Source organism: Nibrella saemangeumensis (genome assembly GCF_039541915.1).
Taxonomy (GTDB): Bacteria; Bacteroidota; Bacteroidia; order Cytophagales; family Spirosomataceae; genus Nibrella; species Nibrella saemangeumensis.
Window position 1 is genome coordinate 173,015 of sequence record NZ_BAABHD010000084.1, and the last position, 57,671, is coordinate 230,685.

Genomic DNA, 57,671 nt, shown 5'->3' on the forward strand with positions numbered 1-57,671 from the left:
AGCAGCAGGTTTACGTCGGTTATACAGAGGGGCCCTCCCGCTCCGTAGCAGGCCGGACCCGGCGCTGCGCCGGCGCTGTGCGGCCCTACCTGAAGTTGTGCCCCGTCGAACCAGCAGACCGAGCCGCCACCAGCCGCTACCGTTTCAATCGCCAGCGAGGGAAGTTGTAATTCAAAGGCATTTATTTTGGTGGTGAATCGATAATCGACCCGGTGGTCGTAGCGGGCGGTGTCGGTGCTGGTACCGCCCATATCGAGCGTCAGAATGCGCTCAATGTCCAACTCCCTGGCAATGGCCGCTGAGCCGATAACCCCACCGGCCGGACCACTCAGCAGACTATCTTTCGGCCTGAACAAGTCCGCTTTGACCAGACCGCCCGCGCTGGTCATCACCCGCACCGGCTGGCCACCCAACTGGCGGGTCAGGTTATCGAGGTAGGCCCGTAACACCGGCGTCAGGTAGGCATCCACCACCGCCGTTTGGGTGCGGGAAACGTACTGGATGGCCGTGGAGACGTCGGTCGATAGCGTTACAACCGGCAATCCAGCTGCCTGTAAGGCGTCACCGAGTTGTCGTTCGTGAACCGGATTACGGTAAGCGTTCAGCAGCGAAACGGCGATGGCATCAACGGCGGTGTCTTTCAGCTTTTCAACCAGTCCGGCGATCGTGTGCTCCTCTAACTTGGTTAAAACCTGCCCGCCGGCACTGATGCGCTCCTCAACTTCGTACACGTCGGTATACAGCAACTCGGGTGGGGGAATGTCGAGTTGAAACAAGTCCGGGCGCTGCTGGGTGCCGATGCGCAGCAGATCCCGGAAGCCCTTTGTGACGAGCAGCGCAACCCGGCCCCCTTTCCGTTCGAGCAACGCGTTGGTTCCCCGGGTTGTCCCCAGCCGCATATCGAGCGGAGGGAAGGGCCGGTTCAGCGGAGTTTGGGTGAGTAAACGCGTGGCCAATACCGGAGCTTCTTCGCCCGTTAACAATTCCACGGTAGCCGGTAGCTGAGCCGTTATCGATTGGTCAAGCGTTAATGCGCCATCCATGGCCAGCGAAACTACCGTAGCGATCTCCCCGGAATCGATAATCCGCAGTTGGTAGCCCTCAAAGATGGGAGCCGACAGCCAGGAGGCTTTCAGCCGAAGCTGTTGCTGATCGTCTCTAAGAATACCCCGCAGGCAACTGCTGCTCAGGACTTTCGTGCGGAGTAGCTGACTACCGGGAGCCAGCGCCATGCCGTCGGTGAAGGTACCCCCGGTGTCAATCCAGATTTGGTACATGCTACTTGCCTGCCGAAATCATATTGGCAAACAGCCGGTAGGCACCGGGTACGCCGGCGGGCAGTTCGCGGAAGAACGAGAGGCCGGTGTACATGAAATGCCCCTTGCCGTATTTGGCGTAAATCAGGCTACCCTGCTTCGGCGCTTCGTTGGTGTCGTTGGCGGAAAACAGCGGCTCGTAGGCTTTGTCCCACTCCTGTGCAAAGTACAGACCCCGTTCCTGAATCCAGTTTTCGAAGTCCTTCTGGGTAATTTTGTTCGGGGTATTGAGCAACGGATGCTGCGGATTCAGGAAGGTAATGGCCGCATCTTCTTCAGCTACCCGCTCGCGACCCACCGTAAACGGATAGGGACCAAGCTGATTGACCTTTAGCCCATTCTGGATGAAGGAGCCACCGGGCGTTACATACTGGACAATCATGGTGCCGCCGTTGCTGACGTACTCCATCAGTTTTGCCTGGTAGTTCTTCAGCCACTCCTCCGTGTTATACGCCCGGACGCCCACCACAATGGCGTCGTATCCCGCTAAGTTCCTGTTGAGGTCGGCTTCGTTGAGCATGGTGACCTGCGTACCCATCTGCCGGAGGGCAGCCGGTACTTCATCCCCGGCCCCGGCAATGTAGCCGATGGTTTTGGCCTTCACCTTTACATCCAGTTTCACCAGTTTGGCTTCGGCGGGGGGGAAGAGCGTTTGGGTCGGAATGTGCTTGTACTGGATCAGCCGCAGGCCCGTGGTGAAGGTGCCGGTATTGGTCGTCATAACCGCCCGTAGCCTCCCGTCGGCAGCGCGACCGGCGGGTGTGACGGTGAAGGTTACCCGCTGTTCCTGAAACTTGTCTTTCAGGCTGAACGGCAGTTGCGCCGGCTCCACCCGCCAGCCTTCCGGCGTCTCCAGCTTCAGGGTGCCGGAGACATTGGCCCGACCCGCTTTCAGAATGACCTCCACGGTTTTTGGGGTATTATCCGCGAAGACATACACCCGCTCGGCCAGGTTGGCGGTGACGTCGGGCTGAATCACAAACGGCCGGTAGATTTCACCGTCGACGGGGTCGGTAGACTTATAGACCCAAGGCCGGGAGAAGGTAAACGGCTGGCCGTTGATGTCGAACGTGAATTCAGCCGTCAGGGCGGGCGGATTCTCAGGCAAGCCTATTAATCGTTGATCATCCACCTGAAACAGGCCCCGGTCGAGCGGTTTTTGCAGCCAGTAGGGTTGCGAAATGGGCTGGTTGCGGGCAATCGTGACCGTAAAGGGAAATAGCTGCTGATCGTTGGCCTTGAGGGGCAGCGTCAGGGAAGTGTCTTTATTGACTTCCGGCAGCCGGATTCTGGTCAGTTGCACCGGTATGCTACTGCGGTTAACCGCGTTCAGGTTTACCCGTACCGTTTCGTTCGGGGTGGCGGCATAGAGGGTGGGGTTCGCTTCAAACCACAAGCCCAGGCAGTCCTGAATCAGCTTCTCGACCTCCTGTTTTTTGGCGGCTACGTAGGTATTGGTAGCATCCAGCTTCTGCAACTCCCGGTAGAGGGTTACCAGCGTCGGCACGGAAGCCGACGGCTGTTCGGGTCGGAAAGCCGCGATTGCCTGGTTGACCAGTTCCTGCACCCGGCCGCTGTTGGGGACGCGCTTCCAGGTGAGGTCTACGCCGTCAAACGGGTCCTGCTGCACCGGGTCGCCGTTTTTCACCAGCAGGTAGTCGATGCGGGAGCCGCGGCTGGCGGGTACGCCAAAGCCCTGACTTTTGTGCTGGCTCCGGCTTTCGGCGGCAATTTCGCCGTATGATTTGCCGAGCAGCGGATTATACACGCCGGTTTCTACGCCGACCATGTTGCCGGCTTCTTCGGGTTTTTTGTTGCTCAGAAACGCACCCGGAATAAAGATATTCCACATGATCCGCTTCGCCTTCCAGGGTTTTACGTAGGCAAGCTGTTCAGGGTACTTCGTGGGATCACCGGAAATTTTAAAGGCTTCTTCGGCCAGGTAACCCGAGGCACTGTGGTGCCCGTGTCCGGCGCGGGCGTCGGGGGGAAAGCGGGTAATAATAACGTCCGGCTGAAACCGGCGAATCCGCCAGACCACGTCGGCCAGTACTTTATCCTGCCCCCAGGTCCGAACGGCCTCATCCGTCGACTTCGAGAAACCGAAGTCATAGGCCCGGCTGAAGAACTGCTGTGGCCCATCGATGCGCCGGGCGGCCAGCAGTTCCTGGGTACGGATAAGGCCAATATTTTCGCCCTGCTCCGTGCCGATCAGGTTCTGACCACCGTCCCCCCGCGTCAGCGACAGGTAAGCGGTACGCACCTGACGCTCATTGGCCAGGTAAGTGAGCAGCAGCGTATTTTCGTCGTCGGGGTGGGCCGCGACGTACAGCGCCGAACCGACGACATTGAGTTTTTTGAGGTCATGCAGGATGTCGCCCGCGGCCGCCGACTGGTACGGCTGAGCAACCGCCCAGGCCGACAGGCCGAGCAGGGAAAACAGGAATAGGGACAGTTTAGGGATGCGCACAGCTAAAACAGAATAAAAGTCTGAATGCCAATTTGACAAAAATAAAGATGGACTTTCGGATTTAAGTATTCTGTATCAAAATATTAACCTTTTATCTTAAAAATGGTCTATTGGCGCGGGCTTCTATTTTGTTGAAATCCACAACCAAACTCTATATTTGCGCTCACTTTAACAAAAACAGATACCTATCCTTAAAATTTTACCGCATGGACAACAGTCTTTATTTAGTTCCCTTATTGGGCATCATCGGTCTGGTGGTGATGTTTACCAAATTCCGCTGGGTTTCGCGGCAGGAGGCCGGGGATGCCCGTATGCAGGAAATTTCGACATACATCGCTGACGGAGCCATTGCCTTTTTGAAAGCAGAGTGGCGGGTGTTAATTGTTTTCGGGCTTGTAGTAGCCCTGGTACTCGGGTTTTCGGCGACACTGGTTGAGAACTCCGACTGGGTCATTGGGGTAGCGTTCGCCATCGGAGCCTTTACCTCGGCGCTGGCTGGTTATATCGGCATGAAAATCGCCACGCGGGCCAATGTGCGTACCGCGCATGCCGCCCGTACCAGCCTGACCCGGGCGCTGGATGTTTCCTTCACCGGTGGTTCGGTGATGGGCATTGGCGTGGCCGGTCTGGCGGTATTGGGTTTAAGTGTCCTATACATTCTCTTCTATAATATGTACGTTGCTGCATCGGGTAATCTGAACGGCATCGAAATGGAAACGGCGCTGGAAGTCCTGGCGGGTTTCTCGCTGGGAGCTGAATCCATTGCACTCTTTGCCCGCGTAGGGGGCGGGATCTATACCAAAGCGGCCGACGTAGGAGCCGACCTGGTGGGTAAAGTTGAAGCCGGTATTCCGGAAGATGATCCGCGTAACCCGGCCACCATCGCCGATAACGTGGGCGATAACGTGGGTGACGTAGCCGGTATGGGTGCCGACCTGTTCGGCTCGTACGTGGCTACCATTCTGGCTACCATGGTGCTGGGTCGCGAAATCCGGATTCCGGAAGAAGTAAATATTTTTGGTCATGCACCGATCGTACTGCCGCTGGTAATTGGTGGAATGGGTCTGATCTTCTCTATTATTGCTACCTATTTTGTCCGGGTAAAAGACGATAACGGTAACGTACAGGCCGCGCTGAACATGGGTAACTGGGGTTCGATCATCCTGACTCTGATTGCGTCGTATTTTCTGGTGATGACGATGTTGCCGGATGTGGATATGCGCATTCGCGGGGTGGTTTTCGACCGGATGGATGTGTTCTACGCCATTGTGACGGGTTTGATTGTTGGTGCGCTGATGTCCATTATCACGGAGTACTACACCTCCATGGGGCGTCGGCCGGTATTGTCGATTATCCGGCAGTCCGGTACGGGTCACGCGACCAACATCATTGGTGGTCTGGCGGTTGGTATGGAGTCGACGGTATTGCCGATTCTGGTGCTGGCAGCCGGTATCTTTATGTCGTATAAGTTTGCGGGCTTGTACGGTGTGGCCATCTCGGCCGCCGGTATGATGGCTACCACCGCCATGCAGCTGGCCATTGACGCCTTCGGACCCATCGCCGATAATGCCGGTGGTATCGCCGAAATGAGCCACCTGCCCGACGAAGTGCGGGGCCGTACCGATATCCTGGATGCCGTTGGTAATACCACGGCTGCTACTGGTAAAGGGTTTGCCATTGCTTCGGCCGCCTTAACCTCACTGGCTCTGTTTGCGGCCTTTGTGGGTATTTCGGGTATTACCGCCATTGATATTTATAAGGCCGATGTGCTTTCCGGGCTCTTTGTCGGGGCTATGATTCCGTTTATCTTCTCATCGCTGTGTATCGCGGCCGTGGGCCGGGCTGCCATGAAAATGGTGGAAGAGGTTCGTCGCCAGTTCCGCGAGATTCCGGGCATTCTGGAAGGTACCGGTAAGCCCGAATACGAGAAGTGCGTTGCCATCTCCACGCAGGCCTCCATCCGGGAAATGATCTTGCCGGGTGCCATCGCGCTGAGCGTACCCGTTATTGTCGGCTTTATTTTTGGCCCTGAAGTATTAGGCGGTCTGCTGGCCGGTGTAACGGTATCGGGGGTGTTGATGGGTATTTTTCAGAACAACGCCGGTGGGGCCTGGGACAACGCCAAAAAGTCGTTCGAGAAAGGCGTCGAAATCAACGGCCAGATGTATTACAAGAAGTCGGAGCCCCACAAGGCATCCGTTACGGGTGATACCGTGGGTGATCCGTTCAAGGATACCTCCGGGCCGTCAATGAACATCCTCATTAAGCTGATGTCCATTGTATCGCTGGTTATTGCGCCGTTCATTACGGTTCCGGCGGGTACGGTGGAAAGCGGTACCGATCCGCGTATTGAGCAACCCATTGTACCGCCCGCCGGCCGCGTTCAGGACTCCGACGCGCCTGGCCGGGAGTCAACCGTCGATGAGCGTTCCGACGACGGCTCAGTGATGCAGCGGGATACGAATCGGTAGAACGGTTTCAGGTTCCAAGTTTCATGTTGTTAGCCACCGCCAAACCGCCGGGCTGCCCCGTTGAAACCTGGAACTTGAAACCTGAAACAAAAAAGGCCAGCTCACAAGAGCTGGCCTTTTTTCGTATCTATTAGCAAAAACAAGTGTTACTTCACCTGACCACGCAGTGAGCGCGGGATTTCAATGGTCGCCACCGGATTCGACATCGACTCCAGCAGCGTAATGCCTTCTACTTTGATCTGGTTAACCCGTACGGATTTACCTAAATCAAGTCCAGATACATCCACGTCAATATAATCGGGGATATTTTCGGCCGGACCTACAACGCGCAGTTTACGCACGCGGGTAACCAGCTTACCACCCTTCTGAACACCGGGTGCGGTGCCAACCAGACGAACCGGTACGGCAACCTTAAGGTCTTTTCCGTCAACAATCTGAAGGAAATCAGCGTGCAGTAACGCATCGCTTACCGGGTGAAACTGAGTATCCTGCAGAACAGCGCGGTATTCGTCGCCTTCAATATTCAGGGTTACTTCGTACACATCCGGCGTGTACAGCAAATCGCGGAAGAGAATATTCGGTGCATAGAAGTGAACCTGATCCTGACCTCCGTAAAGAACGCACGGCACATTGCCTTCAGCACGGACGGCCTGAGACTCTGATTTGCCGAGATTCGCTCTTTTATACCCTACAATCTCGAGTTTTTTCATGATACAAATGATTGAATTTTGAATGACAGAATGATTGAATGATTGAATGATTGAATGATTGAATAGCTTGGAACGTGTTCTTTTTATTCAATCATTCAAAATTCAATCACTCAATATTTTATAAAAAGTGAGCTAATAGATTCATGATCACGGATGCGGCCGATCGCTTTGGCAAACAGCTCAGCTACCGACAACACTTTAATTTTCGGATTGGTTTCCCGCATGGGAATGGTGTCCGATACCACCAGTTCTTCGAGCATCGAGTTTGCGATGTTTTCGTGCGCCTTGCCCGACATGACCGGGTGCGTACACACGGCCCGCACCGATTTGGCTCCTTTCTCCCGGATGATCTGGGCCGCTTTGCAAAGCGTACCACCCGTATCGATTAGGTCATCGATCAGTACGACGTTAGCTCCCTCAACATCCCCGATTACCTGCATCGAGGCAATTTCGTTGGCCCGTTTGCGGTGCTTGTCGCACAATACGATGTCGGCATTGAAGTGCTTGGCAAACGTCCGGGCGCGGGCGGCTCCGCCTACGTCCGGCGACGCAATCACCAGGTTGTCGAGCTGCAGGCTCCGGATATACGGCACAAAAACCGAGGTTCCTTCGAGGTGATCCACCGGAAAATCGAAGAAGCCCTGAATCTGGCCCGCATGCAGGTCGATGGTCATCAGCCGGTCGGCGTGAACCGATGCCAGCATATTCGCAACGACCTTAGCGGCAATGGCCACCCGGGGTTTGTCTTTCCGGTCCTGACGGGCGTAACCGAAGTACGGAATCACGACGGTGACATAGTGCGCTGACGCCCGGCGGGCGGCATCGACCATGAGCAGCAGTTCCAGCAGGTTGTCGGAAGGCGGGAACGTCGACTGGATGATAAACACATCGCAACCGCGCACCGATTCTTCAAAACTGGGGGAAAGTTCACCATCACTGAACCGGCGGAGGGTGTACCCGCCAAGATCTTTACCGTAGTAGTGAGCGATTTTTTCGGCGAGGTAAGTCGACTGACTACCCGAAAAAATCTTCACCGGATTGAACGAAGCCATTGTGCCGAAAATTTGCGCAAAGGTACGAAAATATAGGCGTTTTGGCCAGTAAGCGATTCATGTTCAGTAGGATTACTCAAAAATAACTACTTATTCTTGGTATTTTACATCTCTTCTGGACCCGAAACGCATTTTCTTCAGAACCGCAGTATACACCACAACGCAAAGCGTAGCTATACCTATGCCAATACCTGCTCCGGCCAGTACATCGAGCGGATAATGAGCGCCCACGTAAATCCGGCTGTAGGACACTACCAGCGCCCACCCGAATACCCACTTAACCCAGGGCTGTCGGCGACCAATCAGTAACCAAAGTCCCATGGCCAGCGCAAAGCTGTTGGCTGCGTGCGACGACGCAAAGCCATACTGCCCGCCACATTCCAGCACGGGGTGAATCAGCGGCTGTAGTTCGGGAACGTGGCAGGGGCGGAGCCGGAGGGTGAGGGGTTTCAGCAGCGCCGAAGCGGTCTGGTCACTAAGGGCTACGGCAGCCGCCAGCGTCAGCACTATACCAATGGCCTGCTTTCGGTACCGGAAAGCCAGCCAACCCACCAGCAGCACATAGAACGGAATCCAGCTATTGCGCTGCGTCACCCAGACCATAACCGGGTCGAGCCACGGCGCATAGTTGCCGTTCAGCCATAGGAACAGGTCGGTATCGAGTTGGTTGAGGGCGTCCTTCATGGAATGATTGAATTGTAGAATGATAGAATGATTGAATAGGGGTCGTTGCCTTTTTTATTCAATCATTCTATCAATAAATCATTCAACCTTTAATTGTATCCCAACACCTCCCTCACCCGCCGGATCGTCGCACCTGCCACGGCGCGGGCTTTTTCTTCGCCGGCCTGGAGTTCGTTTTCCAGGGCTTCTTCGTTGCTCATGAAGTAGTTGAAGCGCTCGCGTTCGGCGGCAAAGCGGGTGATGATGAGTTCGTACAGTTCCTTTTTGGCGTGGCCGTAGCCGTAGCCGCCGGCCAGGTATTTTTGCCGCATGGCTTCGGTCTGGCCGGCATCCGCCATCAGCGAGTAGAGCTGGAAGGTAATGTCTGTGTCGGGGTTCTTGGGCTCCTCAAGAGGAGTAGAGTCCGACAGGATTTTCTTGATGACTTTATTCAGTTCGTTTTCGGGCAGGAAGATGTCGATGTAGTTGTTGTACGACTTACTCATCTTCTGGCCGTCGATACCCGGAATAGTCATGATCCGCTCGTCGATCTGCGCTTCGGGGATGACAAATACCTCTGTACCATACTCGTGATTAAATGAACTGGCAATATCACGGGTCATCTCCAGGTGCTGCCGCTGGTCTTTGCCGACAGGCACAATGTTGGCATCGTACAGCAGGATGTCGGCGGCCTGTAACACCGGGTAGGTAAACAAACCGGCACTCGCCGACCGCTCGCCGAACTTCTCGACCTTATCCTTGTAGGAAGTCGCGTTCATGAGCATGGGGACCGGCGTAAAGCAGTTCAGGTACCAGGCCAGTTCGGTATGCTCTGGTACCCGCGACTGCCGCCAGAAGGTATTCTTCGTCGTATCCAGTCCAAAAGCCAGCCAGGTGGCCGCTACGGCGCGTGTGTACTCCCGGCGCGTGGCTCCATCCTTGAGCGTCGTCAGTGAGTGTTGATCGGCAATGAATAAAAACGACTCGTTGCCTGCCTGTTTTGATAGATCAATGGCGGGTTTAATCGCCCCCAGCAGATTACCCAAATGGGGCCGCCCGCTGCTTTGTATGCCTGTTAAAATTCGTGCCATATTGCGTTTTTGTCATCCCGAGGAAGCCGGGCGGCCGGTGCCGAGGGATCTCACACTCTACTTGCTTAGTAGCGTTCGAGGTTCCTCGTTCCTCGGAATGACAAAAGTTAGATTCATTACTTATTTCCCCTGTGCTTCCACCACGGCAATCGCTACCATGTTGACAATCTCCCGTTCGGAGGAGCCTAGTTGGAGGACGTACACGGGTTTGCGGATACCGAGCAGGATGGGCCCGATGATGTCGAAACCGGCCGCTTCGCCCATCAGGTTGTAGGCGATGTTGCTGGCTGAGAGGTTTGGAAAGATCAGGGTGTTGGCACCTTCGTCGACCAGTTTGCTGAACGGGTGATTTTGCCGCAGCAGTTCCGTATCGAAGGCCAGGTGCGCCTGGATTTCGCCGTCGACAATCATATCCGGGTGCTTCTGTTGCAGGATTTCTACCGCCCGGTTCATCTTCTGGGCATCTTCACCCTTGGCACTGCCGAAGTTGGAGTAGGAAACCAGAGCAATGCGGGGTTTGATGTTAAAACGCTCGACCGCTTTGGCCGTCATTTCGGTGATTTCCACCACTTCTTCCGCTGTCGGGTTGAAGTTGACGGTTGTATCGGAGAAGAACAGCGGGCCGCGTTTGGTAAGCAGAATATACATACCGGCCACTTTCTGGATACCCGACTCCCGGCCAATCACCTGTAGGGCCGGCCGGATGGTATCCGGGTAGTTGCGGGTCAGACCGGAGATCAGCGCATCGGCTTCGCCGGTTTCGACCATCATGGCCCCGAAGTAGTTGCGGTAGTACATGGTCTTCAGCGCTTCGGTGGCGTTTACCCCTTTGCGTCTACGCTTTTCATAATACAGATCGGCGAAGCGCTGAATCAGTTCTTCCTGCTCCGGTGCACGCGGATCGAGAATGGGGATATTGCCTAAATCGAGTGAGTTCTCGTCAATCAACTGCCGGACTTTAGCTATTTCGCCGAGCAGAATGGGGAACGCGATGCCTTCGTCCCGCACCTGCTGCGCGGCCTTCAATACCTTTACATTTTCGGCATCAGCAAAGACCACGCGCTTCGGGTTCGACTTGGCCTTGTTCAGGATCACCCGCGAAATCTGATTGTCCTGTCCCAATCGGCGGGCGAGTTGCAGTTCGTAGGCTTCCCAGTCGGTGATGGGGTGCTTGGCCACACCCGACTCCATGGCGGCTTTCGCAACGGCTGGGGCTACAGTGGTTAGCAAACGCGGGTCAACCGGCTTGGGAATAATGTATTCCCGGCCAAACATCAGGTTAGATTCGCCATAGGCGAGGTTCACAATATCCGGCACGGTTTTCTTTGCCAGATCGGCCAGGGCGTGTACCGCGGCCAGCTTCATGGCCTCGTTGATCTCGGTAGCCCGCACGTCGAGCGCTCCCCGGAAAATGAAAGGGAAGCCGAGTACGTTGTTCACCTGGTTGGGGTAATCGGAGCGGCCGGTCGCCATGATGATGTCCGGCCGGGCTTCCGTAGCTTCCGGATAGGAGATTTCCGGCGTGGGGTTGGCCATGGCGAACACGATCGCGTCTTTAGCCATCGACCGGACCATATCCTGCGACACGACATTGCCTTTTGATAAACCGATGAACACGTCGCAGCCCACCATGGCCTCTTCCAGCGTGTGGAGGTCGCGGTGGGTCGCAAACAAGCTCTTGCGCTCGTCGAGGTCGGTGCGTTCGGCGCGAATAACGCCTTTGCTGTCGCACATTACGATGTTTTCGATGCTGGCCCCGAGCGATACATACAGTTTCGTACACGAAATAGCCGACGCCCCGGCACCATTCACGACAATCTTTACTTCGTCTATTTTTTTGCCGACGATTTCCAGCGCATTCAGTAGCGCGGCTGCGCTGATGATAGCCGTACCATGCTGGTCGTCGTGCATCACCGGAATGTGCAGCTCTTTCTTGAGCCGCTCTTCGATCTCGAAGCATTCGGGCGCTTTGATGTCCTCCAAATTTACCCCGCCGAAGGTCGGTTCCAGAATTTTGACGGTCCGGACAAACTCATCAACATCTTTGGTATTTAGTTCGATATCGAATACGTCGATATCGGCGTATATCTTAAACAGCAGGCCCTTGCCTTCCATTACCGGCTTGCCGGCTTCGGGGCCGATATCGCCCAGACCCAATACGGCTGTACCATTGCTGATAACGGCTACCAGGTTGCCTTTGGCGGTATATTTATACACATCCTCGACGTTGGCGGCAATCTCCAGACAGGGTTCGGCTACACCGGGGGAATAGGCGAGGGTAAGGTCTCGCTGGGTATTGGTTTCTTTGGTCGGAATGACTTCAATCTTACCGGGACGCCCTTTGGCGTGGTATTCCAGGGCGTCTTCGCGACGGATCTTTTTCTCCATGTGGTTCTGTTGGTTGCTGGAAAAGTCGCGCTAAGGTAAGAAAAAAAGCCCTGCCGCCTTTCCGTTATCAGGCAAATGTACACAGCGAAGCTACATAGTCCCGGCTGCCGTCGGTGACCCAGGAGTCGAGTTGCGCCGGGTCTTTCATCTGCTGACCGCGATACCGGGGCACGGCGATGTAGCCGCATTGGATGTCGGGCAGGGCCGACATATCGCTCCAGAGTTTCTCGATCTGCGCTACCGGATAAATGTCTTCCTGACCGTGCCCCCAACGGTATTTTACTTCCTTAATGGTTACGTACGAAGGAATACGGTGCCCCACGTTGCGGACGGCTCTGGCCAGTTGGGCTTCATCGCCTTTCTGCAAATCGGCGCGGGTGAGGCCGAACAACTGCAACAGCGGGTCAATCTGTATCCAGGTGGTCATGGAGTTGTAGTAGCTCAGGTTGAGTTCATCTTCCTCGCGGGGCTGAGCCAGACCTTCCAGTAGCCGGATGTGGCCGTTTACCCTGGCCAGTCCACCACCCCGATCCTCAATGCGCCGGGGCACTACCTCAAACGTCAGCACATTGCCCGACTCCAGGTGATAGCCCAGAGCCGCGGGGTTAACATCAGCCCCGAGCGTGTCGATATTGTGCAGCATCAGGGTCTGGACCTGCGGCTGCTCACTTAACAGGCGGGCCAGGGTGCCGTTGCGCAGCAGGTTGGAGACTTCGTACCAGTGGCCGAGAGGGGAGAAGCGTTGCGCGGCAATGTTGTCGGTGTAATCGGAGCCTTCGCCCTTTGATTTGGCCCAGCCAATGAGCGTCTGGCGGACGGCATCGCGGACTTTCTGTTTATTTTCGTCCAACGTTTCCTGCGGCATTTCTTCCCACATAAACCGCAGGTCCCGCTCCATCGGCACAAACCGTTGACCAATCGATCGCCCCGGCGATAGCAGTGCCGGACCGCCATAGCCAAAGTTGCCGGTCTGTTCCAGCTTTTTGCGGATCGGCTCGTGCGTCAGGTAACTGGTGGCTACCAGGTGCGGAATTACGGAGCCGTAGCTTTCGGCCACTTTCCGGGTCTTCGCCATGTGGATTTCCAGAAAGCTGCGATGAATGCCGTCGATTTCTACAAACGGATTAATGGCTTTGATCACCCCGGCCCCTTTGGTCCAGCGGCTGCCGACCCCGGCGGCCAGGCTCATCACCGCTATCTTGCCCGAGCGGATGGCGTCCTCGCCGGTTTTGATGGAAGAGACCAGCTGGTCCAGATGCGCCAGTTCATCGGGCAGTACATCTTCGATAGTGCTTTCGGCAGGCAGCCGGTTACGGGACAGGCCGATTCGCCCTTTTTGCAGTTCCTCCCGAATCTCTTCGTGCTGGATATAATCGAAGCCGTTCTCTTTTTTAATCCGTTCCGCTTTTTCGTTCTCCACGCTCCGGTTGCTTTGGGTAGACGGATCAGATACCTTGAAGAGGTTGCTGACCACCGTACGGAGCAGGGGATAGGCCAGGTTATTCTTGGCACAATACGTGGTGAATACATCAATTTCGGCCCGGCGGATGTAGGGGATGGATGCCGGATCTTTCCGCACCAGCTCCGATACGTGAATGCCGTAGTACTGCTCAGGCATCAGCGCGTCGCTGCCTTCCTGGAGGTTCGCCCAGGTACCTCTGGGGTTGATGCGCCAGTTGTACACCACCGGTTCCATGGCAAACGGCAGCGAATCGGATAGTTCGTTTTTGGTGGTCCGCAGAATCTCCAGCACCCGCGTTTTGTATTCCTCATTCCGTTCCGGATTGACAAACATACCCATACCACCACCCGACATACCACCAAGCATCAGGAAGCCGTAATAGTCGTCGCCGAACGCCTTTTTCGCTTTGGCGATGATCTGCTCGGTAAAGTATGTCGATGCCCAGGGGATAATGGTCTTGATCGGGTATTCCCAGTTGCGGGCCGTATTGGCCCCCAGTTTCCGAATGTCGCCTTCCTGAATAGCGGCCAGAATATTGTCGAAGATCTGGTTGGTCTGCTGGCGGGCGGCCCACTCTTTTTCGCCCCGGAGCAGGTACTTTTCGGTCACCATCTCCAGGATCGGCCCCACATTCGACGCCATACCACCGTGCATCAGCACCAGCGAATGCATGATCTGCTCGGCAAAGTCGGGATGCACGGCCCCGTTCTGCAGGACGCGGTGGCGGGGTAGCAGCGCTCCCCGGCTGGTGCCAAATTCCGGATCGCCCTCCTGCGCCAGCATACCCTGAATGGCTTTAACCCCCGGCCAGACCCCACCCGAGTCCTGCCAACCACCACCGGAACCACCAATCCATTCGCCCAGGATGGCGCGGGAGGCTACCAGCCGTCGCTCGCTTTCTTCCAATCCGCCTTCCAGGTTCTGGGTTTGCCCCGTCGCCCGCATCAGCAGGCTGATAATGGAGCCCAGCAGGTTGGTGGAAACCGCAAAGCGGGAGCCCTTGGGAATGTCGTTGACTTTGGTGACCAGTTCAATGCCCATACCGGGCGCTACTATCCGGGCCAGAATGTCGGGCAGCGACTGGTTGGTCCCTTCAAACGAGGGCGGTATCAGGCCCGATGCAATTACCCCGGCCTTGACCAGACTCAGGTAATCGTTACCGAAGTTGAACAGGTCGTCCAGGTCGTGAATGTCTTTGGTGGTGTTCAGGTCGACGCTGGTCAGGCGCAGCACCGGCTCCGTAATAACCCGAACATAACAATGCAAGGGTGGTTGGATATCTTTGTCGCGGCCAAACACCCCCAGATCAATGGATATATTGATGACCCGTGCGCCTTCGGGATAATCCATACCCAGAAAGAAAATATCGGACCAGCCGCTATGGGTCAGGTCCATCCGTACGGAGGTCTGTTCGTGCAGAATGGGATAGAACAGCGAATGTTCCGTGCGCTGGAGCAGCCGGGGATGAATATGGATCGGGTGCTCGTCCTGGTGCCCGACCCGGAACATCCACTGGTTGCCTTTGCTGGAACGCACACTCTTCCGCACCTGATCCGCCAGAATCTGGAACGACAGGTGATGGTAACCATCGGCCAGCGCGCTGAACAGGGTCGCATTCGGTCCCTTCGTATCCAGTTCGTGGTAGAAGATATCAATAGCCTGTTCAAAGCGTCGGGTGAGCAGGTCCTCGAATCCGGCGTACGGAATCTTTCCGGTGGTAGGCGTTTCTTTAGCCTCCATCAGGAAAAACCGGTACCCGGCATACAGGAAGAGAATGGCCCGGACTTTTTCGTACAGGTTGGGCGTTGTCTCCCGGAAGCGATCCAGTTCGCGCAGGGCAACTAACAACTCTCTGGCACTAAAACTCCGGCTTAGTTCAAAAAAGGATCGGTTGCGTTTTTCGGAATCGGTTGAGGTGATCGTCTCTATGAAAACATTCATGGGTGGCTACAGAAAGGTACGTATTTAAACCAGACGGGCGCTGCGGGTATTGGCTTCAGCCAGCAGTTCGACCATCATCGATAGGGTCTCGTCGTGGGCTTCACCCGCCAGTCCCAGCGCAATCTGCGCGCGTAGCAGTCCGTGCCGCCGGCTCAGGTCGTAGCGGTTGCCTTTTACCTCCAGCGCCAGGTATTTTTCGGTTTCGGCCAGTTCCTGCAGGGTAGGGGTGAGCAGGATGTTGGTACCGTTCTGCTCCATGTATTTTTGCAGCATGTCGAACACCACGGGCGTAAACACGTGCATCCCGAAGAAACAGAGGTAGTACCCCACCCGCAAGCCCGGCGTCTGCAACTCCAGTTCAGCCACGCTCAGCGAGGGTTTTTCGATGATGCGGTTGATCTGGTATACGCCCGCTCTATTCGGCAGGTGCTTACCGGTCAGCGTGCCGTAGCGGCCAATCTGGTGTTCGATGGTCGGGTTGACGGCCGAAACCGAACAGTTTTCCTGGGTAGCCAGATCGATCAATTGGGCCGCACAGCGTTTCTGCGCCAGGTTGGACACGTACAGGTAGTCGCCCAGCAGCAGCAGAAACGGCTCGTTATTGACAAACTCGCGGGCACAGTACACGGCATGGCCGTAGCCCAACGGCTCACGCTGTTCGGCAAAGTGGATCTGCCGCATCAGGTAGTCAATTTTATCCGCTTCGTCTTTGGCCCAGTCAACACTTCTGAAAGATTTGACCAGGTTGTCACGGAGGGAGGTAAACGCGCTGAGATAACGCTCGCCATCGCCGGGGGCGCAGACCACGCAGATTTCTTCGATGCCGCTGGCAAAGGCTTCTTCGGCAATAATCTGAATAACGGGTTTATGCAGGCCATCGGTATCGATGACGGGCAGCATGGCTTTCTGTATGGTATCGGCCACCGGATAGAGACGTTCGCCCCGGGCGGCTGCGGTAATGACGGCTTTTTTTACTCGCATGGATTAATGAGACGGGATGATATTAAAAAGGTCTACGTTCAGGCTGGTTTCCAGCTGTTTGGGGTAGAGAATGATAAAACTGCTGCTCTCAAAATAATTGGTCAGGTAGTACGGCAGCTTATCGAGCTGCGCGTTGTACGACGGGTGGCCTTTGCGGGAGGAGACGATCACAAACAAATCGTTTTGCTTGATTTCCCGGCCCAGAATTAGAAAATCGCTCCAATTTATAAATTTCCGGAACGTTACCCGCAGCGCGCTGGTGCTTCGCTGGGTAATCTTATCCAAATGCCGGATGGTGTCCGGATGCGCGTAGAACAGCAGGTCGAGTCCGGCTTCCTTGGCCAGGTTGGTTAGTTTATCGAACCAGTGCAGAAAGCCCGGTTCCAGCTCGGCTTTAGGCGGAACCGCAATCACCATGCGCTGCAGCGTGTTGAGCGGCTGAATGGTTCTGTAGATGTAGATAGTTTCCGGTACGCGTTTCAGAATCTGCTCGGCAATGGGGCCAAAGAACTCATTGTCGCCGGCGTTGTGGTGCAGGCCAATCACCACGTCGGTGATATTCTGCTCTTTAATGGTATAGATAATGCCGTTACTGATGTTGACGTCGAAGCGGGTGAGTGGAATCAGTTCGTTGTCGGTAGCGGCCGCGTGTCTGATGGCCAGGTCCAGCATCTTTTTGCCCGACGCGCGGCCGTTCTGGTTATCTTCTTCGTTGACAATGTGCAGGGCGTACAGGGAAATGTCGCTCTTGCGGGGTTTCAGCATCAGGCCCAGGTTAACCAGATCGGTAACGGTATCCGGGTACGCCAGCGAGATCATGATTTTTTCGGAGGGCTCGGCCGTCTCGGTTTCGGCCTCTTCGTTCAAGAGCGCAATGCGGCTGGAGGCCTTCTCCACCGAAAAGGAACTGATGGTGCAGGTGACCAGAATCATCAGGATGGTCCCGTTCAGGATGTCCTCGTTCAGCAGGCGGATGGGATCACCCGTGGCTGTCTCCCCAATAATGATATTATACCCGACCAGCACGACGGCCAGCGTAGCGGCCGCCCGGGCGGTGCTCAGGCCAAACATAAGCTGACGCTCCTCATTGCTCAGCTGGAATGTCTTTTGGGTTACCCAGGCGGCCAGGAATTTCGATACAACAGCCACCACAATCATCAGGCCCGCTACCTTGAGCGCCCCGATTCCGTTGAACAGCACCCGGATATCGACCAGCATGCCGACGCCAATCAGAAAGAACGGGATAAACAACGCATTCCCGACAAAATCGATCCGGTTCATCAGCGGAGACGAATGGGGAATAAAGCGGTTGAGGGCCAGCCCCGACAGGAACGCCCCGATAACGGCCTCCATGCCGGCGGCTTCGGCCAGAAACGCCCCCAGAAACACCAGCGCCAGCACAAAAATATACTGCGAGATATTGTCGTCGAATTTCTTGAAGAACCAGCGGGCAATGAGCGGAAACACAAAGAGCACGATACCCGCAAAGATCAGGAACGAGACGACGAGCCGGAGCCAGAACGCCGAACTGATATCGCCTTTGGTCATGCCGACGATTACGGCCAGCACCAGCAGCGCCAGAATATCGGTGATCATGGTGCCGCCGATGGTCAGTGTGACGGCCCGGTTGCGGGTAACTCCGTAGCGGCTGGCAATGGAGTACGCCAGCAGGGTATGCGAGGCAAACATACTGCCGACCAGCATGGATGTCATCAGGGTATAACCCAGCAGGTAATGCGCGGTCAAAGTACCCATGCCCATCGGAATCAGAAACGTGTACAGGCCGAAAACCAGGATTTTGTTCCGGCTTTTGCGGAACTCCTCCAGGTCGATCTCCAGCCCGGCCAGAAACATGATGTACAGCAATCCGACCGTCCCGAACAGCACGATGCTGCTGTCGCGCCGGAGCAGGTTGAGCCCGTAGGGACCGATCAGAATGCCCGAAATAATGAGCCCGATAATGTGCGGGATCCTGAGCCGGTTGAACAGGATGGGCGCAAAGAGAATGATAAACAGAACCAGCGAAAATATGATGACCGGATTGCTGAGCGGCAGCGAAAAATCCAGCTCGGTTGTAAGGATCATGGTTTCAAAAAGAGAGTTTGACGCACTACAACTTAGTAAGCCCTACCGCGTAAATAATCCGGCAGTTGCCTTCCCGCGTAATTTCGCGCTGCCCTTCCATGGTGTTGGCGGTTTTAAACTGTAACCGCACCGTCATGCGGGTATTAGCCGCCGATGGGTCCTGCTGGGCCGTAAGTTGTAGCGCCCCCTCCTGAAAGGTACCGGTGTATACCCGCACCAGCCGGTTGTTTTCCAGCGCCTGCACAAACACCATGTTGTCTTTGTAGCTGATGATCCACTGCAACGACCGGGTGTCGCCCACTGCCGAGCCTTCACAGGAGGTTTCGGTGCAGCGCATCTGGACCGACCAGCGGCCGACAAGGTTGGGGTTATACACGACGGTAGAGTCCTGGGTGGAATCGGCCGGGCTGGTCAGGGCTTTTTCCCGTTTGGTCAGCTCTTCCTCTTTTTGGTTCAGCTGTTGTTCCCGCAGGGTCAGTTGCTGCTCTTTCTGGTTAAGCTCAGTGGTGCGTCGTTCCAATTCTCTTTCCCGTTCCCGGAGCCGGCAACCCGAAAAGGTAACCATAATGAGTAATAAAAAATAGAGGGTCTTCATTAATTGAATGAATGAGTGATTGAATGATTGAGTGGGTCGTAGACTAAAAGAATTGAATCAATGTACAAAACTCTACCGTCCAGCGTCCATTATCTAACGTCTAAACTAGCTAATTCCGAAAGTTTTGGGTAACCATCAGCCCATAAACTCCGCCGTCGAGGATACCGATGCCCACACGCCCGAAGGCCGGCCGCAGGATATTGGCCCGGTGGCCGGGGGAGTTCATCAGCCCGGTATGGGCGATGCTGACCGTCTGCGCCAGCGCCAGATTCTCACCGGCGGTCAGGAACCGTACCCTGGCTGCGCGTATCCGGTCGAATGGGTCTTTGCCATCGGGCGTAATATGGGCAAAATACCCACGGGCAAACATATCACGGGAGTGGTTCCGGGCCACCACCGCTAACTCAGGATCGGCCTTCAGCGGTTTCAACCCTTCTTTCAACCGTTCCTCATTAACGAGTTCCAGCATCCGGGCTTCCAGGTCAGCCCGGACTTTAGGGGCCTCCACTTTATAGGGAAGCGTAACGGATTTGTCCGAGGAGGGCTCCACCGTCATGTTGTTCAGCGACCGCCCAATGGCTCCTTCAAAAACCGGGGCCAGTTTGCTTTCCAGCCATTCGACCGGTTGGGTCAGCCGGCCGGCCAGCACGCTGTTGCGGCTACTTTCGGTCAGGGCGTCGGTGAGCGGCAGAGCCATCAGCAGGGCCGCGGCAAACGATGCGTAGATGACGCCCATGATCAAGCCGGGAATCATGCCCAGAAACCGGTTGAAGCCGTGGGCGTGGGTTTCCATCGAAACATCGCGCAAGGCCCGGCTGGTAATGGACGACAGCACAATGCGGGCCATCATCAGCGTCAGCAGAAACGACACCGGCAGCGTCCAGACACCCAGCGACGGGACGTGTTTTCCGAGAAAATCGGCCAGAAACTGGTACAGATACAGGGCAATCAGCAGGCCGGCTACCAGAGACAACAGATCAATAATACCCAGTATAAACCCTTTCTGCCAACCGCCCCACACCGACATTAAGACAATCAGGATGAGGAGGATGTCGATGAACGTTAAACTCATAACCAGTTTCGTTTGGGTAGTGCTTAAAAGGGAAACTGCCGGGAGTTGGGGAGGGTTTACGGGTGGCCGGTTTTTCGAGTATCCCGCCCTGTATCAGGGGGTAGTTGCTGGTAAAATCATATAGCAAACCGTCATACGTATGCCTTGCCATTTGTAAATACTTGAACAACAAGGTTTAACTGTCTGTTGCTACAAGGATGATAACTAGATCCATCATTCTAAAACCAGACGTTATGAAATCAGTTGCAGTTGTTCTGGCAGGCATGGTCACGCTCTTTAGTGCGTGCAATACTGGTACCAACGATGCCAGCAAAGAAGAAGCGGTTGGCAATGAAACTCCCGGAAAGCCGGTTGAAACCCGGCCGCAGGATGCCGGCTATAAACCGGCCTTTGCGGGACAATTTCGGGCTCCCGGCGTCCAGACCACCACGCCCTATGAGGCCCGCGTTATCACCGATAAACTAGCTAAGCCCTGGGGTATTGCCGCCATGCCGGATGGCCGTTTCCTGATTACCGAAAAAGCAGGAACCATGCGCATTGTCAGCGCAGACGGTCAGGTGAGCGATAAGATTGCGGGCGTACCGGCGGTTGTTGACAAAGGACAGGGCGGGCTGCTTGGCGTAACCCTCGATCCGGATTTCGGCTCGAACCGGACGGTGTACTGGACCTTTACCGAACAGCAGGCTGGAGGAAACCTGAACCTGACCGCCGTGGCCAAAGGCGTGTTGTCGGCAGATGGCCGGCGCCTGGACAACGTCCGCGTAATTTACCGCGCTACGCCGGCCTATGAGGGCGATAAACACTACGGCAGCCGGCTGGCCTTTGACAAAGCGGGTAATCTGTACGTGACGACCGCTGACCGGTACGAACCGGAACGGCGCAAGCACGCTCAGGACGTAACGTCGTCGCTGGGTAAGGTCTTGCGTTTGACCAAAGAAGGGCAACCGGCGCCGGGCGGCCCGTTTGCCGGCCAGTCCGGGGCTAAAGCGGAGATTTACTCCATGGGGCACCGAAATATCCAGAGCATCGATTTTCACCCCCAGACCGGTGCGTTATGGATCGCGGAGATGGGCCCCCAGGGCGGTGATGAACTGAACGCCGTGGAGCCCGGTAAAAACTACGGCTGGCCGGTCATCACCTACGGCATCGAATACAACGACGATAAAATTGGAAATGCGATAACCCAGAAAGAAGGCCTGGAACAGCCCGTGTATTTCTGGGACCCGGTGCTGTCCCCCAGCGGTATGACTTTTTACCGCAGCAATGCCATACCCGAGTGGCAGAACAACCTGTTTATCGGCGGCCTGAACAGCCACCACATCGCCCGCCTGGTGCTCGACGGCCGGTGGGTGGTCGGTGAGGAACGCTTAGTGGCCGACCAGCAACAGCGCTTCCGCGCCGTAACGGAGGGCACAGACGGTGCGCTGTACGCCATCACCGACGAGGGGCGGTTGTATAGGATCGGTAAAAAGTAACTGATAGTTCAGGTTCATCGCCCCAAAAGGCTCTTTCTTCCGGCCAAATGGCTGCCTGGGTAAGACCGGGTGGACTGGCAGTGCCGCTGCGTATACCTTTGACCAACTCCTTTACGGAAAAAGATAATAACGCACATACTGTCCACCCATAGCCAAATGAGAACGCTGAGTCAGTCCACCCTCGACCGGATCGTTGAAGAAACGGTAGCCAACCCATTTATTTACGGAGCCTCTTTTCAGGTAAGTACTTCAGACGGCTCCCTCACCTTGAGCAGTGCTTCCGGAAACCTGGAACCGGAAGCACGCTTTTACATTGCGAGTATCAACAAACTTATGCTTTCGGCGGTAACGCTTCGGCTGATCCGGGATAATGAACTTCGGTTTACGGACAGAATTGCCCAGTACCTGCCGGCCGATCTGATGGACGGACTGCATATCTACCAGGGTCAGGATTACTCCGGGGAAATCACGGTCCACCATCTCCTTACCCAAACCTCCGGCTTGCCCTGCTACCTGATCGATAAGCGGCCCGATGGCCCTAAGGTTATGGATGGGCTGTTGCAGGGCAATGACCAGGCCTGGTCGACTGAGCAGGTGGTTGCTCAGGTGAAGAAGATGAAAACCAGGTTCCGGCCGGGGCAGCCGGGTAAGGCCAGATACGGCAACACCAATTTCCGACTACTGGGCAGAATTCTGGAAAACGTTATCGGGAAGTCCCTGGATACGATTCTGACCGACCTGTTTGAGGAACTGGCGATGAAAAACACCTTCGTGTTCAGACTGGGTGACGAGAGACCCTTTACCGCTTTTTATGTAAAAAATGCGCCCGTCAGCATTCCTCAGTACTTTGCCTCCGCCCAATACGATATTATTTCCACGGCGCAGGATCTGATGGTCTTTCTGAGGGCATTCTTTGAAGGCTACTTTTACCCCAAAGAAAGCCTTCAGGCGCTTGAACAATGGAACCGTATTTTCTTTCCGTTCAAGTATGGTATCGGTATTCAGAAATTCTATACCCCCTGGCTGTTTTCGCCGTTCAGGCCAGTTCCGGATATGGTAGGCCACTGCGGCTCGGTAGGCACGGCCGCTTTTTATATTCCGGAGAAAGATGTTTTTATTACGGGTACCGTCAACCAGATCAGCAGCCCACGAATTCTATTCCAGACGCTGATCAAAATAGTCAATCAATTATAAGAAAAAGCCGGCTACATCCGGTAAGGTGGTGTCTGGTGATAAATGGCCTCCTGGATGGTTATGTTTTTCAGGTAATCAGCGCCACTGGTTTCAAACGGGGTGTTGGCTAACCAGGCGTCAACAAAATGGCGCTGACAGAAAAAGACGCAATCGCCCGCGAAGCCGTGGTTCCGGTGGGTATAGGCGTGGGGGTAGGCGGGTTTCCCCAGCGGCTGAACCTCAATGCTGCCATCGGCGAAAAGGCGCAGGGTGCCGCCCTCGGCATCAATGGTCAGGAGTTCGGCAAAGGTATAGCGTGGGGTTTCGTGCCGGTTTTCGTTGTATCGGCTCATGTCCAGCACCGCATCGGCTCCGCCCCTGAAACTCAGGACGACAAGGCCGCTGTCTTCCCCCTGAATGTCGGGGTTGCGCTGGTGCAGCCGGGCAAACACATCGGTTACCTCGCTGCCGGTCAGGTAGCGCAGCGTATCGATCAGGTGAATTCCGGTTTCATAAATCAGCAGCCGTTGGTAGTCGCGAAAGTAGGGCTGACGCGCCAGGTAGGCGTCGGCCTGCCAGCCGTCGCCCATCCGCAGGCGCCAGTAAAGGGAAAAGATCCGGGAGCCCACGATGCCGCTGTCCAGCAGTTTTTTCAGTTCCCGGTGCCAGGGCTGAAAGCGGAAGTTCTCATGCACCATAAAAGGCACACCCTGCTGTTCGGCGATGGCTACAAGGGCCCTGGCTTCTTCCTGCGTGGGCGCCAGGGGCTTCTGGCAGATGATGGCGATGCCCCGGCGGGCCGCTTCCTCCACAAGGGCTTTGTGCGTAGCAGGTGGGGTGATGATGTCGACAAAATCGGGCTGCCCGGCCTCTAGTGCTTCCTGAATGTCTTCATAGGCGTTGGGGAGATTCCACTGCCGGGCGAATGCGTCGGCTGCCCCGGCGTTCTGGTCACAGACTCCGGTAATGGTTATTTCGGGTATACGCTGCCAGGCTTCGATATGAAACTGGCTGAAATACCCGGCTCCAATGAGTAAGCCCCTGCGTTGGTTGCTCATGCGTTAATGGCTACGTCCATGTTGGTAGGCTGGGTGCGCCTGTTTCGCAGCCAAAGGAAAGCGGCCAGCAGGTTCAGGATAGCGCCCACAAAGAAAAAAGGCGTGACACTGCCGGTCCAGCCCTTCAGGTAAGGGAAAGCCAGCCCGGTGACAAACGAGCCCAGGTTGCCGGCCATATTCATGGTGCCCGATACCTCACCGGCCCGTTCCTTGCCGATATCCAGGCAGAACGCCCACGAAGGCGGTAAGGTCATATCGGCCCCGAAAATAGCGATGGACAGGAAAAATACCGCTCCGCCGACGGATTCCTGCCAGACGCTGAGTAACAGCCCGAGCGCCGAGAGGAAAAAACCAATGGCCGCCGGTATAACCCGGGAGTTTACGTGGCCCTTTCGGTATAAGGTATCGACCAGCCAGCCGGAAAACCAGTTGCCAAAGGCGCCCGCCAGCAGGGGAATGGAGCCCAGCCAGCCGGCATCGACCGCCCCCAGCGAAAACTTCTCCTGGATATGCGGATACAGCCAGGTCAGCGCAAAGAAAAACGTGAAGTTCGAACAGAAGTATTGCCCCATGGCAAACCATACCTCCGGCTTTTGCAATACCCGGTCCGACGGCTCCGTCTGAAGCTGAACGGGCTCCAGTTGCTGCCGGTGGGCCAGAATGTGATCCTTCTCCGGACGGGACAGCAGCCGGTGCTGTTGGGGATCATCCCGGAACAGCAGCCACCAGGCCACCGCCCAGCCGATGCCGACAACCCCCAGCATCAGAAAGGCCGTTCGCCAGCCGTAGGCCTGAATCAGCCAGGCGGCTCCGGGCAGGGCAAAAGCCGCGCCAAAGCGGGAGCCCGAAAAGTTGATGCCGGTAACCAGACCCCGTTCCTGCATGGGTATCCACGAGAGGGTAGCCCTGGCCATACCGGGAAAGGCACCGGCTTCACCGGCCCCAAACGCAAACCGGATGATGAGCAGGGATACGTAGTTCCAGGCATAGCCGGTGAGTGCCGTCAGCAGCGACCAGAAGGTAACGATGCCGGACAGGACCCGCCGGGGACCGAACCGGTCGACCAGCCGGCCCGAAGGCGTCTGGAGCAGAGCATACCCGAGGGCGAAGGACGATAAGACCCACCCCATCTGCTGCTCGGTCAGTTGTAAGTCCGCGACAATGGGGGCCTTGGCTACCGAAATACAGATCCGGTCGATGTACAGCAATAACGCCAGCAGAAAGGTGCAGAAAATGATAAAATATCGGAACATGGCCCTACTGTAACTTGTGTAATACGTCGACCAGGGCCTTTTCATCCCCTACATTACCGGGAAAGACCACGTAGGGGATGCCGTGGAACCGATTGCCGGGCTCGGCCTCCCAGACCGGCACCCCCGGTATTATCTGCCCTATTACCCGAGCCACCCGAACCCCCATGCCTTTGGTGGCCAGGTCGCTGGACGTAATGCCTCCTTTGGCAATGATGAACGAAGGCAGTACCCGAAGGCCTTTTACGATATCGACGAGGGTGCCCGATACGCGTTGACCGATCGCCAGACTTTCTTCGGGCCGATCGCCGGTGACCAGTTGTCGCTCGGACTGGACCAGCACCGTCTGTCCCTGCTCCAGATAAGCGTCCACTTCCCGGACAATCCGGGCAGAGCAGGCAGGCGAATCCGTCAGGGCGTCCGCGACGTTGACCTCCAGGACCGGCAACGGACTATGCTCGTTCAGGTAGGCTAATTGCTGCGTTGTTTTAGGGACGAATGAGCCGGCAATAATGAGCCCACCCGTGCGGGATTGGCCGTTCAGCAGGTCGCCTTTTGTCAGCAACGGTTTCGGAGACAGACCGGCCAGCGTGCGCACAATAGAGGCTGCTGACCGCAGCAGGATCGTCCGGCCCGATTTCCGCACGGTCCACAGCACCTTAGAAACGGCTTCGAGGTCTTCGTACGTCAAAGCGTTGATGACCAGGATGCTGGCCTGTGGTTGACTTAGAATATCGCTGGCCAGTTCGGCCGTCGGTTTGGTGCGGATGGCGTCGAGACTCAGGCTGATGATTGCATCCGGGGCAATGCTGCCTTTCGACTTTTCCAGCACCCAGTCACGCAGGTTAGCGTGCTGGTACGCAAAAGCCGGGTCGCGGGCAAAGGGGGTCTCCGATACGGGTGTGCGGTGGCCGTTTTCCTCGATATAGTGAATGTCATCCTCGGTAATGCGTCCCCCCTCAATGAAGGCCGGGGCCAGTACAATCAGCGGATCGTCCAGCCCTGCGGCTTCGGCCAGAGCATCCACTTCGGCGGGAAAATGCCCGCGCAGGGTTGAATCGCTGCGGCTGATGAGCAGCACCTGCCGCCCCGTGTCCGCAGCCGCCTGCCGGATGGCCTGCCCGATGTCGGTGGCGAGCGCCCTGGCCGCTGGTTCAGGCAGGCTTCGGGAGTTGGTCAGGATGTAAAAAAGGGGCACTCCGGCCTTAAACTGCTCCCGCAGCAACGGCGTTTCCCAACGGGTAAGCACCGAAATACCATGCACCGTCTGGGTGCCGGTAGGGTCATCGTCCAGGACAACAATCGTTACGTCGTTACCCATTATTTTCCCCGTTTTCAGGCGTTCTGGTTCGCCATAGTGTTGCTTCATGGTCTGTCTCTACCGCTACTACCCGGGCGGGGGCGCCATCTCCACCCGCGTATTTAAGCGGTAGCGCAATCAGGATGACCTGCTCCTGCCGGATCTGATCGAGGTTGCAGAGGCCTTCAATAATAATTACACTGCCGCCCAGCAGGATCTGGTGAATCCGGGTAACTTCGGGCAGATTGTTGACGTCGGCGACCGAAGGAGGCTCCACACCCAGCGTCCTGACTTTCTTTTCGACCAGCCACAGCGCCAGGTCTTCACCAATGCGCGGTAAGTCATCCCGGTACGAAGGTGTCCCGATTCGCCGGCTCCAGTCCGTGTGGATCAGTACCCCGTCGCCGGGCTGGATGCGGTCGGCCAGGTCGCCCAGGTGGGCGACCGTGATCCGTTCGCTAGGTTTGGTAGCGGGCAGGTGCAGCACCCAGGCCGGCCCGATGCACTGCTCCAACGGCAGTTGATCAATAGTAACCGCACTGACCCCAAAATGGAGCGGAGCGTCCATATGGGTACCGGCATGCGAGTATAGGTGTAAAGTGGTGGCATTCCAGCCGTCACGCTCTAGGGTTCTCGCTGGTTCCCAGCGCACACCGGGCATATCAGGCTGGTACGTAACCGTTAGATCGATGAACTTCATACGTAGTTAATTGGGCCACAACAGCCTGGCCAATTTCCTGGGTCGTGGCCGAGCCTTTCAGATCGGCTGTCCGCAGGCCCTGGGCGGTAACGGCGTTGATCGCCGACAGAATAGCGTCGGCAGCCGCTTTTTCGCCCAGGTGTTCGAGCATCAGGGCGCCTGACCAGATCTGGCCGATAGGATTGGCGATTCCTTTACCGGCAATATCGGGTGCCGAACCGTGAATGGGTTCAAACATGGACGGAAAGTTTTTTTCCGGGTTAATGTTCCCGCTGGAGCCTAACCCCAGGCTGCCCATCAGCGCCCCACCCAGGTCGGAGAGAATATCACCGATCATGTTGGTGGTCAGCACGACGTCGAAAATCTCCGGTTTCAGCACAAAATTAGCAGAAGCGGCATCTACGTACATTTTCTGGTACGTCACATCCGGATACTGGGCCGCTACTTCCCCGATCACGCGGTCCCAGTACGCCAGGGAGTGGATCAGTGTGTTTGACTTGGTAACGTTGGTCACTTTGTGCCGGCGCCGGCGGGCAAGCTGAAAGGAGTAATGGGCTATCCGCTCGATGCCCTGGCGGGTAAACACGCTGGTGTCGGTAGCCAGGCCATAAGGCTGATCGGCGTACAGGATTTTACCGTTCTGCACAAACTCTCCCTCGTTGTTTTCGCGAATAACGACAAAGTCAATATCCGCCTGGGCCTTATAGCGGAGCGGACTTTCCAGCCCATCCAGCAGCCTGACGGGCCGGTAGTTGACGTACTGCTGAAAGGCGGTACGTACCTTAAAGGTGAACTTCATTGCCGGCAGGGTATCGTCGACATCCGGCAGGCCAACGGCCCCAAAGTAAATGGCATCAAACTGCTTCAGTTGCTCCAGTCCGTCGGCGGCCAGAAAGTCGCCGTTTTCCATATAATAGCCGGCACCCCATGGGAAATGCGTAACGTCTAACTCAAAGCCAAAGCGGCCGGCTGCCATACGCAGCACCTCTAACCCTACCGGCACGATCTCATGGCCAACGCCATCGCCGTGAATTGCCGCAATTTTGTAACGGTTCATTACCTGATTGTTTGTGTTATTTAATGATTGGACTACCTGTATAGTTACGTGTTGAGAAATTCATCCCCGAAAGGATGCTGATTAAACGAACTCTTCCAAACAAGCTGGAGAATAAAAATCCGCAAACCTTTGCGAGGACCTTTGCGACTTTTTTTTGAAATGCTTCTGTATGGTTATTCGCTGAGTAAGACCTGTATTGGTCAGGCTGTCGTGTTACCAATAGATTTGTACTTTTCAAAGGGCTGCGGATGGTCCTAACTGGAACCCCGCTCCACGAGTTTGCTTCCCAACACAAGGCTTTTTCATAAAATTGGACAAGTGAGCTAAGTGCTTAGTTTTGAGTCTTCTCACAGAGTCATCACTAATGCACCCAGCTACCTACCCCCTCCAAGATAAGGCATTTTTCGCTATCCTCGAAGCACATCCTAACCTCGATGACCGCGACAACCGAGGCAAAACTCATTCGCTACCTTTTGTGTTGATGGGGGTTATCATGGCCCTGCTGGCTGGACGAGATGGCAACTTATCGGCCATCCACCGCCACATGAAGAACCAGTTTCAAGCTTTGTGCCTGGCGCTGTCGGTCGAAGCCAAACGAGTCATCTCCCGCGCCCAACTGCCCCGGCTATTGGCCCGCGTGGACCACACGCTCCTGGCTCAACTCATCGGGCAACACTATGGCCTTAGCCTGCCCGAAGGGTTTGTTGACTGGCTCAGTGGCGATGGCAAAGAGTTACGTGGCTCTATCGCCAAAGGCCAACAACGGGGCGAAGTCTGCGTCTCGATCATGGCCCAGGTGCCGGCAGGGGTGGTAGCACAGACGCACTACAACGGCTGTAAGGAAAGTGAGCGGCCCGCCATACTCAACCTACTGACTGATCATGATTTGCTAAAAAGAAAGACCGTCCTTGATGCCCTACACTTCACGCCTGAACTGCTCAAGGCCATCCAGGAAGCTAAGGGGACTTATCTGATTGGCCTCAAGCATAATCAGCCGCTTTTACGTCGTTCGTGTTTTATTCAAACTATGTTACAACCGCCTGGCTTCGAGCGGCTGGATGCGCCCCTGCGCAAGCATGGTCGGCAAGAAGAACGTACCTATGCGTGTTTTGCCATTGATACGATGAGCAAAGCCGGTCGTTGGCAGCTAGTGGGTATGGCTACGCTGGTGCGGGGCATTCGGGTACGTCGGACCTTAACCGGTGTGCAGACCAGCCGCACGACGAGTTATTTTGTCAGCAACCAAATAGTAAAGACTGCCCTGGAGGCTAACGACTTATACGATGCGATTCGTGGTCATTGGCAGATTGAAACGATGCACTATTGTCGGAACGTAGTGTTGGCTGAAGACGATTTGCAAAGTAAGCTTAGCAGCTTGCAGCGCACCATATCAAATCTTAGAACGCTGGCGATGTCCTTATTGCAGTTGTTGAGACCCAAAAACATGGCCGCTCAGCTCGATACTTTCGCCGACTATGTGCACGATCTAATCACCTTTTTAAAACGCAAACTTGTTTTATGAGAAAGTCTTGTCAAGATTAGTAAGTATAAACCGGGTTTTTGGCCGTCCTATTGATCAGTAGACCAAATCCTTTAGCTGACTTTTTAGTCGATAACGTTTGCCCATCAATGCTTAGACTCACCTTTGTTCTTTTTCTCTTTTCGCTTCTTTTAACCAGTCACGCTGGGGTATTGGCCCAGAGCCGCGCCCGACAGGAGCGTACCCAGACCGTCCGCCCGGCTCCGCCCATTCCCCGGCTGGTGAGTGAGAACGGTAACCATACCCTGCTGGTAGACGGTCAGCCTTTTCTCATTCTGGGGGCTCAGATGTGGAATTCGAGCGGCTGGCCGGGTATTCTGGATAAAACATGGCCCCAGCTCCGTGAGCTGAATTGCAACACGCTGGAGGTACCGATCTATTGGGAGCAGATTGAACCCCAGCCGGGCCAGTACGACTTCAGCATCCTGGACAAACTCATCCTGGATGCGCGTCGGGAAAACCTCCGGCTGGTGCTGTTGTGGTTTGCCTCGTTCAAAAACGGGCAGTCGCAGTTTGTGCCGGCCTGGGTGAAAGAAAACACGCAGGAGTACCCCCGCATGCTGGACGGTACGGGCCGGCCGATTCAGGTCTTGTCGACCCTCTCGGAGAAGAACCGCAATGCCGACGCCCGTGCGTTTGCCGCCGTGATGGCGCATATCCGCCGGCTGGACGAGCCCTACCGGACGGTCATCATGATGCAGCCGGAAAACGAACCCGGCTCGCTGGGCACCGATCGCGATTATTCGCCGGCCGCGACAAAGCTGTTCAATGACCAGGTGCCAGCCAGCCTGGTATCGGCGCTGAAAAAACAGCCGGGCACGTGGGCGCAGGTATTTGGCCCGGAAGCGGCCGAAGCGTTCTCGGCCTACCACATGGCCTCGTACATCAACTACATTGCCGAAGCCGGTAAAAAGGAATACCCGCTGCCGATGTACGTAAACGCCTGGATTCGCGAAAACCGCTTTGGCCGGGCGGGCGAGCACCCCAGTGGTGGCCCTACTTCCAACATGCTGGATATCTACAAGGCCGCCGGTCCGGGTATCGATCTGCTGGCGGTCGATATCTACCACCGCAATTACATGCAGTTCCGGGCTCTGTGCGAGAAGTACGGACGCCCGGACAATGCCCTGTTTATCCCCGAAACCGGAAGAGGCATTCCCTTTGCCCGGTTTCATTTCTACGCCATCGGCGATTACAACGCCATCGGGGTAGCGCCCTACGGCATCGATCCCTTTCATGCCGATCCGCACGACAAGCGGGACAAGGAAAAACTCGATACCAAGTTCGCCGGCATTGCCGCCAACTACCGGCTGCTGCGCCCGGCCATTCCGCTGATTACCTCGCTGCAGAAAGCGGGAAAACTGAAGGCCGCTGCGGAAGAGGACGGTTTAGGCGATGAACTGCTGCATTTCAGCCAGTACGACCTGCTGCTTACGTATGGCTTTCCGACGTACCGGGAGGGGAAGGAAATGACCGGCCGGGTGCTGGTAGGGGAGACGGGGCCGGATGAGTTTGTTCTGATCGGGTTCGATACCAAATTCCAGTTCCGCCCGAGGCTGGGCTCGGGCTTTTCGTCGGCCGAGTTCATCTCCGTCGAGGAAGGTACGTTTGAGAACGGGACCTGGAAGAAAATCCGGAACTGGAACGGCGACGAAGTGTACCACTCCACCCTCACGCCCGAGGGGGTAATCCTGAAGGTAAAGCTCCGGGGGCTACAGTCCGATAAGCTCGATACGAAACCGAATTTTGAGCGGTAAGGAGCGTCAGGGACATTGGTAAACAGAATGGGCGATCACCGCGATCGCCCATTCTGTTTGAGAAGAAGTCAGGCCAGCCTATTCGCGGCCGGCTCTTGCTCTTAACTCATTCCGTTTCAGGGTAATGAGGTGGCCAATGGGCTTGTTGTCGCGGTACGTAATCACCCGCAGCGTAATCGGGCCGTCGGGTAACTCAACGGGCTGGGTGTATTTCGTCGACTGATTGTCGGGCATGGTATCATCCAGGCTGTAGTAGATGTCCAGACCCGGCATTTCCGACTCCAGTTGCAGCATCAGTTTATCGCCTTTCATCGTCGTTCTGACAATAGCGTCGTACATAGCGCGGGAGTAGTTGACGTTGGCGGCATCGGCCCGGTCGAAATGCTTCTCAACGCGTCTGGCGAAGTTATCCCAGTTCTTCACCTCTTTTGGCGACCAGTATACTTCCGACAGCGCCCAAGCCCGCGGGTAGGTCATGTACTCAGCGTAGCGGAGGGTTGGTATCTGCTCGGTCCAGAGGTTACCCTGTCCGCCCAGAATGTGTTTGGCATCGACGCCTTCCGGAACCGGGTCAAAGCTGTAGCTTTTCTTCATGCGTAGCCCGGCGTACAGGGGAGGCTCAATAGATGCTTCACCCTGCTGGTAATCCAGGTAGGCAAAGGTAGTCGGGGTCATCACGACATCGTGCCCCATATGAGCCGCTTCGATACCGCCTTTGACGCCCCGCCAGCTCATGACGGTGGCATCGGGGGAGATACCGCCTTCCAGGATCTCATCCCAGCCGAGGAGCCGTTTGCCTTTGGTTTTCAGGATACCTTCGACCCGGTTCATGAAGTAGCCCTGTAGGTCTTCCACGTGCCGGATGTTCAGCTTCTTCATCAGGGCCTGGCAGCCGGGGTCCTGCGCCCAGTAACCTTTGTAGCACTCGTCCCCGCCGACGTGGATGTACTGGTTCGGGAAAAGCGCAGCTACCTCGGTAAAGACCTTGTCCAGAAACTCATACACCTTCTCATCCGACGGGTTCAGCGTATTATCGACCAGCATCTTGAACGTGCCGTTGCCGTACCATTCCGAGAAGGCCGTTCCCGGATTAACCCGCGCATTCGGGTTTTTAGTGCAGCTCAGTTCGGGGTAAGCCGCGATGGCCGCCAGGCTGTGGCCGGGTACGTCGATCTCCGGAATGATGGTCACGTTGCGTTCCTGCGCAAATCGCACGATCTCCCGAATGTCGTCCTGGGTATAAAAACCACCGTAGGAGGCTTGCTCACCCGGTTTGGGATCGGCGCGTTCGCCGAAGTGGCCGGCCCGGGCCACCCGCCAGGCACCCACTTCGGTGAGTTTGGGCAGGGATTTGATCTCGATGCGCCAGCCGTTATCGTCGGTCAGGTGCCAGTGGAAGGTGTTGTACTTTAATTTGGCCAGTTGGTCGATGTAGCGCTTCACCTCGTCTTTGGTGAAGAAATGGCGGCTCACGTCGAGCATGATACCCCGCCAGCCGAACCGGGGGTAATCGGTGATCCGCACCGCCGGCAGGGTCCAGTTTGCTTTTGCGACTGTCTGCCCTTCAATGGCAGCGGGCAGGAGCTGCATCAGGGTCTGTGCTCCGTAGAACAGCCCGGCCGGCTGATTGGCCGAGATGACTACGCCCTTCGGCGTTGATTCCAGCGTGTAGCCCTCTTTGCCAAGCTGGTTGTTGGGGGTATCGTTCAGCCGGAGCTGAATGGCCCCGGTTTTGCCGGACTGCGCTTTCAGGGCGTAACCCGTGGGTGCGTTGAGTCGCTGCGCCAGCAGATCGGCTACGGCTTTGGCTTCGGGTTTGTTGTAGGCAATGGCCGCGCCGTTTTTGAGGCTGTAGGTGCCGCTGAGCATCTGCACCTGAACCGGCTGCGGAATAATGTTAACGGTATTGTTCTGCGCCCTGCCTGTGGTCACTGCCAGCAGAAGCAGGAAAAATAAAGCATTTTTCATGAATAGAGGTTAGGTAAATGATCGCAAGTTAATAAATACCCGACTTACGGCATAATAATCAGCTGGAGACCTTCCCCGCCCTTCAGCGAGACGGGGTAACCGTCGATCAGCGCCTGTCCACTAATCCGGGTAGTTTTGTTGGTGTTGGTCCGGTTGATCAGGATGTATGTTTTCTTTGGATCGACCGCAAACCACTCCTGGAACTGATTGATGCGGGGGTAATTGACCGGCAAATTCAGGTGGTCTTTGTGCAGTTGCGTTCCAAACTTCAGCGTGCCGGTCCAGGGGGTAGTATTGGTATTCGTCACGCTGACGAAGAGATTATCTTTGCTGCTGGCCGCGCCGTAGAGTACCTGCTCGTCCCAGTTGGTCGCGGTGATACCGGCCGTTTTCCACAGGCTGTACATGAGCGTGGTGCGGGCAAAATTACCGTCGCCATGCCAGCCTTCAATGATACCGTTGGGTTGCTGCATGCCCCACATCACCTGAACCTGGCTGTCGAGCCAGGGTTTTACCGAAGGCACCGGCTCGCGGGCGTACAGGTTCAGCGCTCCCTCGATGGCGTCGGCGTACCCGTCGCTGCTACCCTTCTCCCAATCGAAGTTCCGGTAGCGGGTATCCAGGGCGTTCAGGGCTTTGAGCACCGCATCGCGGTAGGCGGGTTTGCTATCGAGCATATACACGGTATACAGCGCGTTGAGGGTATACCCCCAGGTATCAGCAATACCTTTATCCAGAATGGTGCCGGTAACCGGGTTCACCTCGTTGTAAAACAGTCCATCGTCGTTGCGTCCTTTCGCCAGTACACAGTCGAGCATCTCGTGCATATACGGCTGCCACTGTTTTTTCTTCGCAGGGTTGGCGTAATGCACGGCCGCGTAGACCTCCGACAGCCCGGCCACAATTTCGCAGCCGTGGTCGCGCAGCCGCAGGCGTTGCAGGCTGCGGGTAGGCAGGTTGGCGTCGCAGAGGTAGTAGTCGCCCAGTTCAACGGCCCGTTTAAGGTAACTGGGGTTGCCGGTCATCCAGTACATACGCGACAGCACCTGCAGCAGGTCACCGGCGGTTTCCACGTCGGCGCTGTTGCCATAGAACTGTCCTTCCAGGTGAATGGGCAGCCGCACAATTTTTTCCAGATCATCCAGTATGGCCAGCATCCGGTCGGACCAGGGACTTTTGCCCAGCCATTCGGTCAGCGGTATCAGGCCATCTTTCATGTACTCGGCGCTGCCGAACAGCACCTGGCTGGTATCGACTTTCTCGCTGCGGAACGCTTTCCGGGTGAATGAATAGGTGTCGGGCAGGTTGCCGATGCGGGCGGTCATTTTCTTTTCGGTATTCAGCATATCCAGCATCCGGCCTTTAAACAGGGCCGGCTTCAGAATGGCGGAGGTCATCACCATAAAGGGGTAATTGTCGGCGGCAGCGTCCCAGGCGTTCCAGAAGTCGCGGCTTTCTTTCAGGTTGCGGGGGATCAGGCCGGTGGCGGAGTCGGCCTGGGCGAGCCAGCCGGTTACGTAGCGGTCGCAGCGTTTGAAGCCTTCGTTGGCCAGCCGCCCGTTGCTGGCGGCCTCCTCAAACAATTGGGTTGAGGTTTGCGCCTGGGCCGACGCCAGCAGGCAGAAACCGGAAAAGAACAGGAGGAGTTGTTTCATAGGGGTATTCGTTACGGGTAGTTGCGACGGCCGGAGGGATCCGGAACTAGTTTGCGCAAAATTAATCTCTATCTTTAACGCCAGACCCGCCGGGCGGATTGTCTGGCAAAACCAGCGCTCACCCGCCCGGTACTGACTTGTAATATTAATGATTCAATTGATGATTCGATGCAAGTAACGCTAAAAAGCAGACTCTATTGGGGGTTTAGTTTAGCCGTCGCCCTGATCATCCTCATCGGTGTGTTGTCGTACCAGACCTTCCGGCGACAATCGTACGAAGCCGATTGGGTGAAGCACACATACCGGGTGATCAACCAGCTTGAAAATATTCAGAAAGTGCTGCTCGACATGGAAGCGTCCCGGCGGGGTTTCCGGAGCACCAACGAACGACGCTTTCTGGTGCCTTACAATAATGGCCTGCGCACCATCGGTCCCACCGTTGAAGCGCTTACGGAAGTGGTGGCCGACAACCCCGATCAACTGGCCCGCGCCCGGCAGGTTCAGGCCGACGTCAACGGCTTACTCCAGTACTGGGTGGACCTGGGTTACGACGCCGGCCGGTATAATCGCCAGGATATCGTGCGCATTACCGATATCGAAAAAAGCTGGATGGACAGCCTCCGGAACCAGCTGGTCAAGATGATCGAAAGCGAACAGAAACTGCTGACGCAGCGTGAAATGGAAGCGGACCGGGCGGTCGACAACGCCACCTTGTCGCTGGTCCTGGGAACCATCGGTATTCTGGTCATTGTCGGGATTCTGATGTTCCTGATCATCCGGGAGTTCAACCGCCGTCGCCAGGCGGAGCAGGAACTGCAGCGAAACCTGAACCAGCTTGAAAACCTAAACCAGGAGAGTGAGGAAAAGAACTGGCTGCTGTCGGGCGCAGCCACGATTCATGCGAGCATGCAGGGGGTAGCGGATGTCCCTACCCTGGCCGAGGCCGCCATTAAGGCCGTCACCCGTTTTCTGGATGTACCCGTGGGCGCTTTCTATGCGTTTCGGAACGAACCCGGCCAACTGGTGCTTACTGCGGCCGAAGCGCTGCCCAATTCAGCCCGGATGACCTTTGCTGTGGGTGAGGGCCTGATTGGACAGGCCGCTACCCGGCCGGAACTGTATGTGGTTAAAGAAGTGCCGGCCGACTACTGGCCCATCCGGTCAGGCATCGGCCAGGCCCGGCCGGGAGAGGTGGCGCTGGTGCCGCTTTGGTATGACCGGGAGGTGAAAGGGGTTCTGGAACTGGCTTCGTTCCGGCCGTTCGACGCCCGGCAACTGGACTTTCTGAACGTTGTCGCCAGCAATATCGCCGTCGCGCTGAACGCGGCCGATGCGCGGGAAAAGGTGATGTCGCTGCTGGAGAAGGTGCAGGAGCAGAAGGAAGAGCTGGAAAACCAGCAGGAAGAACTTCGGCAAACCAACGAGGAACTGGTTCGCCAGACCGAAATCCTGCAGTCGTCGGAGGAAGAGCTGAAGGTGCAGGAAGAGGAACTTCGCCAGATCAATACCGAACTGGAAGAAAAGAACGAGGCCGTGGAGACGGCCCGGCAGGCGCTGGCCCTGAAAGCCCGCGAACTGGAAGTGACCAGCCAGTACAAGTCAGAATTTCTGGCCAATATGTCGCACGAACTGCGGACCCCCCTCAACAGCGTGCTGATTCTGGCGAAACTGCTGGCGGAAAACAAAGCCCGGAACCTGACCGACAAACAGATTGAATACGCCAACATCATTAATAAATCGGGCACCAGCCTGCTCGATCTGATCAACGATATTCTGGACCTGGCGAAGATCGAAGCCGGTAAGATCGACCTGCACATGGAGATAGTGCCGGTTACCAGTATTGTGGAGGACCTGAAACAACTGTTTACGGTGGTAGCCGAGCAGAAGGGCGTGCGGTTTGTAACCCGCATTGACGAGACCGCACCGGCCGACCTCTGCACCGATAAGCACCGGCTGGAACAGGTTATCAAGAATTTGCTGTCCAATGCCTTCAAGTTTACCCCAAAGGGCGGTACCGTTACGCTGTCGGTTGAAACGGCCCAAACCCGGCGGCTGCTGTTTACGACCGAGGGCCTGACCACCGCCGATCAGGTGCTGGCCATTGCCGTTACCGATACCGGCATCGGCATACCGGCCGATAAGCAGCAGCTTATTTTTGAGGCCTTTCAGCAGGCCGACGGTTCCACCAGTCGCAAGTATGGGGGAACTGGCCTGGGGCTGTCTATTGCCAGGGAACTGATCCGGAAGCTGGGTGGGGAGGTGTTCATACAGAGCGAATCCGGTCGGGGCAGTACCTTTACAATATACCTGCCGATCCGCCAGGCTATGGTCCGGCCGGTAGCTGCCAAACCCACCGAAATCCCCGTTTCGCTACCCGCCCTGCCGCTTAATGGCGTGGAGGAGCAGACGGAACTGCCCGATGACCGGCATACCCTGAACGGGAATGACCGTGTCATGCTCATCATTGAAGACGATCCGAACTTTGCCGCTGTAGTTCAGGATTTTGCCCGCCAGAAAGGCTACAAAACACTGGTGGCGCTGCGGGGTGACGAAGGACTGTATTACGCCCGCACCTACCGGCCCACGGCCATCACCCTCGACCTGAAACTGCCCGGTATCGACGGCTGGCAACTTCTGAAGCTGCTTAAAAGCGACGAGACTCTGAAGCATATACCGGTACACGTGATTTCGGCTGTCGATGAGCCTCTGCCGGTCACAGGCGGGGCGACGGCGTACCTCAAAAAACCAGTAGCGAAAGAAGACCTCGAACAGGCGTTTACCCAGATTGGCCGGCAACTGCCGGCGGAAGTAAAAAAGGTGCTGGTGCTGTCGGGTAACTACCTGAGCCAGGATTCGCTGAAACAACTCATCAACGACCGTAGTTTCGACTTTGCGTGTGACTATGCCGCCACCGAAGAGGAGGCCCGGCAGATGGTAAAAGCGCAGCGGTACGACTGTATTATTGCCGATATAGGTGAGGACCTCAAAAAAGGCGTCGACGAACTACAGGCGCTGCAGAATGATCCCGACACCGACGAAATACCGGTCATTATTTACCTGGCCCAGGATCTGTCGGCTTCCGATGAACTGCAGCTAAAACGGCTGTCGGACGTCATTATCCGCGACTCATCGCGTTCCAAAGAACGGCTGATGGACGAACTGGAACTGTTCCTGTACAAGATTCAGGAAACTGCACCAAGGTCGGTCCCCCGCTACGAAACGGCGCTCGGCGACGAAGCGCTGCTGGGAAAGAAAGTGCTGCTTGCCGACGATGATATGCGGAATGTTTTTGCCCTGAGTACCCTGCTGGAAGAGCAGCAGATGACTGTGCTGACGGCCGGCGATGGCAAAGAAGCCCTGGAATTACTGAACCAGCATCCGGATATACATATTGTGCTGATGGACGTGATGATGCCCGACATGGACGGCTACGAAGCCACCCGGCAGATTCGGAGTGACCCGCGCTTTGCCAGACTGCCGGTGATTGCCCTGACGGCCAAAGCCATGCCGGGCGATCGCGAAAAAAGCCTGGAAGCCGGCGCGTCAGATTATATTACCAAGCCTGTCGACAGCCAGAAGCTGTTTTCGCTGATGCGGGTGTGGCTATCCCGGTAACTGATGGTATGAGTAGTCAGCACGAGATTAATCCTGAAGAACTAAACGCGATCATTGACCTGATCCGGCTGCAGTACGGGTATGATTTTAGCGATTATGCGCCGGCCTCCTTCCGGCGCCGGATTGCCCGGTGCATGAGCACGGCGGGTATTAAAACAGCGTATGATCTGAAGTTTCACCTGCTCAACGACAAACCCTTTTTCGGGTGGTTCCTGCAGTCCATCACCGTAAACGTCACGGAGATGTTCCGCGATCCGGCTTTCTACAAAATGCTGCGGGAGCAGGTGCTGCCAACGCTGGCGTCGTATCCGGTGCTGAAGATCTGGCACGCGGGCTGTGCCACCGGCGAAGAAGTGTTTTCCATGGCCATTCTGCTGCAGGAAGAAGGGCTGCTCCGGCGTACGCGCATTTACGCTACCGACCTGAACCCGGCTAATCTGGAGAGGGCCCGGACGGGTATTGTGCCGCTGCAGCACATGCGCGATTATACGTTCAATTACATTCAGTCGGGCGGTAAGAACGAATTTTCATCGTACTACACGGCCCGGTACGAAAATGCGATTATCGACAAAGAACTCCGGCAAAACATCTTATTTTCGCCCCACAACCTGGTAACCGACCAGGTATTTAACGAATTCCAGCTGATCTGCTGCCGCAACGTGCTGATCTACTTTAACAAAGTCCTGCAGAACCGGGTCATTCACCTCTTCTACGACAGCCTGTCGCCCCTGGGGTACCTGGCCATCGGCATGAAAGAGTCGCTGCTTTTTTCGGATATTCGGGATCGTTTTGACGTAGTCAGCGCAACAACCAAGGTTTTCAGACGTAAAATGTAAGGCAGGTATGGTAAACGAACCGGACTTGGAAATTATCGTGATCGGCGGCTCGGCCGGGAGTATTTCGGTTATGATCCAGATCCTGTCGGCCTTGCCGCTTCAGTTTCCGCTCAGCATCGTCATTGTGCTGCACCGGCTGAAAAACGTGTCGAGCGAGATGAACAAGATCCTTTCGATGGGCCGGCGCGGGCTCAATATTCACGAGCCCGACGATAAGGAGCCGGTTCAGCCCGGAACAATCTACCTGGCTCCCCAAAATTACCATCTGTTGGTCGAAGCCGATAAAAGTTTTGGTTTAGACTATTCGGAGCTGGTCAATTATAGCCGGCCCGCCATTGATGTGACCTTTGAGAGCGTGGCGCAGGTATTCGGGCCCAAAGCCGTTGGGGTGCTGCTGAGCGGGGCTAATCACGACGGCGCGGCTGGCCTGCAGGCTATTGTGGAGCAGGGCGGCCGCGGTATTGTGCAGGACCCGGAAACGGCCGAATACCCGACTATGCCCCGCGCGGCACTGGCCAAAACCCAACGAGTAGACATTTTTACCCCGCAGCAGATTGTTACCTATCTGGAGTCACTCTGCTGTTAATTTATTTGCGAATGCATACCTACCTAAACCAGAATGAATTTACAATCCTGCTGGTCGACGACCGGGAAGAAAACCTGCTTTCCCTGGAAGACATGCTGGCCCAGGAGGGCCGACAGTTTATTAAAGCCACCTCGGGCAATGAGGCCCTTCGGCATGTGCTGAAAAACGACCGCATCGGGCTGATCATGCTCGATGTGCAAATGCCCGGCATGGACGGCTTTGAGGTAGCCCGGCTCCTGAAGGCCAATCCAAAAACGCGCCATATTTCCATCATTTTTGTAACGGCCATCAGCAAAGAAGAGCAGTATGTGCTGCGGGGCTTTGATGAAGGGGCCGTCGATTACCTGCAAAAACCGCTGGATATCGGCGTTACCAAGGCGAAGGTGCGGGTGTTTGAGCAGCTTTATTTTTACCAGCAGGAGCTCCGGAAGACCGCCGGCGAACTGGAGAGCATCAACAAGCAGCTCGAAAAGTTTGTGTACATCGTAGCCCATGACCTGAAATCTCCGCTGACGGGCATTATGGCGCTGCTCTCCCTGCTGGAGATGAAGAGCGACCGGCAGGCCGTAAAGCCCGAGGAACTGCGTGAATACGTGGATGAACTGAAGCTGGCCACCTACCACCTCTCCGACATGATTACGTCCATTCTGGAGTATTCCCGGAAAAGCGTTGGGCAGCAGACCGTCGAGGAAGTTGATGTACAGGAACTGGTGCAGGAGATTGCGTTTCTGCTGTTTCCGCCCCGGCATATCGAAATCCGGGTACACGAACCCTTGCCCGTCCTGAGAACAAAAAAGCTGAAACTCCAGCAGGTGTTTCAGAATCTGCTCAGCAACGCCGTCAAATACAACGACAAGGAGCGGGGACTCATTGAGGTCGGCAGCCGCGACAAGGACCTCTTTGTTGAGTTTTACGTCCGGGACAACGGACCCGGTGTTTCGGAGGAAGAGCAGGATCAATTGTTCGAACTCTTTCGGACGGCCGGCGGCAAGGCGCATACCGAAAGCAGTACCGGCGTGGGGCTGAATATCCTGAAAATGCTGGTCGAGGAGCAGGGAGGCAAAATCCGGGTCGAGTCGGAGCCGGAGCGGGGGAGTACCTTTTATTTTGACTGGAAGAAGTAACCAGAATACCCGCCCGACAGTCATCGTTACCGCCCGATAGGTTATTCACGAACCTGAGGCCCGGATGGGTTGTTAATTATTTTTTTGTGTCTAATTTTACGGTCCACAATAAGCAACCGAATGCCCGATTTTGCGCCGTTGGTTTTTCAAAAAGCTGCCGTTGCGTTGGGATTGTCGATGCTAGTGCTGCTGCTCTGGCAAACTCGAAAAACAGTCCGAATCGCTCCGTCATACCACACAACCTTATTTTTACTTTCGTTTCTTTGCTTCCGTATCATTCCGTTTATTCTGGTCTACGTCATTTTAGACTATGATACCCGCTCGGATGTGCCCATGTTCTATGATTCGGCCGTAGAAGCGCTGAAACTGAAAGTAGTTTACCGGGAATTCGATACGGCGTATTCCCCTTTATTTCCCTACCTGACGGCATTGCCGCTGATGGTCTGGAACAGCCCCAAAGCCATTCTTCTCCTGCTCATGCTGACCGAAGGCGTCACGCTCTGGCTAACCTACAAGCTCTATCTGCCGTCTGTGGACCGGTTACGTTACAGCGATGATTTGCTGCGAAAAATAATGCTGTACCTGATGCTGCCAATCCCGTTCGTCTTATCCGTGTTAGGAGGGCAGGAGGATATTCTGATGTGGTTGTTTGGCGCGTGGGCGTTGCTGATCTGGCGCCGGAAACGGGATGACCTGTGGATTGGTATTGTACTGGGACTGGGTATGGTAGTAACCAAGGCTATTCTGGTGCTGACCCTGATCCCGGTATTTTTTCTGGTGCAGAACCGGTTCCGGTACGTGCTGGGGCTGATTATAGTAGGACTGCCGTCGCTGGTGATCATGTACGCGCTGGCCGGATTGGAATTTCTGGAGCCCATTCAACAGGCTAATGATCCCCGCACGCCTAATCTGTGGACCATTCTGCGGCCGGCCCTGGGCGATATTGTACCGCTGGGTCGGAAAAGCCTGAACTGGGTCGGGCTGGTTTCTATCTTAGGACTGGCCAGTTTTGTCGGGTATGCCTACCGGCGGCAAGGGCGCTTTTTCGACGGGTTCATTGTGCTCTGGATTGTTACTTACGCCTTTATGATGATTGTTCAGCAGAGTTCGCTGGCCAATTACGCCTATATTTTTATCATGCCCCTGGTGTTTGCCGCCATTTCGTTTGATAAGAAATCGCACCTGCTTTTGTTGCTTGCTTTTAACTTTACCATCGTTGTTCAGCCTCCGATCTGGTGGGGCATGGATATGCCGCTCTTCACCAGTCTGGCTGACTTTGCCAATGGCTGGGCGCTGACGGAATACCTGCTGGAGATCATCATCGTAGGCTGTTTGCTCTACATCATCAACCTGTTCCGAACATTACCCAAAGTATCGCCTTAATGATAAAAGTTGGCTTAGTCGGTTACGGATATTGGGGTATCAACCTGCTCCGTAACTTTATGAACGCGAAGAACTGCACCGTAAAAACTGTCTGTGACCCACGCCCCGACCGCCTGGAGGTAGCCAAACGCAGTTACCCCACCGTCGATCTGACGCGAGCGTACGACGACCTGCTGAAAGACCCCGAAATCGATGCCATTATTCTGGCTACGCCGGTATTCTCGCATTACCCGCTGGCGAAGCAGGCCCTGCTGGCCGGTAAGCACGTGCTGGTCGAAAAACCCTTTACCGCCAGCGTAGCGCATGCTGAAGAACTGATTGAACTGGCCGAACAGCGGGGCCTGGTCATTATGGTTGATCATACGTTCCTGTACACCGGATCGGTGCAGAAAATCAAAGCCCTTTGCGAAGCCGGTGAAATCGGGAAGCTGCAATACTTCGACTCGACACGCATCAACCTGGGTCTGTTCCAGTCAGACGTAAATGTAATCTGGGATCTGGCTCCGCATGATATTTCGATTCTGTTCCACCTGATCAGCCGGCAGCCGGTTAGCCTGACGGCCACCGGAAAAGCGCACGCCATCAACAAAATCGAGAATATTGCTTACCTCACGCTGCATTTTGATTCGGATTTTATTGCCCACTTTACCTGCTCCTGGATTTCGCCCCTGAAAGTGCGCCGGATCCTGATCGGTGGCGACAGGAAAATGGTCTTGTACGATGATGTGGAACCGACTGAAAAAGTAAAGATTTATGATACGACTTATAAAGTCGATACGTCGGAACAGGAAAAATACAAGATGATGGTCGACTACCGGACGGGCGATATTTTTATCCCGAAAGTAGCGCAGAAGGAAGCCCTGGCCGAAATGGCCGCTGACTTTGTCAGTTCAATTCTGGACAACAAAAAACCAATGGTCGACGGTCACAAAGGCCTGGAGGTCGTCCGGGTCCTCGAAGCTGCCGAAACCTCGATCAAGCAAAACGGAAAAGAGATTTATTTATAAATATGGAGATCCTCACCGAAAACTCACCCAAACGCTCGCTGAACAATGTAAAAGTTGGTGAAGGCGTTAAGATTTACGATTTTGTCAACGCGTACCATTGTTCCATTGATGATGGTTCCAAAGTTGGCACGTTTGTGGAGATTCAGCGGGGGGCCACCATCGGCAAAAACTGCAAAATCTCCAGCCATAGCTTTATCTGCGAGGGTGTTCATATCGAAGATAACGTGTTTATCGGCCATAACGTGACCTTCATCAACGACCGCTTTCCCCGTGCGACCAACCCCGACGGTTCCATTCAGACCGATGCTGACTGGACGATGGAGGAGACCTGGGTGAAAAAAGGAGCGTCGATCGGCTCGAGTGTGACCATCCTGTGCGGAGTTACCATCGGCGAAGGTGCTATTGTGGGAGCCGGTTCGGTCGTGACGAAGAACGTTAAACCAAATACGATTGTGGCCGGTAATCCGGCGAAAGTCATTCGACAAGTAGATCAAAACTAGAGAAACTATGCTTGCTGCTGTCCATAAAGTCCCGTTTCTGGATCTGAAGAAACAATATCACCAGATCAGAGACGAAGTGCTGAAAGTAACCGAAGAGGTATTTGAGTCCAATGCGTTTTCGGGCGGCCCGTACGTCGAAAAGTTTGAAAAGAACTTCGCCGACTATTGCGGTACGTCGTATGCCATGGGCGTTAATAACGGCACGACGGCGCTCCAGCTGGCGATGCTGGCGCTGGGCGTTGGGCCGGGCGACGAGATAATCGTACCGGCCAACACGTTTATTGCTACGGCCTGGGGCGCTTCGCACGTGGGGGCTACACCGGTCTTCGTCGACTGTGATCCGGATACCTGGGAGATCGATCCGGCCCGCATTGAGGAGCGCATCACCGACCGAACCAAAGTGATCGCCGGAGTGCATCTGTACGGTCAGCCGTTTGATGTGGCAGCCGTGAAAGCGGTAGCCGATAAGAATGGTCTCTTTATGGTAGAAGATGCCGCTCAGGCTCACGGTGCCCGCTACAACGGAACCCGCATCGGTGGGTTTGGCGAAATGGCCTGCTTCAGCTTCTATCCAGGGAAAAACCTGGGTGCCTATGGGGAAGCGGGCGGTTTGACGACTAACAATAAAGCGTACTACGACCATATCCAGAGTCTGCGCAATCACGGTTGCCAGGTGCGCTACTACCACGACGAGATCGGCTATAACATGCGCATGGATGGTCTGCAGGGCGCTATTCTGGACATCAAGCTGCGGTACATCGACGGCTGGAACGCCCGTCGGCAGCAGATTGCCCGGATGTACCAGCAGGGCATTACCCATACCGGCGTGAAAATGCAGCGGCAGCCCGACTTTGCCGAGTCGGTATACCACCTGTTTGTGGTGACGGTTGAGGACCGGGAGGACTTTATGAAATACCTGAACGACAACAACGTATTTCCGGGCTTGCACTATCCGGTGCCCTGCCATTTGCAGAAGGCTTACGCCCATCTGAACTACCAGCGGGGCGACTTTCCCAATGCCGAATATCTGGCCGACCATTGCGTGTCGTTACCAATGTTTGCTGAGCTGAGCGACGACGAAGTGAACTACGTAATTGAGGTAATCAACCGGTACTGATGGAGCAAACTTGGAGCATTGTCGTATTCTGCTACAACGAAGTCGTTACGGTTGAGAAGGTCGTCACCAAACTCATCCGGACGTTTGACGAACACCGGCCGGGCCGCTACGAAATTATCATCGTAGACGACGGCAGTTCCGACGGCTCCGATGGCGTTATCAAAAAACTGGCCGGCGCTTTTCCGGTCATCCGGCCAGTTTTCCACAAAACGAACCGGGGTATCGGTCATGCGTTGCGCTCGGGGTACGCCGAAGCCCGGCACGAAAACATTACCGCCGTGCCGGCCGATGCACAGTTTAATACCGACGAACTGATTCCATACCTCAACGTAGCACCGGGTTCGTTTGTGTCGTATTTCCGGCTCGAAAATACCACATATACTATGGCGCGCAATGCGCTGTCGTATGCCAACCGGCTGGTCAACCGCTTTTTTCTGGGCTTCGACCTGAAGGATGTCAACTGGGTGAAGATTTACAAAAACGAAGACCTGCGGAAGCTGAATCTGGAAATTGAAAGTTCGCTGGTCGAGAGCGAGATTTGCGCCAAGCTGCTCAGCCTGGGGCGTCGGGTGGAGCAGGTGGAGTCGAAGTACCACCCGCGGGAAGCGGGCGTCAGCAAAGGCGCTTCCTGGAAGATTGTTCGGCAGGCCCTCCGCGATACCCTGACGCTGTCGGTGGTGCTCCGGCGTTTTAAAACGCAGCGGAACGCGCAGCGGGCGGTGCCTGCCTCCAATCTGTAGCGATTGCCGGCGCTTACGTATACCCTAAAACAAAGAAGGCGGCCTGTGCTTATGATAAGCACAGGCCGCCTTCTTTGTGAGGTGATCAGTGGGTGCGTTCAGACTGCTTTAGGGGCAGCGGATTGCGTAGGGGTGTACACCTTAGCGGGTGACGTATTTTTTGGGTTGTTGGATTCCTTGCAATCAAAATGCGTTTTCAACTCAAGAAAACTCTTCCCGGACATCTGCGCCATCAATCGGATCTGCTGGTATTTCTCTGTTTTCATGGTTAAAAGAATATAGTGGTAAGCGAATTAAATATTGGTATAAAAGACAGAATTGCCAAATTTTTATAAAGTAATTTTTAGAATGATCTATGATTAATTTCGAAAATGCAATATTTTTAGAATTAATATAATTTTATGATACTCTTATAACTTTTGCTCATCAAAGCATCCACTACACCAGCGACGAGACCGTCAGCTGCTGCAACGCTTTAAAATACCGCTCATAGCTGTTCAGGTCGGTAAACAGGAAAAGAAACGGTTCAATCAGTTCAAGCTCCATCAGCACAAACTGCCCGTCGACCAGTGTGCCGTCAACACGGGCATACAGACAATCTTTGGCGAAGCGATGGACATATGCTTCGGCATGTTGGATCAACTCCGCCGATGGGGGCTGGGGATGAATGGTTCCGCCGAGGTAATGCTGCACCCGGAAATCACCAGCTTTGGCCTTCTTCAGCACGGCATGGCTGAACCTGCCGTTGAAGAACAGCAGCGACCATTCGCCCTCCTCCTGTATTTGCGGCAGAAATGGCTGGACCATAAACGATTCCTGCTGCAGCAAACCATTTAGTTTAGGCGTAAATTCGGTGAGCTGCTCAGGGGTAATGGCATACGTATTTTTCGAGCCAGCGCTGATGCAGGGCTTTACGATTAACTTAACACTGTTAAATTGGTCGAAGTACGCGGCTAAGTCGGCTTTATGGCCTTTTTCCACAAATAAGGTTGGCGTAACCGGCAACCCGGCTGCGGCAATATCGCGCAGGTAATGCTTGTCGCTGTTCCATCGGACAACCTCATACGGGTTTAGCAGCGGTACGTTTTTCTGCTTCAACTCTTCCAGCCAGGCGTAGAACAGATCGATTTTCTCGAAATAATCCCAGGGGGCTTTCAGCAGGGCCAGATCAAAATGGGACCAGTCGGCGAGTGGGTCGGTCCAGAGCATGAAGTGAATATCAAGCCCTTTCTGTTTCAGGAACTGGAATAGCTTTTGGTCTTCATTCTCCACCGGTGAGGCATAGGTGCCGATGTCTTCGTAGCAGATATAGGCAATTTTCATGGCGCAAAAATCGGGAAAACGGTAAAAGGAACCTAACTATTGCTTTATTCTGTACAGGAGCCAATTTGATCTGGGAATATTGCTTTACAGCGTAAAGCTAAGTAGATTGGCTACCTGATGAACGGCCTGTTTTTCATGACGCTTGCGAGTTTGCTACGATGCGTACACTAAAGAACCCCTTATTGGTTGGAATTTCGGCCCTGGTGCTGGGCGTTGGTTATTACGCAACCCATTCGGCCAATCAGGTTGATTTCACCGCCGATGTAAAACCCATCCTGAATAAAAAGTGCATGGCCTGTCATGGCGGGGTGAAGAAAGCCGGTGGTTTCAGCCTGCTGTTCCGCGAAGAAGCGCTGGGTAAAACCAAGTCCGGCAAACCCGCCATTCTGCCCGGCGATGCGGAACACTCCGAGATCATCCGGCGGATTACCCATAAAGATCCCGACCAGCGAATGCCTAAAAAGGGTGATCCGCTGACGGACGAAGAAATCAGGATTCTGACCGACTGGGTCGAGCAGGGCGCCGAATGGGGAACGCACTGGGCTTACAAACCGGTTGAAAAGCCGGAGGTACCGATGGGCTCCTGGTGGGCCAGGCTGAAGACAACCCTGGCGGGTGGCTCTACGACCAACTGGGCGGTTAACGACATCGATTACTTTGTGCTGGACAAACAGCGGGAAGCAGGGCTGTCGCCGTCGAAACAGGCCGATAAAGCGAAGCTGCTCCGGCGCGTGAGCCTGGACCTGACGGGCCTGCCACCGACCGAAGAGCAGTACCAGCGCTTTCTGAACGACAAGCGGGCCAATGCTTACGAGCTTGCGGTTGACTCGCTGCTGGCCTCACCGGCCTACGGGGAGCGGTGGGCAACCATGTGGCTGGACCTGGCCCGCTACGCCGACTCGAAAGGCTACGAAAAAGACGATGGCCGCAACATCTGGCGGTACCGCGACTGGGTCATTAAAGCATTTAATCAGAATATGCCTTACCGCCAGTTTATTACCGAACAACTGGCGGGTGATCTGTTGCCCCAGCCGACCGAGGACCAGCTCATTGCCACGGCTTTCCACCGCAATACGGCCAACAACGACGAAGGCGGCACCGACGATGAAGAATTCCGGGTATCGGCCGTGCTGGACCGGGTCAGCACCAACTGGGTAGCCTTCAACAGCACCACGTTTGCCTGCGCCCAGTGCCACAGCCATCCGTACGATCCCTTCCGCCATGAGGATTTTTATAAGTACATGGCGTTCTTCAACAATACGCGCGATGAAGATGTCATGGACGAATCGGCGCACCTGCGTTTTTTTAACGAGAAAGATCAGCCGAAACTGGACTCCCTCACCAATTGGCTCAAGACGAATGTCTCTGAAGCCATAGCCCGACAGTATACTCATTTTGTCCGGACGGTAGAGCCTCGTATCTACGCCCATCATTTCGACAGCTTCCAGAAAGGTACCGCTGAGCCCAGTTCGTACCTGGCCATGCAGAACGGCGGCACCTGCCGGCTACCCAACGCACCAACGGCCGGAAAGAATAAGCTACTGCTCTCTTACGCGACTAAGAACGCCGGCGGCAGCATTGAAATCCGGACTGATAGCCTGAATGGGCCAACCCTGGCTACCGTGAAGCTGGATACCTCCGGCAGCCGTAATTTCTGGAATGGACTGACGCTACTGAAGTGGGTGGATCTGCCCCGGTTCAGCTCGCGGAAGAATCTGCATTTTATTTTCCGTAACCCTCGACTGACGGATGAAAAACAGGATGTCTGCCTGGTAAACTGGGTGATGTTTCTGGATGAAGACCTGCCCGGCAAGGACAAACCGGGTTATGCCGGACAGCTACAAAATCTGAACGATCTGCTGCTGACCAGGACCGACAACGTACCTATTTTGCAGGAGAATCCGGCCGAGCTGGCCCGCACCACCCGGATCTTCGAGCGCGGCAGTTTTCTGACGCCGACCAAAGCCGTGCAGCCGGATGTGCCCCAGACGCTTCTGCCGTTCCCGACAGGTGCACCCCGCAACCGGCTGGGGCTGGCGATGTGGCTTACTGCCAATGAGCATCCGCTGACGGCCCGGACCATGGTTAACCGGCTGTGGGAGCAGTTGTTCGGTACCGGACTTGTCGAAACCCTGGAAGATATGGGCTCGCAGGGTTTTACGCCCACCCATCCGGAATTGCTGGATTACCTGTCGTACCGCTTTATGCACGACTGGAACTGGCAGCTAAAACCCCTGCTAAAAGAGCTTGTCCTTTCCGCCACCTACCGGCAGGATGCCCACGCCACTGATGACCAGTTAACCAAAGACCCCGCTAACCAGTATCTGGCTCGCGGACCTCGGGTACGGCTTTCCGGGGAACAAATTCGGGATCAGGCGCTGTTGGTGAGTGGACTGCTCAGCCCGAAGATGTACGGCAAACCGGTGATGCCGTATCAGCCGCAGGGCGTCTGGCAGGTAGTGTACAGTGGCAGTCAGTGGAAACAAAGTGAAGGGGAAGACGCTTACCGACGGGCGATTTATACCTACGTGCGCCGATCGAGTCCGTACCCGAGTCTGAGTTCGTTTGATGGGCTCATACGCGATGTGTGCCTAGCCCGTCGGATTCGTACTAATACGCCCTTGCAGGCCCTGGTGACGCTGAACGATTCGGCCTTCGTGGAAATGGCCCAGAATTTTGCACTACGCCTGGAAAAGGAGGGGGGGAGCACAATAGATAGTCGCCTGCAAAAGGGGTATTACCTGATGACCGGTCAGGTGTTACCACCTAAAAAGCAACGTGTCCTGAAAGGACTGTACACCGAGGCCCTCACCCGGTTCCGTCAGGAGCCCCAAAAAGCCGAGCAATGGTTTTGCGGAGCCGCGCCCGGAACGGCAGCCCTGGCCCTCGTGGCCAATACGATGTTTAACATGGATGAGTTTGTGACAAAGGAGTAATTCACCTGCTGTCACTCAATCATTCGATCACTCTATCACTTAATCATTCCCATGTCTCTCCAGGACGAACTTAACCTCGAATCGGCCCTGTTCACCACCCGCCGGCATTTTTTGAAACAATGCTCCTCGGGCATTGGCATGATGGCCCTGGGTACGCTCTTTGGCGGTTGCGGGACAGGTGAGAAGCCCGCGGAAGCAGGGCCGGAACTGAACCCCTTTGCGGTGCGACCGTCGCATTTTGCGGGGAAGGCCAAGTCGGTCATTTTCCTGCACATGTGCGGATCACCGTCGCAACTGGAACTGTGGGATTATAAGCCGGAACTGGCCAAACTGGACGGTAAACCCTGCCCGCCTTCGTTTCTGGAGGGGAAGAAGTTTGCCTTTATCCGCGGAGTACCCGATATGCTGGCATCGGTTGGGCAGTTCAAGCAGCATGGCGAGTCCGGGGCCTGGCTATCTGATTATTTTCAGCACCTGCCGTCGGTGGCCGACGAAATTTCGTTCCTGAAGGCGATGTATACCGACCAGTTCAATCACGCACCCGCCCAACTACTGATGCATACCGGCGGTGCCCGGCTGGGCCGTCCGTCGATGGGTTCGTGGGTCACCTACGGGCTGGGGTCGGAGAGTGATAACCTGCCCGGCTTTGTGGTGCTGACCTCCGGGGGCAAAACCCCCGACGCCGGTAAGTCGATCTGGGGTAGCGGCTTCCTGCCGTCGGTGTACCAGGGCGTGCAGTGCCGGTCGGAAGGCGAACCGGTACTGTTTCTGAGCGACCCGGCGGGGCTGGACCGGGATCTGCGTAAAAAAACCATTGACGCCTTAACGGAAGTGAACCGGCAGCAGTACGAAGAATTTAAGGACCCCGAAACGCTGGCTCGTATTTCCCAGTACGAAATGGCTTTCAAGATGCAGGTATCCGTGCCGGAGGTGATGGACATCAGCAAAGAGCCGGCGTACATCCATGAACTTTACGGCACCGAACCCGGTAAATCCTCGTTCGCCAACAACTGCCTGCTCGCCCGGAAACTGGTCGAAAAAGGCGTCCGGTTCGTGCAGTTGTACGACTGGGGCTGGGATACCCACGGTGACGGCGAAGGGACCTCGCTCGAAATTGGCCTCCGCCGAAAGACCAAACAGATCGACCAGCCCATCACGGCCCTGCTAATGGATCTTAAGCAGCGCGGTATGCTGGACGAAACATTACTTGTTTGGGGCACCGAATTTGGCCGTACGCCCATGCAGGAGAACCGAAACGGCAAAAAGATGCCTTTCAAAGGCCGTGACCATCATACCGACGCCTTTACCTGCTGGATGGCCGGGGGCGGCATCCGTCGGGGGTATAGCCACGGCGAAAGCGACGAGTTTGGCTACTTCGGTTTGAAGGGACGCACCCACATCCACGACTTACAGGCCACCATTCTGCACCAGTTGGGCTTCGACCACGAGCGGCTCACCTATGACTTTCAGGGTCGTAATTACCGCCTGACCGATGTAGCCGGGAAAGTCATTCGGGAGGTAATTGCCTGAGGGCATCCTCACAGCCACTCCCAGGCGCTCTGGTACGTGTTTAGCGCTTCGGCATAGGCAATGAAGTCGCCATAGAACGGCAGGCTCCCCAACGTGGCGCTGTCGCCGACAATAACCAGTTTCTTGCGGGCTCTGGTCATGGCTACGTTCATGCGCCGGATATCCGACAGGAAGCCTATATCGCCTTCGGGGTTGCTGCGGACCAGCGAGATGTAGACAATATCACGCTCCTGGCCCTGGAAGCTATCGATGGTATTCACCGCAATTTTGGCGCTGTACGGCTGTAAGTCCGTCGCAGCGCGTATCTGTTCGGTCAACAGGGCAATCTGCTGTTTGTAGGGTGAGATGACAGCCACGGTCGGAAAATCCTGCGGGGTATAGAGTGTGCTCAGGTCGGCTACCAATGCGCTCAGATGCCTGACCAGCAGAGCCGCTTCGTCGGGGTTGGTGGAGCTGGTACCGTCGAGTTGTTCGTCAAAACCGCAACCGGCCGTATCGACAAACACCAGCGAAGTATCGCCGTCGAATAAGCGGTGGCGGGCCACCGACGCATGGGCTTTCAGGTTGTTCTGGTAAAACACCTGCGCCGAATAGCCCATAATGTGCTCGTGCATCCGGTACTGCTCATCAAGTAGCGAAACCGCTCCGGGGTGCAGGGCCACGCACTTTTCCAGCAGCGTGGTACCCAGACCGCGACGCGCTGCCTCCGCTGATTTGATGGTCGGCGGCAGCTGGCAGTGATCGCCGGCCAGCACCACTTTCCGCGCTTTCAGAATCGGAATCCAGCAGGCGGGTTCGAGGGCCTGCCCGGCTTCGTCGATAACGACGGTATGGTAGGTCAGGTCGCGAACGGCATACTGATTGGCGCCCACCAGCGTCGCGGTAATCACCTGCGCTTTGGCAATCAGATCATCAACGACGTACTGCTCCGTCTGGGCAACTTCCTTCAGGATGCGGTGGGCTTCATCAAATAAAGCCTTGCGTTGTTCGCGTTCGGCTTTGCCGAACGTGCGCTTGTATTTATGGGCCATCGTCCGGAATTCATTCGCCTGCTTCTTCAGCTTTCGGGCTTCCTTCATGTACGGATGGTCGTTCACCCGCTGATCCAGGGTAAGCGCCATTAACCGCTCTGAAACACGGGCCGGGTTACCGATTCGGAGCACGTTCAGCCCCTGCTCGTGCAGTTTTTCGCTCAGCAGATCCACGGCGGTATTGCTGGGGGCTACCACTAGCATTTTCTGGTTATCCTGCCGGATGAGTATTTTAATGGCCTGCACCAGCGTGGTGGTTTTGCCCGTGCCGGGCGGGCCATGCACAATCGCCAGTTCGTTGGCCGCCAGGATCTGATTAACGGCCGCCTGCTGGCTGGGATTCAGCTGCGGCAGCGATAAGGCGGGCCTGTCGGAATGGAACGTGGGGGAGTGCTGTCCCGTCAGAATGTTGATAAGCCGATGATCTGATTTCTCACTGAGCGTATTCGCCCGTTTGAGCGCCTGCTCCATTTCGTCGTAGCTGTTCTCGTCGAAGAGCAGTTCCACCCCCAGTTTGCCATCGCGGGACCAATCGGGCAGCTCATCAACCCGGAGGGTGAGTTTAAGTCGGTTACCGCTCTGGTGTGAGATGGTCCCTTCGACCCGGTCCTGTTTGGGGTCATGGTTGCTGAACAGAACAGCCGGCATGCCGAAACGTAACTGGTGCGGAATCTCCTGGTGGGTGGTGCGTTCGAGTTCAACGGTCAAGTATTCGCCACGACCCAGTTCGGAACCGCGTATCGCGATTGGATACCACGTTAAGCCGTTGGCCCGGCGTTCGGTCAGGGAGGTAGTTTGGGTAAGTTGCTGGTATTGCCGCCGGTCTTCGTCCCGTTCCAGTTTAAGGAGCGCCAGCAGGTCTTTAAAATAATTCATGCGGGGGAGGGTAACAGACGTTGGACACCAGACAGTAGACGCCCTGCACATTGCATAATCTACCGTCTGGTGTCCAGCATCTAAGGTCTTTCGTTTGTGCCGGACACGGGTATGAGCCTGGCCGAGAGATCGGGCGTTTTCATGTCTTTATCAAAGGGAAACATGGGGCGCTGGATACGCTTGTACGGCAGGCGGAACAATTCCTGATCCACCCCGCCCGGCGTCAGGGCCATGATCCAGTCCTTCTGCATCTCGTACAACTCGGGCTGGAGGTAACCGATCTTCACCACGACAATGTCGGCGGTGCGGGGGTTGAGGCCCAGCCGCGTAAAATCGGTTTCTTCGTGATAGGGTTTGCGCTTCTGCGTTACGATCACGCTAACGCTACCCACCTTTACTACCACTTCGACCTCCGCGTTTTTGTCCCCCCGTTCAATGGCGGTTACCGTTCCGCTGAGCCGGACGGGCGGGGCAAACCGATGATCCACGATTGCCCCGGCGGTGCCGTCGACGCGCCCTCCAATACCGGCCGCTACGGCTTTTTTGACAAATTCCGGATCGGGTAGTGACGCGTAGATCAGCGATGGACCGTTTGGCTGTTTAAACTCCGGTCGTTTCAGGATTTCGGTGAGCGTCCAGGTTACGTCTCCCGCGCCCCCGGCCGTAGGGTTATCGCCCGTATCGCTGATGTAGAACGGACGTTTGGGGCTGGCAATGGCCTTGCTGAGTACCTCCGCCAGCGTACCCGTGGGGGCCACAAAATCGAACTGATTGCGTACCCGCCAGAAGTCCCGGGCCAGTTTTTCGGCGGTCTGCGTCACCCTGACCTTATCATCGCCCACGACCATCACGGCAGCGTGGTTACGGGGTTCGTCGGCCCAGGCATAGCCGATCCAGATGCCCGCGTCTATCACGCCCGGCTGCTCATCCGCTAAGGCAGTTACCTGCTGGTACAAACTTTTGCCCGGCTCGATGCGCGTACTTGTTTTCTCGCCCGGCAGCAAAATAGGTACGGCAATCAGCGCCTTGTACGCGGGCTTGCCTTTGCCGCTCCGGAGCCGTTCGAGCAGGTTGACCACGGCCCGTTCTTTTGTCTGCATGGCATCTTCGTGGGGTGCCATCCGGTAGCAGGTCATCAGGTCGGTGTTCTGCGCCAGCCGTTCGGAAACGTTGCCGTGCAGATCCATCGACGTCGATACGAGTGTCTGGTAGCCAATTACCTGCCGGATACGGGCCAGCATATCGCCCTCCGGGTCATCGAGGCCCTGCACGCTCATCGCCCCATGAATATCGAAATACAGCCCATCGTAGGGTGCGTATTTTTTGAGAGAGTCCAGCATTTTACCCACCAGGGATTCGTACGCCTGCCGGGTCACAATTCCGCCGGGCAGCGATTTGCCCAGAACGGTGGGTACCCAGCGGACCTGTTTCCGGAGCGGAGCCGTGCCCATCAGGAACGGATAGGCGTTGAATACCTCGCCACTGTACCGGGCGTGAAAGGCCGGTTCCAGCGTAACGGCGGGCGAAAAGGTGCTCGATTCAATGCCCAGCCCCGCAATGGCGATACGCGGTAAGGCGGTACTGGTGGACTGAGACTGAGCGGTATTGACAACAACAAACCAGACGGTAAGGCAGACGAGAAGACGTTTCATGTCCAAAAATACAGCATTCCAATGAATTTGTCTGACCTCACCCGGATGCCGGCCACTCACGAATCGGCCTGTTCCCCGTTCAGGTGCCTTGCTGATTCTGATGCGCGTGGCGGTGTACCGACACGGCTCCACAATCCTCCAGGATCTCCACCACCTGGCGAGCCTCCTGAATCGAATCCACCACGACGGCCACGACACAGTGGCAATGCGCTTCCTCGGCATACTTCCTGAATTTCTCATCATCGCCACTCCCTACCAGCGCTTTAAGGAAACCACCAATATCCCTGATGTCGGTGGTGGTAAGCTGGGACGAAGTCGACGAATCAACGGGGGAATCAGTAGGGCTGGCAGATTCCTCCGTTACACTCTCTTCCGGAGCCTGCTCTTCATACCACTGGATGGCCTCCTGCCTGACGCCATTATGCATTAATTTTTTTATGGCATTCTGCACTTCAGTTGCCTTTCCATAGATACCTACTACGGTTTGTATCATCACTTCTTTTGTTTTTAGCCGCGCTTTGAACTGGTAACTAACCGCTGTGCTATACGATTTGTTACCTGCCACGGACAATTATCTGTTCAGGCGAAGGGGACGCCAGATTGTAAATCGCACAAGCTGCCCATTTATGGTAGTGACATACGGCCCGGTGGGCGACTCAGACAAGTAGGTGATGAGACGACACGTCTTGTACTAAGAAAACCGGCACCCATATGGACCAGTACATTTTGCTTGTTGGCTGCTTCGATACCAAAGGAGAGGTATTTGCTTACCTGCGAAAAGCGATCCTGGCTCAGGGAGAGCGTGTGCTTACCATCAATACGGGGATTATGGGTACCACTCCTGACTTTCCGGTTGATTATGAAGCCAGCTTAGTTGCCCAAAAGGCAAATCACCCTCTGACGGAACTTCAGAAAAATCGGGATCGTGGGCATGCCATTGAGGTCATGAGCAGAGGGGCGGCCGTGCTGGTGCGGGAATTGGCGGAAGCCGGTAAGGTCAAGGCCGTGATGGGCATGGGCGGTGGGGGAGGGACCTTCATTGCACTGGCAGCCATGCAGTCCGTTCCCTTCGGCATCCCGAAACTCTGCCTGAGCACGGTAGCAGCCAAGGATCTCTCCCGGCAGGCAGGCAGTAAAGATATCACCCTGATGCCGTCCATCGTTGATGTCGCTGGCCTGAACAGCATCATTGCGCCCTTGATTGACCAGGCTGCCGCAGCCGTCTGTGCCATGGCCAATGTGAAAGCGACCGCTACCCATAAACCGGCCGGCCGTATTGCCATCAGCATGTTTGGGAATACCACCGCCTGTGTGGATCAGTGTACCGCTTTATTACAGGAACAGGGTTACGAAGTCTTTGCTTTCCATGCCAATGGCGTGGGCGGCAAAACCATGGAAGCCCTGATTGCCGAAGGATGTTTTGATGCCGTACTCGACGTAACTACGACCGAACTCGCCGATGACCTCTGCGGAGGCATTTGCAGCGCGGGCCCGGATCGGCTGATGGCGGCTGCCAAACAGGGAATTCCGCAGGTTGTGGTTCCGGGCTGTTTGGATATGGTTAATTTTGGCCACCCGGATGCCGTACCGGATCAGTACAAAAACCGTATGTTGTACAGTTGGGCACCGGACGTCACGCTCATGCGTACGGATGAAGCCGAAAACAATGAACTGGGCAAGCGGCTGGCCCGGAAACTCAACCCGTCAACAGGGCCGGTCAGGGTCGTTTTACCGTTAAACGGTATTTCCCAGATGGATGCCGCAGGAGGCCTGTTTCACCAGCCCTCCTGCAATACAGCGCTCTTCGACGCGATTAAGGACCATGCTTCGGAACGTGTGCCGGTAATCGAGTCAGCCGCGCACATTAATGATCCAGCCTTTGCTTCTTTGCTGGTTGGCAGCCTGGTTGCGATGCTGCAACAAACGAATTCAACCATACCCAACAAATCATAATCAAGACCTGCTATGCCCAATCCATGGACCGGAATCGGAAATCCCTACACGAAACAGGAAGTTCGGGATCGTTTACAGCATACCCTTAACCAGCAGAAGGCCATTATTGCCGCCGGGGCCGGAACCGGTATCAGCGCCAAATTCATCGAAAAAGGGGGGGCTGATCTGCTCATCATTTACAATTCCGGGCGGTTCCGCATGAGCGGACATGGCTCGACGGCGGGTTTGATGG

Annotated in this window: 41 protein-coding genes (2 of these 41 running past the window's edge); 18 read left to right on the forward strand and 23 right to left on the reverse strand. The window is 55.6% G+C overall.

The features are described 5' to 3' along the window. Positions 1–1,277, reverse strand: the beginning of a protein-coding gene (locus ABD949_RS28465; protein ID WP_345249545.1) for a hydantoinase B/oxoprolinase family protein. Its footprint begins 2,623 nt before the window's first position; the window shows 1,277 of its 3,900 coding nt (coding positions 1–1,277); it begins with the start codon at positions 1,275–1,277; its stop codon lies off the left edge, out of view. A 1-nt stretch (position 1,278) separates the two neighbouring features. Further along, positions 1,279–3,750 (reverse strand): PIG-L family deacetylase, encoded by a 2,472-nt coding sequence (locus ABD949_RS28470; protein ID WP_345250429.1) that lies wholly within the window; start codon positions 3,748–3,750, stop codon positions 1,279–1,281. Positions 3,751–3,992: 242 nt separating this feature from the next. Between ABD949_RS28470 and ABD949_RS28475 the strand changes: the two genes are divergently transcribed. Continuing rightward, entirely contained in the window at positions 3,993–6,257 is a 2,265-nt protein-coding gene (locus ABD949_RS28475) for a sodium-translocating pyrophosphatase (RefSeq protein WP_345249547.1), read from the forward strand. A gap of 146 nt (positions 6,258–6,403) precedes the next feature. On the opposite strand, the gene ABD949_RS28480 is transcribed toward ABD949_RS28475, so the two are convergent. From ABD949_RS28480 to ABD949_RS28525, 10 genes are all read right to left on the reverse strand, one after another. After that, the gene (locus ABD949_RS28480; protein WP_345249549.1) at positions 6,404–6,967 is read right to left on the reverse strand and encodes a 50S ribosomal protein L25/general stress protein Ctc; all 564 of its coding nucleotides are present in this window, start codon (positions 6,965–6,967) and stop codon (positions 6,404–6,406) included. Between the two features lie 110 nt (positions 6,968–7,077). Next, positions 7,078–8,019, reverse strand: coding sequence for a ribose-phosphate pyrophosphokinase (locus tag ABD949_RS28485; protein WP_345249551.1), 942 nt, complete (start codon positions 8,017–8,019; stop codon positions 7,078–7,080). Positions 8,020–8,109: 90 nt separating this feature from the next. Then, positions 8,110–8,703 (reverse strand): phosphatase PAP2 family protein, encoded by a 594-nt coding sequence (locus tag ABD949_RS28490; RefSeq protein ID WP_345249553.1) that lies wholly within the window; start codon positions 8,701–8,703, stop codon positions 8,110–8,112. Between the two features lie 89 nt (positions 8,704–8,792). Next, a complete protein-coding gene (gene trpS, locus ABD949_RS28495; RefSeq protein ID WP_345249555.1) occupies positions 8,793–9,773 on the reverse strand; it encodes a tryptophan--tRNA ligase in 981 nt (326 codons plus the stop codon). Between the two features lie 120 nt (positions 9,774–9,893). Then, the gene (locus ABD949_RS28500) at positions 9,894–12,161 is read right to left on the reverse strand and encodes an NADP-dependent malic enzyme (RefSeq protein ID WP_345249557.1); all 2,268 of its coding nucleotides are present in this window, start codon (positions 12,159–12,161) and stop codon (positions 9,894–9,896) included. A 67-nt stretch (positions 12,162–12,228) separates the two neighbouring features. Beyond that, positions 12,229–15,564, reverse strand: coding sequence for a UTP--glucose-1-phosphate uridylyltransferase (locus ABD949_RS28505; RefSeq protein WP_345249559.1), 3,336 nt, complete (start codon positions 15,562–15,564; stop codon positions 12,229–12,231). A gap of 24 nt (positions 15,565–15,588) precedes the next feature. After that, complete coding sequence (locus ABD949_RS28510; protein ID WP_345249561.1) at positions 15,589–16,545, reverse strand: UTP--glucose-1-phosphate uridylyltransferase; 957 nt, start codon at positions 16,543–16,545, stop codon at positions 15,589–15,591. Positions 16,546–16,548: 3 nt separating this feature from the next. Continuing rightward, a complete protein-coding gene (locus tag ABD949_RS28515; protein ID WP_345249563.1) occupies positions 16,549–18,630 on the reverse strand; it encodes a cation:proton antiporter in 2,082 nt (693 codons plus the stop codon). 25 nt (positions 18,631–18,655) lie between these two features. Then, positions 18,656–19,225, reverse strand: a complete 570-nt coding sequence (locus tag ABD949_RS28520; RefSeq protein ID WP_345249565.1) for a hypothetical protein — start codon at positions 19,223–19,225, stop codon at positions 18,656–18,658. A 109-nt stretch (positions 19,226–19,334) separates the two neighbouring features. Continuing rightward, positions 19,335–20,297, reverse strand: coding sequence for a CvpA family protein (locus ABD949_RS28525; protein ID WP_345249567.1), 963 nt, complete (start codon positions 20,295–20,297; stop codon positions 19,335–19,337). A gap of 233 nt (positions 20,298–20,530) precedes the next feature. Between ABD949_RS28525 and ABD949_RS28530 the strand changes: the two genes are divergently transcribed. Both ABD949_RS28530 and ABD949_RS28535 read left to right on the forward strand, forming a co-directional pair. Beyond that, on the forward strand, positions 20,531–21,772 hold the full coding sequence (locus ABD949_RS28530; RefSeq protein ID WP_345249569.1) for a PQQ-dependent sugar dehydrogenase: 1,242 nt from the start codon (positions 20,531–20,533) through the stop codon (positions 21,770–21,772). A 156-nt stretch (positions 21,773–21,928) separates the two neighbouring features. Further along, positions 21,929–22,966 carry a serine hydrolase domain-containing protein gene (locus ABD949_RS28535; RefSeq protein ID WP_345249571.1) on the forward strand — a complete coding sequence of 346 codons (1,038 nt, stop codon included), beginning with the start codon at positions 21,929–21,931 and terminating at the stop codon, positions 22,964–22,966. 11 nt (positions 22,967–22,977) lie between these two features. On the opposite strand, the gene ABD949_RS28540 is transcribed toward ABD949_RS28535, so the two are convergent. The 5 genes from ABD949_RS28540 to ABD949_RS28560 are packed head-to-tail and all read right to left on the reverse strand — an operon-like array spanning position 22,978 to position 28,310. Continuing rightward, positions 22,978–24,003 carry a Gfo/Idh/MocA family protein gene (locus ABD949_RS28540; RefSeq protein ID WP_345249573.1) on the reverse strand — a complete coding sequence of 342 codons (1,026 nt, stop codon included), beginning with the start codon at positions 24,001–24,003 and terminating at the stop codon, positions 22,978–22,980. Beyond that, entirely contained in the window at positions 24,000–25,256 is a 1,257-nt protein-coding gene (locus ABD949_RS28545; protein ID WP_345249575.1) for an MFS transporter, read from the reverse strand. Before ABD949_RS28545 ends, ABD949_RS28540 begins: the two co-directional genes overlap by 4 nt. A 4-nt stretch (positions 25,257–25,260) precedes the next feature. Beyond that, on the reverse strand, positions 25,261–26,622 hold the full coding sequence (locus tag ABD949_RS28550) for a four-carbon acid sugar kinase family protein (RefSeq protein WP_345249578.1): 1,362 nt from the start codon (positions 26,620–26,622) through the stop codon (positions 25,261–25,263). Then, complete coding sequence (locus tag ABD949_RS28555; protein ID WP_345249580.1) at positions 26,567–27,253, reverse strand: cyclase family protein; 687 nt, start codon at positions 27,251–27,253, stop codon at positions 26,567–26,569. Before ABD949_RS28555 ends, ABD949_RS28550 begins: the two co-directional genes overlap by 56 nt. Next, positions 27,216–28,310 (reverse strand): isocitrate/isopropylmalate dehydrogenase family protein, encoded by a 1,095-nt coding sequence (locus ABD949_RS28560; protein WP_345249582.1) that lies wholly within the window; start codon positions 28,308–28,310, stop codon positions 27,216–27,218. The genes ABD949_RS28555 and ABD949_RS28560 overlap by 38 nt, the downstream gene beginning before the upstream one ends. Before the next feature lie 364 nt (positions 28,311–28,674). On the opposite strand from ABD949_RS28560, the gene ABD949_RS28565 reads away from it, so the two are divergent. Together ABD949_RS28565 and ABD949_RS28570 are read left to right on the forward strand one after the other, a co-directional pair. After that, positions 28,675–29,832, forward strand: coding sequence for an ISAs1 family transposase (locus ABD949_RS28565; protein WP_345249584.1), 1,158 nt, complete (start codon positions 28,675–28,677; stop codon positions 29,830–29,832). Between the two features lie 107 nt (positions 29,833–29,939). Beyond that, on the forward strand, positions 29,940–31,607 hold the full coding sequence (locus ABD949_RS28570; RefSeq protein ID WP_345249586.1) for a DUF5597 domain-containing protein: 1,668 nt from the start codon (positions 29,940–29,942) through the stop codon (positions 31,605–31,607). Positions 31,608–31,685: 78 nt separating this feature from the next. On the opposite strand, the gene ABD949_RS28575 is transcribed toward ABD949_RS28570, so the two are convergent. Both ABD949_RS28575 and ABD949_RS28580 read right to left on the reverse strand, forming a co-directional pair. After that, entirely contained in the window at positions 31,686–33,575 is a 1,890-nt protein-coding gene (locus tag ABD949_RS28575) for a beta-N-acetylhexosaminidase (RefSeq protein WP_345249588.1), read from the reverse strand. A gap of 44 nt (positions 33,576–33,619) precedes the next feature. Then, positions 33,620–35,230: a hypothetical protein gene (locus ABD949_RS28580; RefSeq protein WP_345249590.1), complete on the reverse strand. Its 1,611-nt coding sequence runs from the start codon at positions 35,228–35,230 to the stop codon at positions 33,620–33,622. Positions 35,231–35,398: 168 nt separating this feature from the next. Here ABD949_RS28580 and ABD949_RS28585 point away from each other — a divergent pair, with 168 nt between their 5' ends. The 9 genes from ABD949_RS28585 to ABD949_RS28625 all read left to right on the forward strand — a co-directional run bounded on the left by ABD949_RS28585 (position 35,399) and on the right by ABD949_RS28625 (position 46,138). Further along, positions 35,399–38,845 carry a hybrid sensor histidine kinase/response regulator gene (locus ABD949_RS28585; RefSeq protein WP_345249592.1) on the forward strand — a complete coding sequence of 1,149 codons (3,447 nt, stop codon included), beginning with the start codon at positions 35,399–35,401 and terminating at the stop codon, positions 38,843–38,845. An 8-nt stretch (positions 38,846–38,853) separates the two neighbouring features. Beyond that, entirely contained in the window at positions 38,854–39,681 is an 828-nt protein-coding gene (locus ABD949_RS28590; protein ID WP_345249594.1) for a CheR family methyltransferase, read from the forward strand. A 7-nt stretch (positions 39,682–39,688) separates the two neighbouring features. Continuing rightward, positions 39,689–40,267: a chemotaxis protein CheB gene (locus ABD949_RS28595; protein ID WP_345249596.1), complete on the forward strand. Its 579-nt coding sequence runs from the start codon at positions 39,689–39,691 to the stop codon at positions 40,265–40,267. An 11-nt stretch (positions 40,268–40,278) separates the two neighbouring features. Next, entirely contained in the window at positions 40,279–41,391 is a 1,113-nt protein-coding gene (locus ABD949_RS28600; protein ID WP_345249598.1) for a sensor histidine kinase, read from the forward strand. 120 nt (positions 41,392–41,511) lie between these two features. After that, positions 41,512–42,774: a hypothetical protein gene (locus ABD949_RS28605; protein WP_345249600.1), complete on the forward strand. Its 1,263-nt coding sequence runs from the start codon at positions 41,512–41,514 to the stop codon at positions 42,772–42,774. Then, positions 42,774–43,781: a Gfo/Idh/MocA family protein gene (locus ABD949_RS28610; protein WP_345249602.1), complete on the forward strand. Its 1,008-nt coding sequence runs from the start codon at positions 42,774–42,776 to the stop codon at positions 43,779–43,781. The genes ABD949_RS28605 and ABD949_RS28610 overlap by 1 nt, the downstream gene beginning before the upstream one ends. A 2-nt stretch (positions 43,782–43,783) precedes the next feature. Further along, positions 43,784–44,281 (forward strand): acyltransferase, encoded by a 498-nt coding sequence (locus ABD949_RS28615; RefSeq protein ID WP_345249604.1) that lies wholly within the window; start codon positions 43,784–43,786, stop codon positions 44,279–44,281. A gap of 7 nt (positions 44,282–44,288) precedes the next feature. Next, positions 44,289–45,398, forward strand: coding sequence for a DegT/DnrJ/EryC1/StrS family aminotransferase (locus ABD949_RS28620; RefSeq protein WP_345249606.1), 1,110 nt, complete (start codon positions 44,289–44,291; stop codon positions 45,396–45,398). Continuing rightward, positions 45,398–46,138: a glycosyltransferase family 2 protein gene (locus tag ABD949_RS28625; RefSeq protein WP_345249608.1), complete on the forward strand. Its 741-nt coding sequence runs from the start codon at positions 45,398–45,400 to the stop codon at positions 46,136–46,138. Before ABD949_RS28620 ends, ABD949_RS28625 begins: the two co-directional genes overlap by 1 nt. 438 nt (positions 46,139–46,576) lie before the next feature. Here the strand turns inward: ABD949_RS28625 and ABD949_RS28630 are convergent, their stop codons facing one another. After that, on the reverse strand, positions 46,577–47,461 hold the full coding sequence (locus ABD949_RS28630) for an ATP-grasp domain-containing protein (protein WP_345249611.1): 885 nt from the start codon (positions 47,459–47,461) through the stop codon (positions 46,577–46,579). 158 nt (positions 47,462–47,619) lie between these two features. Between ABD949_RS28630 and ABD949_RS28635 the strand changes: the two genes are divergently transcribed. After that, positions 47,620–50,397: a DUF1553 domain-containing protein gene (locus tag ABD949_RS28635; RefSeq protein ID WP_345249613.1), complete on the forward strand. Its 2,778-nt coding sequence runs from the start codon at positions 47,620–47,622 to the stop codon at positions 50,395–50,397. 51 nt (positions 50,398–50,448) lie between these two features. Beyond that, entirely contained in the window at positions 50,449–51,927 is a 1,479-nt protein-coding gene (locus ABD949_RS28640) for a DUF1501 domain-containing protein (protein ID WP_345249615.1), read from the forward strand. 8 nt (positions 51,928–51,935) lie between these two features. Here ABD949_RS28640 and ABD949_RS28645 read toward each other — a convergent pair whose 3' ends face one another. The 3 genes from ABD949_RS28645 to ABD949_RS28655 form a co-directional block, all read right to left on the reverse strand. Further along, the gene (locus ABD949_RS28645; protein ID WP_345249617.1) at positions 51,936–53,834 is read right to left on the reverse strand and encodes an AAA domain-containing protein; all 1,899 of its coding nucleotides are present in this window, start codon (positions 53,832–53,834) and stop codon (positions 51,936–51,938) included. Positions 53,835–53,914: 80 nt separating this feature from the next. Further along, on the reverse strand, positions 53,915–55,486 hold the full coding sequence (locus ABD949_RS28650; protein ID WP_345249619.1) for a M81 family metallopeptidase: 1,572 nt from the start codon (positions 55,484–55,486) through the stop codon (positions 53,915–53,917). 79 nt (positions 55,487–55,565) lie between these two features. After that, positions 55,566–55,979, reverse strand: coding sequence for a hypothetical protein (locus ABD949_RS28655; RefSeq protein ID WP_345249621.1), 414 nt, complete (start codon positions 55,977–55,979; stop codon positions 55,566–55,568). Positions 55,980–56,197: 218 nt separating this feature from the next. On the opposite strand from ABD949_RS28655, the gene ABD949_RS28660 reads away from it, so the two are divergent. Together ABD949_RS28660 and ABD949_RS28665 are read left to right on the forward strand one after the other, a co-directional pair. Then, a complete protein-coding gene (locus ABD949_RS28660; RefSeq protein WP_345249623.1) occupies positions 56,198–57,439 on the forward strand; it encodes a Tm-1-like ATP-binding domain-containing protein in 1,242 nt (413 codons plus the stop codon). 12 nt (positions 57,440–57,451) lie between these two features. Beyond that, positions 57,452–57,671, forward strand: the 5' end (the start) of a protein-coding gene (locus ABD949_RS28665; RefSeq protein ID WP_345249625.1) for a phosphoenolpyruvate hydrolase family protein. The gene runs 647 nt beyond the window's last position; only the first 220 of its 867 coding nucleotides appear in the window; it begins with the start codon at positions 57,452–57,454; the stop codon falls past the right edge of the window.

Bases quoted from the DNA above. Each gene is read 5' to 3' on its own strand.
- ABD949_RS28515 (WP_345249563.1), bottom strand. From the start codon at position 18,630: ATGATCCTTACAACCGAGCTGGATTTTTCGCTGCCGCTCAGCAATCCG.
- ABD949_RS28520 (WP_345249565.1), bottom strand. From the start codon at position 19,225: ATGAAGACCCTCTATTTTTTATTACTCATTATGGTTACCTTTTCGGGT.
- ABD949_RS28540 (WP_345249573.1), bottom strand. From the start codon at position 24,003: ATGAGCAACCAACGCAGGGGCTTACTCATTGGAGCCGGGTATTTCAGC.
- ABD949_RS28660 (WP_345249623.1), top strand. From the start codon at position 56,198: ATGGACCAGTACATTTTGCTTGTTGGCTGCTTCGATACCAAAGGAGAG.
- ABD949_RS28505 (WP_345249559.1), bottom strand. From the start codon at position 15,564: ATGAATGTTTTCATAGAGACGATCACCTCAACCGATTCCGAAAAACGC.
- ABD949_RS28610 (WP_345249602.1), top strand. From the start codon at position 42,774: ATGATAAAAGTTGGCTTAGTCGGTTACGGATATTGGGGTATCAACCTG.
- ABD949_RS28545 (WP_345249575.1), bottom strand. From the start codon at position 25,256: ATGTTCCGATATTTTATCATTTTCTGCACCTTTCTGCTGGCGTTATTG.
- ABD949_RS28605 (WP_345249600.1), top strand. From the start codon at position 41,512: ATGCCCGATTTTGCGCCGTTGGTTTTTCAAAAAGCTGCCGTTGCGTTG.
- ABD949_RS28535 (WP_345249571.1), top strand. From the start codon at position 21,929: ATGAGAACGCTGAGTCAGTCCACCCTCGACCGGATCGTTGAAGAAACG.
- ABD949_RS28560 (WP_345249582.1), bottom strand. From the start codon at position 28,310: ATGAACCGTTACAAAATTGCGGCAATTCACGGCGATGGCGTTGGCCAT.
- ABD949_RS28510 (WP_345249561.1), bottom strand. From the start codon at position 16,545: ATGCGAGTAAAAAAAGCCGTCATTACCGCAGCCGCCCGGGGCGAACGT.
- ABD949_RS28640 (WP_345249615.1), top strand. From the start codon at position 50,449: ATGTCTCTCCAGGACGAACTTAACCTCGAATCGGCCCTGTTCACCACC.
- ABD949_RS28580 (WP_345249590.1), bottom strand. From the start codon at position 35,230: ATGAAACAACTCCTCCTGTTCTTTTCCGGTTTCTGCCTGCTGGCGTCG.
- ABD949_RS28625 (WP_345249608.1), top strand. From the start codon at position 45,398: ATGGAGCAAACTTGGAGCATTGTCGTATTCTGCTACAACGAAGTCGTT.
- ABD949_RS28525 (WP_345249567.1), bottom strand. From the start codon at position 20,297: ATGAGTTTAACGTTCATCGACATCCTCCTCATCCTGATTGTCTTAATG.
- ABD949_RS28550 (WP_345249578.1), bottom strand. From the start codon at position 26,622: ATGAAGCAACACTATGGCGAACCAGAACGCCTGAAAACGGGGAAAATA.
- ABD949_RS28655 (WP_345249621.1), bottom strand. From the start codon at position 55,979: ATGATACAAACCGTAGTAGGTATCTATGGAAAGGCAACTGAAGTGCAG.
- ABD949_RS28500 (WP_345249557.1), bottom strand. From the start codon at position 12,161: ATGGAGAAAAAGATCCGTCGCGAAGACGCCCTGGAATACCACGCCAAA.
- ABD949_RS28575 (WP_345249588.1), bottom strand. From the start codon at position 33,575: ATGAAAAATGCTTTATTTTTCCTGCTTCTGCTGGCAGTGACCACAGGC.
- ABD949_RS28585 (WP_345249592.1), top strand. From the start codon at position 35,399: ATGCAAGTAACGCTAAAAAGCAGACTCTATTGGGGGTTTAGTTTAGCC.
- ABD949_RS28570 (WP_345249586.1), top strand. From the start codon at position 29,940: ATGCTTAGACTCACCTTTGTTCTTTTTCTCTTTTCGCTTCTTTTAACC.
- ABD949_RS28595 (WP_345249596.1), top strand. From the start codon at position 39,689: ATGGTAAACGAACCGGACTTGGAAATTATCGTGATCGGCGGCTCGGCC.
- ABD949_RS28620 (WP_345249606.1), top strand. From the start codon at position 44,289: ATGCTTGCTGCTGTCCATAAAGTCCCGTTTCTGGATCTGAAGAAACAA.
- ABD949_RS28650 (WP_345249619.1), bottom strand. From the start codon at position 55,486: ATGAAACGTCTTCTCGTCTGCCTTACCGTCTGGTTTGTTGTTGTCAAT.
- ABD949_RS28600 (WP_345249598.1), top strand. From the start codon at position 40,279: ATGCATACCTACCTAAACCAGAATGAATTTACAATCCTGCTGGTCGAC.
- ABD949_RS28615 (WP_345249604.1), top strand. From the start codon at position 43,784: ATGGAGATCCTCACCGAAAACTCACCCAAACGCTCGCTGAACAATGTA.
- ABD949_RS28480 (WP_345249549.1), bottom strand. From the start codon at position 6,967: ATGAAAAAACTCGAGATTGTAGGGTATAAAAGAGCGAATCTCGGCAAA.
- ABD949_RS28645 (WP_345249617.1), bottom strand. From the start codon at position 53,834: ATGAATTATTTTAAAGACCTGCTGGCGCTCCTTAAACTGGAACGGGAC.
- ABD949_RS28565 (WP_345249584.1), top strand. From the start codon at position 28,675: ATGCACCCAGCTACCTACCCCCTCCAAGATAAGGCATTTTTCGCTATC.
- ABD949_RS28490 (WP_345249553.1), bottom strand. From the start codon at position 8,703: ATGAAGGACGCCCTCAACCAACTCGATACCGACCTGTTCCTATGGCTG.
- ABD949_RS28530 (WP_345249569.1), top strand. From the start codon at position 20,531: ATGAAATCAGTTGCAGTTGTTCTGGCAGGCATGGTCACGCTCTTTAGT.
- ABD949_RS28475 (WP_345249547.1), top strand. From the start codon at position 3,993: ATGGACAACAGTCTTTATTTAGTTCCCTTATTGGGCATCATCGGTCTG.
- ABD949_RS28555 (WP_345249580.1), bottom strand. From the start codon at position 27,253: ATGAAGTTCATCGATCTAACGGTTACGTACCAGCCTGATATGCCCGGT.
- trpS (WP_345249555.1), bottom strand. From the start codon at position 9,773: ATGGCACGAATTTTAACAGGCATACAAAGCAGCGGGCGGCCCCATTTG.
- ABD949_RS28485 (WP_345249551.1), bottom strand. From the start codon at position 8,019: ATGGCTTCGTTCAATCCGGTGAAGATTTTTTCGGGTAGTCAGTCGACT.
- ABD949_RS28635 (WP_345249613.1), top strand. From the start codon at position 47,620: ATGCGTACACTAAAGAACCCCTTATTGGTTGGAATTTCGGCCCTGGTG.
- ABD949_RS28630 (WP_345249611.1), bottom strand. From the start codon at position 47,461: ATGAAAATTGCCTATATCTGCTACGAAGACATCGGCACCTATGCCTCA.
- ABD949_RS28590 (WP_345249594.1), top strand. From the start codon at position 38,854: ATGAGTAGTCAGCACGAGATTAATCCTGAAGAACTAAACGCGATCATT.